At 44.1% G+C, this 57,671-nt stretch carries 31 protein-coding genes and 1 pseudogene (1 of these 32 running past the window's edge); all 32 read left to right on the forward strand.

Annotated elements, in window-relative coordinates; genetic code table 11:
* Positions 1 to 92 (forward strand): IS3 family transposase (locus tag M1P97_RS21160; protein WP_249390155.1); only part of this gene is annotated, 92 nt, incomplete at its 5' end.
* A 35-nt stretch (positions 93 to 127) separates the two neighbouring features.
* Positions 128 to 1,318 (forward strand): annotated as a pseudogene (locus M1P97_RS21165) (ABC transporter permease); the annotation flags it as partial.
* Positions 1,319 to 1,330: 12 nt separating this feature from the next.
* Entirely contained in the window at positions 1,331 to 2,596 is a 1,266-nt protein-coding gene (locus M1P97_RS21170; RefSeq protein WP_249390116.1) for an ABC transporter permease, read from the forward strand.
* A 38-nt stretch (positions 2,597 to 2,634) separates the two neighbouring features.
* Positions 2,635 to 3,756 carry an efflux RND transporter periplasmic adaptor subunit gene (locus M1P97_RS21175; protein WP_249390117.1) on the forward strand — a complete coding sequence of 374 codons (1,122 nt, stop codon included), beginning with the start codon at positions 2,635 to 2,637 and terminating at the stop codon, positions 3,754 to 3,756.
* A gap of 18 nt (positions 3,757 to 3,774) precedes the next feature.
* Positions 3,775 to 5,127, forward strand: coding sequence for a TolC family protein (locus M1P97_RS21180; protein WP_195370905.1), 1,353 nt, complete (start codon positions 3,775 to 3,777; stop codon positions 5,125 to 5,127).
* A 366-nt stretch (positions 5,128 to 5,493) separates the two neighbouring features.
* Positions 5,494 to 6,072 carry an RNA polymerase sigma-70 factor gene (locus M1P97_RS21185; RefSeq protein ID WP_195370907.1) on the forward strand — a complete coding sequence of 193 codons (579 nt, stop codon included), beginning with the start codon at positions 5,494 to 5,496 and terminating at the stop codon, positions 6,070 to 6,072.
* Between the two features lie 83 nt (positions 6,073 to 6,155).
* Positions 6,156 to 7,151, forward strand: coding sequence for a FecR family protein (locus M1P97_RS21190; protein ID WP_249390118.1), 996 nt, complete (start codon positions 6,156 to 6,158; stop codon positions 7,149 to 7,151).
* 152 nt (positions 7,152 to 7,303) lie between these two features.
* The gene (locus M1P97_RS21195) at positions 7,304 to 10,723 is read left to right on the forward strand and encodes a TonB-dependent receptor (RefSeq protein ID WP_195370911.1); all 3,420 of its coding nucleotides are present in this window, start codon (positions 7,304 to 7,306) and stop codon (positions 10,721 to 10,723) included.
* Between the two features lie 14 nt (positions 10,724 to 10,737).
* Positions 10,738 to 12,519 (forward strand): RagB/SusD family nutrient uptake outer membrane protein, encoded by a 1,782-nt coding sequence (locus M1P97_RS21200; RefSeq protein WP_195370914.1) that lies wholly within the window; start codon positions 10,738 to 10,740, stop codon positions 12,517 to 12,519.
* Between the two features lie 60 nt (positions 12,520 to 12,579).
* Positions 12,580 to 12,777: a DNA-binding domain-containing protein gene (locus M1P97_RS21205; protein WP_229058360.1), complete on the forward strand. Its 198-nt coding sequence runs from the start codon at positions 12,580 to 12,582 to the stop codon at positions 12,775 to 12,777.
* A gap of 6 nt (positions 12,778 to 12,783) precedes the next feature.
* A complete protein-coding gene (locus tag M1P97_RS21210) occupies positions 12,784 to 13,293 on the forward strand; it encodes a DUF4469 domain-containing protein (RefSeq protein ID WP_249390119.1) in 510 nt (169 codons plus the stop codon).
* Positions 13,294 to 13,482: 189 nt separating this feature from the next.
* Positions 13,483 to 15,765, forward strand: coding sequence for a carbohydrate-binding protein (locus M1P97_RS21215; protein ID WP_249390120.1), 2,283 nt, complete (start codon positions 13,483 to 13,485; stop codon positions 15,763 to 15,765).
* A gap of 13 nt (positions 15,766 to 15,778) precedes the next feature.
* Positions 15,779 to 18,028, forward strand: coding sequence for a hypothetical protein (locus tag M1P97_RS21220; RefSeq protein ID WP_249390121.1), 2,250 nt, complete (start codon positions 15,779 to 15,781; stop codon positions 18,026 to 18,028).
* A gap of 49 nt (positions 18,029 to 18,077) precedes the next feature.
* Positions 18,078 to 19,622, forward strand: coding sequence for a glycoside hydrolase family 43 protein (locus M1P97_RS21225; RefSeq protein WP_394803937.1), 1,545 nt, complete (start codon positions 18,078 to 18,080; stop codon positions 19,620 to 19,622).
* Positions 19,623 to 19,708: 86 nt separating this feature from the next.
* Positions 19,709 to 21,973, forward strand: a complete 2,265-nt coding sequence (locus M1P97_RS21230) for a hypothetical protein (RefSeq protein ID WP_249390123.1) — start codon at positions 19,709 to 19,711, stop codon at positions 21,971 to 21,973.
* 520 nt (positions 21,974 to 22,493) lie between these two features.
* The gene (locus M1P97_RS21235; RefSeq protein WP_249390124.1) at positions 22,494 to 25,460 is read left to right on the forward strand and encodes a LamG domain-containing protein; all 2,967 of its coding nucleotides are present in this window, start codon (positions 22,494 to 22,496) and stop codon (positions 25,458 to 25,460) included.
* Positions 25,461 to 25,495: 35 nt separating this feature from the next.
* Complete coding sequence (locus M1P97_RS21240) at positions 25,496 to 27,754, forward strand: GH92 family glycosyl hydrolase (RefSeq protein WP_249390125.1); 2,259 nt, start codon at positions 25,496 to 25,498, stop codon at positions 27,752 to 27,754.
* 124 nt (positions 27,755 to 27,878) lie between these two features.
* The gene (locus tag M1P97_RS21245; RefSeq protein ID WP_249390126.1) at positions 27,879 to 29,774 is read left to right on the forward strand and encodes a right-handed parallel beta-helix repeat-containing protein; all 1,896 of its coding nucleotides are present in this window, start codon (positions 27,879 to 27,881) and stop codon (positions 29,772 to 29,774) included.
* Between the two features lie 6 nt (positions 29,775 to 29,780).
* Entirely contained in the window at positions 29,781 to 31,202 is a 1,422-nt protein-coding gene (locus M1P97_RS21250; protein WP_249390127.1) for a family 43 glycosylhydrolase, read from the forward strand.
* A 19-nt stretch (positions 31,203 to 31,221) separates the two neighbouring features.
* On the forward strand, positions 31,222 to 33,909 hold the full coding sequence (locus M1P97_RS21255; RefSeq protein ID WP_249390128.1) for a glycoside hydrolase family 38 N-terminal domain-containing protein: 2,688 nt from the start codon (positions 31,222 to 31,224) through the stop codon (positions 33,907 to 33,909).
* A gap of 61 nt (positions 33,910 to 33,970) precedes the next feature.
* Positions 33,971 to 36,217: a hypothetical protein gene (locus M1P97_RS21260; protein ID WP_249390129.1), complete on the forward strand. Its 2,247-nt coding sequence runs from the start codon at positions 33,971 to 33,973 to the stop codon at positions 36,215 to 36,217.
* 11 nt (positions 36,218 to 36,228) lie between these two features.
* On the forward strand, positions 36,229 to 38,508 hold the full coding sequence (locus M1P97_RS21265; RefSeq protein ID WP_249390130.1) for a hypothetical protein: 2,280 nt from the start codon (positions 36,229 to 36,231) through the stop codon (positions 38,506 to 38,508).
* A gap of 160 nt (positions 38,509 to 38,668) precedes the next feature.
* Positions 38,669 to 40,405 (forward strand): discoidin domain-containing protein, encoded by a 1,737-nt coding sequence (locus M1P97_RS21270; RefSeq protein ID WP_249390131.1) that lies wholly within the window; start codon positions 38,669 to 38,671, stop codon positions 40,403 to 40,405.
* A gap of 29 nt (positions 40,406 to 40,434) precedes the next feature.
* On the forward strand, positions 40,435 to 42,879 hold the full coding sequence (gene galA, locus M1P97_RS21275; RefSeq protein WP_195370935.1) for a beta-galactosidase GalA: 2,445 nt from the start codon (positions 40,435 to 40,437) through the stop codon (positions 42,877 to 42,879).
* A gap of 13 nt (positions 42,880 to 42,892) precedes the next feature.
* Complete coding sequence (locus M1P97_RS21280; protein WP_249390132.1) at positions 42,893 to 45,109, forward strand: glycoside hydrolase family 3 C-terminal domain-containing protein; 2,217 nt, start codon at positions 42,893 to 42,895, stop codon at positions 45,107 to 45,109.
* A gap of 219 nt (positions 45,110 to 45,328) precedes the next feature.
* Positions 45,329 to 45,874, forward strand: coding sequence for an RNA polymerase sigma-70 factor (locus tag M1P97_RS21285; RefSeq protein ID WP_249390133.1), 546 nt, complete (start codon positions 45,329 to 45,331; stop codon positions 45,872 to 45,874).
* A 38-nt stretch (positions 45,875 to 45,912) separates the two neighbouring features.
* Positions 45,913 to 48,237, forward strand: a complete 2,325-nt coding sequence (locus M1P97_RS21290) for a glycosyl hydrolase family 95 catalytic domain-containing protein (protein ID WP_249390134.1) — start codon at positions 45,913 to 45,915, stop codon at positions 48,235 to 48,237.
* Between the two features lie 193 nt (positions 48,238 to 48,430).
* The gene (locus M1P97_RS21295; RefSeq protein ID WP_249390135.1) at positions 48,431 to 49,441 is read left to right on the forward strand and encodes a FecR family protein; all 1,011 of its coding nucleotides are present in this window, start codon (positions 48,431 to 48,433) and stop codon (positions 49,439 to 49,441) included.
* A gap of 176 nt (positions 49,442 to 49,617) precedes the next feature.
* Positions 49,618 to 52,947: a TonB-dependent receptor gene (locus tag M1P97_RS21300; protein WP_249390136.1), complete on the forward strand. Its 3,330-nt coding sequence runs from the start codon at positions 49,618 to 49,620 to the stop codon at positions 52,945 to 52,947.
* 12 nt (positions 52,948 to 52,959) lie between these two features.
* Positions 52,960 to 54,600 (forward strand): RagB/SusD family nutrient uptake outer membrane protein, encoded by a 1,641-nt coding sequence (locus M1P97_RS21305; protein ID WP_195370943.1) that lies wholly within the window; start codon positions 52,960 to 52,962, stop codon positions 54,598 to 54,600.
* A gap of 94 nt (positions 54,601 to 54,694) precedes the next feature.
* Entirely contained in the window at positions 54,695 to 57,004 is a 2,310-nt protein-coding gene (locus M1P97_RS21310; protein ID WP_195370946.1) for a glycosyl hydrolase family 95 catalytic domain-containing protein, read from the forward strand.
* A gap of 10 nt (positions 57,005 to 57,014) precedes the next feature.
* Positions 57,015 to 57,671: the 5' portion of a glycoside hydrolase family 97 protein gene (locus M1P97_RS21315; protein WP_249390137.1), read on the forward strand. It continues 1,284 nt past the right edge of the window; 657 of the gene's 1,941 nt are visible here — the first part of the coding sequence; the start codon lies at positions 57,015 to 57,017; the stop codon falls past the right edge of the window.

Below are 57,671 nucleotides of genomic sequence, written 5' to 3' on the forward strand. Positions count from 1 at the left end.
AATATATAGACTATTATAACAATAAAAGAATTAAAATCAGATTAAATGGAAAGAGTCCGGTGCAGTACCGAACTCTTTATCAAAATATATAGTAGATAACTTGTCCAACTTTTCGGGGTCACTTCACTTTTCCGTAGCATGGGGGATTTTTATGCTGATCGTCCTGCTGGGAGCAGGTAACGGGATGAAGAACGGTATTATGAAAAACTTCGACCGCTGGGCGGGAAACCGTGTGGAGACATGGCCTCGCTTTGCCAGCAAACCTTATAAGGGAATGCAGACAAACCGACGGATCAAGTATAAGGACGATGACCTGGTGGCACTGAGACAACAGAATCCGGAAGTGAACCTGGTATCGGGCATTCTTTATCAAAGCGATACGCTTTCATATAAAGAGGAATATAATACTTATTCGTTGCAGGGAGTCCATCCGGACAAGGCTATAATCGACAAGATCACGATGACGGTAGGCAACGGACGTTTTATTAATGAAGTGGATGTCTTGCAAAAGAGGAAGGTGATCGTTATCAGTCCGCGAATGAAGGAAGTCCTTTTCAGGGGAGAGGATCCGTTAGGAAAATATGTAAATGCCAGTGATATTGCTTATCAGGTAATCGGTATCTATACCGATGAGGATAATAACAACAATGCTCCGGCCTATATCCCCTTTTCTACCGCACAGCAATTGTATCGTTCGGGCTATGGCCTGGATAATATTATCTTCTCTCTGAATGGAGTCAGTACCAAAGAAGAATATGAAGCCTTTGAGAAACGTTTCCGTCAGCAGATGGGAAAACGACATTATTTTGACCCGGAGGATCTGCGGGCGATCGGTATGTGGAGTACGATTGAAGATTTTGCCATGTTTAACGGTATGCTGAACGGTATTACCTTGTTTATCTGGATTATCGGTATAGGTACACTGGCTGCCGGTATCGTGGGAGTAAGCAATATCATGTTGATCACTGTACGGGAAAGAACCCGTGAGTTCGGTATTCGTAAAGCGATCGGTGCCACTCCGTTCTCCATTCTGAAACTGATCATTGTGGAGTCTATCCTGATAACGGCAGTGTTCGGTTATATTGGGATGATAACCGGGGTAGGACTGACGGAAGCCATCAATGCCGTAATGGAGAGTAATAGTATGGGACAAGCCTCGTCGAATGATGATATGAGTATATTCCTGAATCCGACAGTAAGTCTGAGTGTCGCCTTGTCTGCTACCCTTTTGATTATTGCAGCGGGTGTGTTGGCTGGTTATTTCCCGGCGCGTAAGGCAGTGAAAATTACGGCTATCGAGGCCATGAGAAACGAATAAAAACAGAAAGATATGTTCGATATAGACCGTTGGGTGGAGATATGGGTGACAATCACCCGCAACAAGACCAGAAGTTTTCTGACCTGGTTCGGTGTGTTCTGGGGAATTCTGATGCTCGTTATCCTGCTGGGTTCCGGTACAGGGTTTAAGAATGGGGTATTGATGGGAGTGGACGGTTTTGCAACAAACTCTGCTTTCTTCTTTTCCGAGCGTACCGGCGAAGCGTTTAAAGGATATAAGAAAGGACGTTATTGGCAGATGCGTAACCGTGACCTGGAAACGATCCGTCAGCGTGTGAAAGGGGTTCGCTACCTCTCGCCGATGGCCATGTCGTGGGGCGGACAGAATAATGTGGTGAGAGGACAGAAGGCGGGTACATATAATGTACGTGGTGTGCACTCAGAATATTTTCAGATTGAAACGCAGCATGTGCTGGAAGGCCGTTTGCTGAATGAGATAGATGTATTGGAAAAGCGTAAGGTTTGTGTGATCGGAAGTATTGTCCGTGAAGTATTATTTTCTCCGGGCGAAGATCCGATTGGCCAGTATATCCGTGTAAACGGTATTTATTATCAGGTTGTCGGTGTGGTAAAGCCCAAACCGCGCGTACAGATTGGCGGACGTACGGAAGAAAGTATTATGACCCCTTTTACAACCTTGCAGCAGGTGGCTAACCAGGGAGATAAGTTCTGGTTCCTGTGTGCTACGGCAGAGGATGGGTATAATTGTCAGGAGATGGTGGATGATATTACGATGGTGCTGAAAATGCAGAACGAGATTTCACCGACCGACCCGCAGGCTGTTAGCAGTTTTACGATAGCCAAGCAGTTCGAGACATTCGATATGCTTTTTACCGGGATCAATATTCTTGTATGGCTGGTGGGGATGGGAACGCTGTTGGCCGGCATCATCGGAGTTAGTAATATTATGATGGTGACTGTCCGGGAACGAACCCGAGAGATCGGTGTACGACGTGCTATCGGAGCCAAACCGTTCGATATCATTTCCCAGATTATGAGCGAGAGTTTGTTGCTTACGGCTTTGGCCGGATTAATGGGACTGAGTTGTGGGGTATTCCTGCTCGATGTGGTGAACAGGATGCTGGCAAGCAGCGGGCAAGAGGCTAATAACGGCACTTTCTTCAGTAACCCGGAGATTCATATCGGAACTGCAGTTGTCGCTACATTCGTGTTACTTATCAGTGGCCTGATGGCAGGATTGATTCCCGCCTGGCGAGCCATGCAGATTAAAGCTATTGATGCAATCAGAGAAGAATGAATATAATTGAAAGTTGAAAATTGAAAATAAGATAAATCATGAAGAATCGTATCGTAAAGAAAGTCCTGCGAATCATCTTTTTAGTATTGGTGGGAGCCGCCGTGATCGGCACTTTCTACTTCTTGTGGAAAAAATCACAACCTGTTATTACTGTTTATGAAGTAGTAACGCCCAAGCGCGACTCCGTGGAAACGAAAACCGTAGCAACCGGAAAGGTGGAACCTCGCGACGAAGTTCTTATCAAACCTCAGATGTCGGGTATTATTTCCGAATTGCTGAAAGAAGCCGGTCAGATGGTGAAAGAAGGCGAGATCATTGCAAGAATCAAGGTGATCCCGGAAATGGTTCAGTTAAACAGTGCCGAATCGCGTGTGCGTGTGGCTAAGATCAATCTGGAACAGATCACAGCCACCTATAAACGGGATGAAGAACTGCATAAGCAGGGAGTTATCGCGAAAGAAGATTATGAAACATCTTTGTCCAACTATAAAAAAGCACAGGAAGAAGCTGAAAATGCACAGGATGCATTGGAAATTATCCGTGAAGGTATTTCCCGCAGGTCTGCAGCTTCCAGTACGACGCAGGTTCGCTCTACCATCACCGGTATGATTCTGGATGTACCTATCAAGGTGGGTAACTCCGTGATCCAGTCGAATACCTTCAACGATGGTACGACGATTGCATCTGTAGCCGATATGAACAATATGATTTTCCGGGGAAAAGTGGATGAAACGGAAGTAGGCCGTATCCATGAAGGAATGCCGATCAAATTGACTGTCGGTGCACTGGATAGTCGTACGTTTGATGCCGTATTGGAATACGTGGCTCCGAAGGGTGTGGAAGAGAACGGCGCCGTGATGTTCGAAATTAAAGCTGCCGTACAGATGCCCGAAGATGCCTTTATCCGTGCCGGTTACAGTGCCAATGCCGAGATTGTGTTGAAACGTGCGACAGATGTAATTACTGTTCCTGAAAGCTGCGTGGAGTTCAGCGGCGATTCTACTTTCGTGCAGATCGTGACGCAGGAGAAACCGGAACAACTGTTTGAGAAACGTCCTGTAACAGTCGGCCTGTCTGACGGTATCAAGATCGAAGTAAAGGATGGTTTGGCAGAAAATGATAAGATTCGTGGCGGTATTGTTGCTCCGGATAAGAAATAAAATTTAAACGAATAAGCTATGAAACAACTAATATCATCCGTAGCGCTGGCTTCTTTCCTTTTCTGTCTCCCTGCGGGAGCACAGGAGGCACCTAAGCAGTGGTCGCTGGAGGAATGTATCCGTTACGCTATTGAAAATAATATCGACCTGAAGCAGAAAGAACTGGAACGGCAAAACCAGGAAGTAACGTTGCATACCAGTAAGTATAGCTGGTTGCCCAGCCTGAATGCCAGCATCGGGGAGAACTTCGGTTTTGGTCGTTCTGAATCGAAGGACGGTCTGATTGTAGACCGTAACTCGGCAAATACGTCTGCTAATATTCAATTGAGTATGCCTGTGTTCGATGGTTTTAAGATCCCTAACGATATTGCAGCACGCAAGCTGGACCTGAAAGCATCTATTGAGACACTGAATAAAGCGAAGGAAGATCTCTCTATAAATGTGGCTTCCTATTATCTGCAAGTACTTTATAATAAGGAAATGTTGAAGATCGCCGAATTGCAGGTCGCACTTAGTTCGGAACAGGTAACAAAGACGGAAGCACTTTATAATGCAGGAAAAGTCCCCGTTTCGCAACTTTACGATATGAAAGCGCAGTTGGCAAAAGACGAGGTCACACTGACCGAATCGAAAAATAACGTAAAACTGGCATTGCTCGATCTGACTCAAACGCTTGAACTGGAACGTGATGGCGAAAACTTCGACGTGCTTGAACCTGAAACCGGTGATGCAGTTGAACAATATATGAGCAGCATTATTCCACCGGATCAGGTGTACGACTATGCAGTCGGTGTCAAACCGCAGGTCAAGGAACAGGAATACTTGCTTGAAAGCCAGAAGAAAATGCTGAAGGTGGCTCAGGCTGGTTTTTATCCCAAACTGAATTTCAGTGCAGGTTACAGCAACGGTTACTATCATAACTTCGGTGACGGCGATTATAATAATGCTCCTTTTAGTGATCAATTGAAGAATAACGGACAGAAATCGATCGGTTTCAGTTTGAGCATTCCGATCTTTAACCGTTTTCAGGTGCGTAACAGTGTTCGCTCTGCCCGAATCGCTATCCATAATCGTGAGTTGATGATGGAGAACACAAAAAAGACACTTTATAAAGAGATCCAGCAGGCCTATTACAATGCCACAGCGGCACAGGAGAAATATGTGTCATCCGACAAATCGGTCGATGCGAGTAAAATAGCATTTTCTTATGCGGAAGAACGTTATGGAGCAGGCAAGAGCACTGTTTTCGAATATAGCGAAGCGAAAACCAAATATGCACAAAGCCTTGCCGAACAAACGCAATCGAAGTATAACTTTATCTTCCGGGCCAAGATACTGGACTTCTATAACGGAACACCAATCACCTTATAATATTACAGTTGGATTTTAGATCCTATTTTAAACATAATTGATGGACACACCAAGAGGGAGGGAGGTTTCCGTGAGGAAGCTTCCCTTTTGTTTTTATTCAGTAAATTCTGTTCAAAAGAAGTGAATAAATATTATATTTGCTGCATAAAGCGGAGATTTAATTCCCCAAAAGAACGAGTCCATGAAGAACTATGTCCGCTTCTGTTTTGTATATAAATAAGAATCAGCACTTTCGTTTTTTTTATAAAAAAAATCACATTATCTTCTTTATCACATTATCCTTTGATTTCAATAAGAATAGTACGCTAACTATTCCATAGTTCTTCATGAACTAATATTTATTGGAAAAAGTTGCAGGGGTATTTTATGAACATAAACCATATAAATAAAGAGGTAATTGAGCAGATTAGAAACGGCTCGGAAAAAGCATTTTCCGAGTTGTATAGTGCTTATTATAGCTATTTGAATGCTGTTGCTTTATGTTATCTATTGGATAAAAACAGTAGCGCTGAAATTGTAAATGATGTTTTTGTCAATATATGGAATAAGAGACAAACCTTATCTTATCCTATACATTATTATTTAGTCCGTTCTGTCCAGAACGGGTGTCTCAATTACATACGAATGCAAAGAGCGCAACAAAGTGTTTTGGATGAACATAAAGACCAAATGTTGGCTTTTCAGGAAAATTATATCCAATCAACACCGGTTCCGCTACAATATGTGGAAATGCGCCAGACGGAAGAAGAGATACGTTTGGCAGTAAATCAATTACCTTTGAAATGTCGGCAAGTCTTTGAAGAGTATTTTTATGCAGGCAAGGAAGTTGATGTTATTGCCAATGATATGGGGTTGACTGTCAGTACAGTACGTGTTCAGTTAAAGAACGCAACAGATCGTTTAAAACCGGCATTAAAACATCTTCTATTTCTTTTCTTTTATTAAAATCAAAAAAAGTTTGATTTTATCTAAATGTTTTCCGGTTGAGGTGTGTATTAATTCTAAACAACCGGAAAATTTAGCAGTATATGCAAGATAAAGATATATTATTTGAGGAACTAATGAGTAACTATATTTCAGGTTCCATAACAGACGATGAGAAGGTTTCTTTGTTCGCTTTGGTAGAGGGATCTGATTTATACAGAGAACGGTACAACGAGATGGTAAAGTTGTATGCACTTCTTCATGTTCCCGCCTTCGAATCTCAGAAAGAAACCAGATATGCCCATTTGAAAGAAAGGTTACATATAACGTCCGGAGCTACTTTACGGCGCCGATGGTTTATCTATGCACGAAACGTTGCAGCAGTCCTTTTATTGATGGTTTCTGTTTCCATCGGTTCTATTTTTACATACAATGAATTGGATGAATCAGGCGAGCAGTTATATAATGAAATGACGGTTCCTTTGGGTTCGCAAACCAAAGTGATTCTACCGGACGGTTCAACGGTAGTCCTTAATTCCGGCTCTGTCTTGAAGTATCCGTTATCATACGGGAAGAAAGAGCGAAACGTTCATTTGGTAGGTGAGGGCTATTTTGAAGTGGCTAAAAATGTCGAAAAAGTTTTTCAAGTCTATGCAGGTGGTATGCAGGTGAAAGTGACCGGAACGACATTTAATCTTCGTTCGTATCCGGAAGACTCGGAGACAGAAGTGGCACTGATCAATGGTGGGGTAGATGTATTGGCTAATAATAAACAAGTTCGTTTGAAACCTGATGAAAAAGCGATATATAATCGTGAAACGGGTACCTTGTACAGCGAAACGACTGAGTCGCGTAAATCATCTTTATGGACGACGGGGCGGTTGAGTTTTGTGAATGCTTCTTTCCTTGATATATTGAAAGATATAGAGCGGAAATATAATATAAAGATCCATGTAGAGAGTAAAAAAGCAGCAGATGAGTATTTCACCGGAAGTATCAACCTGACCATGTCACTTCAGGAAGTATTCAACTTTATCGACGTGGATAAGAAATATCGTTTTGAACAGAGTGGAAACGTAATAATGTTAAAGGATAGATGAAACTGCGATTAAAATATGATGTTTAACTTTAAAAGAGTATTTATGGAAAACACCGGTTAAAAAAGAATCGGAGATGGTTGGCACTTCTCTCCGATTCATTAGATGATTTTTTGAATTAATTAGTTGTTAACTAACAAAGTCGTTACAAAAGTATGAAAAGAAAGTATTTCTCAATTAAACAATTGGGTTTATTTTTGGCGATGGGGGTAATCTCGACTTCTGTATATGCCAATACGGCATTACAAAGTGTAAAAGTTACTGTACATTACAAAAATGCACCTATCAGTAAAGTTCTTGATGACATAGAACAACAAACAGGTTATTCAATTCTGGTACGTAATAATGATATTGATATCAAACAGAAGGTTACGGTAAATGTGACGGATGAAACTTTAAATCGAGTCCTGACTGATGTTTTTGAAGGAATGGATGTTAAGTATGATGTTGAAAATGGAACAATATCTATTTATAAGCCAAAAGAAACTTCTGTTATAACAACAGTAGTAAACCAGAATAAAAAAACAATTTCCGGTGTAATTTTTGATCCGAACGGTGAACCGGTAATTGGAGCTAATATTGTGGAAAAAGGAACTACAGATAATGGTACGATATCCGATATCGATGGTAAGTTTACATTGAATGTAGATAATAATTCAACTCTGCTTGTCTCTTTTGTCGGTTTTAAAAGTATGGAAGTTCCGGTAAAAGGGAAAAATGCATTCAAGATAACGATGGCGAATGATACGGAGTTGTTGGATGAGGTTGTAGTGGTCGGTTATTTGACACAGAAAAAAACATCGTTGACAGGAGCTGTCTCTAGTATGAAGATGGAAGAAAACCTGACAACCATTCCGACAGCCTCGGCTGCAAACTTGCTGGCAGGAAAAATGGCGGGTGTCAATATCTCTTCTAAAAACGGACTTCCGGGTACAAATCCGAAATTGCAAATTCGTACCATTTCTTCCTGGAAGGAGGAAAAAGATAATCCGCAGCCGGTAACTTATGTTATTGATGGTGTCGTCAGGGATGCTACGTCTTTCAATGCGATGAGCGCGAATGAAATTGAAGATGTTTCTGTTTTGAAAGATGCTGCTTCGGCTGCCATTTACGGATCACGTTCTTCCGGTGGCGTTGTTATCGTAACGACCAAAAAAGGTAAGATCGGTAAACCGACTATCAACTATTCATATGGTTTTTCAGTTGATACACGTACAAAGAGTTACGATGTGACGGATGGTGTACAAACAGCTTTGATCTATAACCGTGTCAATCCTGAATCTCCCCAAAAATGGACGGAAGAGGAAATCGACCATATGAGGTCCATCAATAACGGTTATGGATATAACCAATTGGATGAAGTGTATCAGAATCCGACCACTCAGACGCACAATATTAACATCTCGGGTGGTAATGACCGGATTCATTACTTCGGTGCGGCTTCCTATATGAAACAAGAAGGGTTCCTGGCTCCGCTTACATACGATAAATATAATATACGTATGAATGTGACGGCCGATGTGACCGATGATTTTGAATTGTATACAGGTTTCTCATTGACAAATGACAAGATCGGGCGTATTGCCAGTGACGGTACTGATTGGGCATACGATACGTATGGAAAATTACGTATCTGGCAACCGGAACAACCTGTGTTTACGGATAGTGGTAAATTTGTGGATTATGGTTGGATTGCCAATGTGGGTGCTCGTGTATTGGGGGATGACGGATATCGTCATGATAAACGACTAAATCCGACATTTACTGTAAAAGGAACATATAAAATGCCATTTTTGAAAGGTTTGAGTGCAAGTATCCAATACAATAAAACCTGGACGCATAATACGGTAAACGGATATTATACCAACTATGATATGTATATTACCAAACATACTGGTGCTAACGGACGTATTATGTCTACACGAGATGAGGATATTGTTGGTGTTAAACGGTCTAGTCAATATGGCAGAGACTATTTACGCAAAGATTCTAAATGGGGAGACACACAACAGTTGAACTTCTATTTGAATTATGCCAATACATTCAACGAAGTACACAATGTGGCTGCGGTATTGTTGACAGAGTGGTCAGAAGGTTTTAACGATAGTGTATATGGGTTCCGTGAAACATTCCCGTTCTATCAGACGGATCAATTTTGGGCTTTTGCTAGTTCTCGTGAGTTTACATCCGGTGGTGGAGATGTTTCTTCAAAGAACGGGCGTATGTCTTATGTAGGGCAGTTCAGCTATTCGTATGCCAACAAATATTTGTTAGGATTCTCTTTCCGTGAGGACGGATCTATGAATTTTGCCCCGTCTCAGCGCTGGGGGTTCTTCCCTGCCGGATCTGCAGGTTGGGTATTGTCTGAAGAAAGCTTCTTTAATAAGAAATGGATTCAGTTTATGAAGATTCGTGGTTCTGTCGGTCTGACCGGTGATGACTCTGTCGGTGGATGGCAATGGCAAGAATCCTATAAAAGTTCGGGTGATGATATCAAGAATGCTTATTTCGGTAAGAACCCATCCAAAGTGGCAGGTATGAGTTACGGTAGTGTGGTCAATCCGAATTTGACATGGGAAAAGGCCTTGAACTACAATGTTGGTTTGGATATGAGCTTCTTAGATCATTGGAATTTGAGTGCCGATTACTGGTTCCGTAAGTCTTACGATATCTTGGATAACCGCCAGGCTACATTGCCTACTACTTTCAGTCGTGATATGCCTGCTGAAAACTATGGTAAGATGAATGCGCAGGGTGTAGATTTCCAATTGGGTTATAAAGGAAATACTCGTGACTTCGACTATCATGGTAATTTGACTGTATCTTATGGTTGGAACGAAATCAAATATAAAGACTACGCTGAAAATGCTCAATGGATTGACGTTCCTATTGGTACGTCCACAACTCGTTGGATCGGGTATGATTTTGACCGTATCATTCGTACACAAGAAGAGTTGGACGCTTTCAACGCAGAGCATCCGAATTATTCATTCCAAGGGATGAAGCCTGAATTAGGTATGATGGTTTATAAAGACCATACCGGTCCGGACGGAAAACCCGATGGCGTTGTTGATAGCTGGGACCGTGTCGTATTGCGTAACAAGAACTTCCCTGTTCAGTATGGTTTGAACTTGGGTGGTAGTTGGAAAGGCTTGAGTTTGGATATGATGTTCTCGGGTGAATTGGGTAAAGACCGTTCATTCCGTGATCTGGCTGGTAATGTGGAATGGAATCGTGTGTGGAATGAGTGGTACGACAATAGCTGGACGCCCGAAAATCCGAATGCCATGCTCCCGAAACAGGTAAGTGCCAATGCTCCGAGTTCGTATCGGAATGATGACAGTCAGTTCTGGTTGAAAAAGACCAATTTTATGCGCCTGAAATACATTACATTGAGTTATGACTTGCCGAAGAACCAGTTCTATAATAAACTGTTTGATAATGTCAGATTGTTTGTGACCGGATCGAATCTCTTTGTATGGAGTAACTTCAAATATTATGATCCGGAATTGGATAATGGTAATGCTTATCCGATTATGCGGTCATTCAACTTTGGTATTGATGTGAAATTTTAAATCTGAAGTAAACAATGAAACGAATCAAATTATTAGCAGGTCTGCTTTCTGTCTTTTTGATGTATGGATGTAGCCTGGATTACGAAAATAAAGGATCGATCACTCCGGATGGCGTGTGGAACAACCCGGAGATGATTGATGCATTTTTAGCGAATATTTATGGTAACATGATGCCGGGGTGGCCGATTGCGTCAAACAATACGGACGAAGGTATGAATGGGGTGACGGAAATGGACCAGTATGTGCGTGGTGAATATTCAGTGGATAACCACGGACAGGGACTAGGTTATGGTAATATCGATAAGATCAATTTCTTCCTGACTAATTTGGCGACGGTCGACCAAGCTGTGCTGACAAAAGAAGAAAACGACCAGTTACGTGGACAAGCCCTGTTCTGGCGTGCCTGGGATTATTGGGGAAAGGTTTTCACGTTGGGTGGTGTCCCTTTGATCCTCGAAATTCAGGATGTGTCGGATGTTAATTCTTTGTTACTCCCTCGTAATTCAACGAGCGAGTGTATGGCTCAGATCCTAAAGGATTTGGATGAAGCGATTGCATTGTTGCCCGATACTTGGGATGATGCCAATTACGGTCGTATCGATAAAGGGGCGGCAATGGCATTGAAAGGTCGTATCCTATTGGCATACGCCAGCCCGTTGTTCAATCCGAACCACGATCAGGCTCGTTGGGAACAGGCATATAAGGCAAACAAAGATGCGGTCGATTTCTTGCAAAGTGTAGGTAAAGGCTTGTATCAAGGCAAATATGCTGATATTTGGTATGATGAGCAAAATTGTGAGGTGATTATGGTGAACCAGTTCTATGGACCGGATCATTATCTGGATCAGAAGAATATCCGTCCGTTGCCTCTTACAAAGGATATGGCTGAACAGAACCAGGCTATCTTGCCGTTGTTGATGGCTTTCCCGAAAGCCGATGGAACACCGTTGGAGTTGGATGTAAATCGTTTGGCTGATCCGGATTATAACCACAAGTTCGTCGACGAATTTTATAATAACCGCGATCCGCGTTTCCATCAGGCTGTATTTTGCCCGGGTACTGAATATCCTTGTGACGATATTCTTACTGGTGGTAAAAAGTATTGGAATGCTTGGAGGGTGATGGATGATGGTGCTTATGCCTCTATTTTTATGGATGAAATTGGTAAGGGTACAGGAGTTAGTTCTAATTTCTATCAACGGAAAGGTTTGGATTATGATGTCAATGCCTCTAAAGTGTATGAAGCAGATGTCGACTGGATTGAAATCCGTTTCACTGAAGTGCTGATGAATTATGGCGAATGTGCCAATGAATTAGGAAAGAGTGCTGAAGCGTTGCAGGTATTATATGATGTCCGTAAACGTGCCGGTATAGAAAACACAGCCGGTAACTATGGTATTACGGCTACTTCTCAAAGCGATATCCGTGAAGCTTATATGAATGAACGTTACATCGAGTTGGTTTACGAAGGTAAGCGTTGGAGCGATTTGCGTCGTTGGAAACGTTTCGACATCCTGAACGACATGAAATATCGTTCATCCTTATGGCTGGTTATTGATGATTACAATACAGTGGCATCCGGCAATTTCGATTGGTCGAAAGATATGTTTGATCCGGAAGTGAACAAAATGTTCCGTTTCGACTATATCGAATGTGTGGATGGCGATAAGGCGTTGTGGCGTTTTAATCTGGATAATAACCACTGGTTCTATCCGATCAAGAAAAATGACCTCGATCGTAATTCTAAATTAGAACAAAACAATGAATGGGGCGGTACTTTTGACCCGTTGAAATAAGTGTTTGATTTGAATTGATTCACTAAAGCATGCAGATTCTATCTGTAAAGATTTGTCTGCATGCTTTTTTATTTTGCAGAAAAAATAAAACTAAGTGTTAACCTATATGACAACGCTATTACGGAAGTAAAAGGTGACTATGTGGCTAAACGTACCGAATACCGCAAAGAAACTATTGTGAACATCCTGGATCTTGCCGGCCAGGAGAAGGTCAATGCCATCGCCGAAGGCAAAAGTGTGGTGGCTGGGGTCGGCTAGTATCTGGTGAATGTCAGCGGGTCGTTCGACTGCGAGAAAGCTCCGTTCAATCCCGCTATCTATAAATTAGGTGTTTCTTATACGCCGGGTAAGTTGTTGCGCGACACGTTGAAGAATGTTATCGTTGAAACTCGACCGGCCGTTACCGGACCAATCATCAATGATATTGTCGATACTACGACGGGTGAGAAGAATTTGCAGTTGACCTCTTCCGGACCTGCGGTCATTACAGGGACAAACATCAAGGTGGCAGGCGACGACCCGACGGTGGGTATTTATCTTACCCCAACGGAGGGAGATGCCAAGAAAGTGGCTTTGTTGATACACAACAACCCGTCGCAGGTTACATTCATGCTTCCGGCGTTGGCTGACGGTGAATACAAATTGAGCCTTACGACACAGTATAGTGCTGGTAACAACTTGGTGAAGGAATCGCGTACATATACTTTCCCGGTCCTGCTTTACGTGGGTGATGTACCAGGAGGTGATGACGATGACCGTCCGGTCATCGAATAAGCAGCAGGGATTTACTTACACGGTCTAAGTTCCCTAGACTTAGACCGTCTCAGTCTAGGGACTTACTTTTCCACTGTTCGGCAGGGAATAATAATCCACTGAAAAGGCAGTTTTTTGCTATTTTGTGAAAAAGGGGCGGTTGATATATTTGTTAAGTTCAAGAAGTGACATTCAAATGAGTTTTAAAAGATGAATAAGATTGTGTGTTTGATTGCGGTATTTCTTTTGTGCGGACAATTGTCTGCCAGGGAATACCATGTATCTGTAAAAGGAAAGGATACGAATGTGGGTAGTTTGTCGGCCCCGTTGCGGACCATCCAAGCGGCTGCCGACAATGCGATGCCGGGGGATGTGATAACTGTACATGAAGGTGTTTACCGGGAACGGGTCGTCCCACCCCGAGGGGGCGAGTCGGACGGGAAACGGATTGTTTATCAGTCAGCTGAGGGTGAGCAGGTCGTTATCACCGGCTCGGAACGGGTAAAAGGCTGGAAAAAGGTGTTGCATAATACCTGGAAACTGACCTTGCCCAATTCATTCTTCGGAGAGAGCAATCCTTTCGATGAACAGATTTATGGTAGCTGGTATCGGGGTAAAGGCAGACCCAATCATACCGGGATGGTGTTACACGACGGTAAACGTATCCGCGAAGCGTTCTCGTTGGATGAAGTGCTAAAACCGCTTGATGGCAAACAACCGTATTGGTATGCCGAAGCCGATGGCAACGGTGGCCCGGTGTTGATGAACTTCGAATGGGTACAACCGATGGGAGGGGAACGTAAAACCTCTATCTCTGCTTCTGTAAAAGGAGGGGATGCGGCTATCTGTATCGCTATTGTCAACCGCTGGCCTTTCGGTTATCTGGAAGACGGTTCTGAGATGTATTTCGACCAGGTGGATTTCGGAAAGGGAACGGATACATTGCTCTTCCAAGCTGCCACCCTGGCGAAAGGCGGGTTGGTGGAATTACATGTGGATTCGCCGGCCGGTGAATGTTTGGGTACGGCGCAGGTGACGAATACGGGCGACTGGGAGAAGTTTGCTGAATTTCGTTTACCGATGAAACGCTCATTGGAGGGAAAGCATAATTTATGCCTCGTTGTCCGTGCTCCGGAAATGCCGGAAGACGGGAAGACGACCATTTGGGCACAGTTCCCGGCGGGCGTGAATCCCAATCGTTCGGATGTGCAGGTTGCGGTGCGGCCGCAAGTCTTTTATCCGGACAGGACAGGGATAGACTATATCACCGTCCGCGGATTTATCCTGGAGAATACCGCCACCAACTGGGCTCCTCCCTCTGCCGAACAACCCGGCCTGATCGGCCCGCGATGGGCTAAAGGGTGGGTGATCGAAAATAACATCATCCGCAACTCCCGTTGTACCGGTATCTCATTGGGCAGGCCGACTTATGGCCATTCCCACCATTACCGCTTCCTGCCTCCGCGCATTTATCCGGAAGCGGACGGAGGACAGACCGAACAGCAGTTGCTGGACTATTTCAAAAGTGCTTCCTGGGATAAAGAGGATGCCGGGTTCCATGTCATACGCAACAACCATATCTACGATTGCGGACAAGCGGGTATCGTGGGATGTAGCGGTGGCGCATTCAGTGTGATTGAGGGCAATGAGATTCACGATATTTGTGTGGACGAGACTTTCGAAGGCGATGAGATGGCGGGTATCAAGCTGCACTTTGCCGTAGATGCCATCATCAGAGACAACCATATCTATAACTCCATACGTGGTTTGTGGCTCGACTGGGGCTCGCAGGGTATGCAGGTGACGGGCAATTTGTTTCACGACAATAATGTACTGGAGGATATATTCGTAGAGGTTTGCCACGGTCCGATATTGGTGGCTAACAATATCCTATTGTCAGGGACTTCGTTGAATTTGTCACAGGGTATTGCTAGTGTGCACAATCTGGTGACGGGCAAGGTGTCTGCCGGTATGGACCGTTGTGCCGGTGGTCGTTATTCCTTCTTTTATGAACCGCATGGTACGGTTTCGATCGGCAATGTCCGTAACATGGGGGGGGACTTGCAATGGGTCAACAACCATTTTGCCCGGAAGGCTTCTTTGGGTAACTGGGACGAATGCCTGCTGCCCATCCGTTACAAAGGCAACCTGTTTACTGACGGGGCGCATCCCGACATGCATGAAAAAGATTTTGTGGATGCTTCCGGCTTTGATTCTGCTATTCGGTTGGAACAACGTGCCGACGGGTGGTATTTGAAGATGGATGTACCCTGGGAAGGAATCACAAATACGCAATGCCGGTTGGTGGCTACCGAAACATTGGATAAAGCAATCATCCCCCAACAGGCGTTTACGAACCCGGATGATAGCCCCGTTGTCATTGACAAGGACTATTTGGGAAACAAACGGAATGCCGCGCATCCTTGTCCGGGACCGATAGAGGTGAAAAAAGATGGTGTACAAGAATGGAAGGTATGGCCGAAGAACATTTGAATAAAATATAAATATGAAATACAAACTGTTAGTATTAGCTCTCGGTGCTATTGTTTCCGTCCAAACAGGAGCGGAAAACCGGAAGTCATGGTTGCCCGATGGACAGCCCGTTGCAAACAACATCCGTTTGTTGGAGTGTACATACGATAAAGCACTCTTGAAACAGTGCGAAGAAATTACACCGGCCTCTTCCGATTGGGAGGTGAGTGTGACAGGTGATTTGGATGGACATGCATCTCCGTATGGAACGGAATATGTCTATGAATACACATTCAAGGCGAAACGGGCCTTGCAGTCGGCAGGGGTAGCAGTTGCTTTCGACCGTTATAACTGGAGCAGCGACAATTACGTAATGATTCCTTCAGTTGTATATAATGGTAATAGGCAACGAATAGTAAACCGTCAGTATGCAACAGGGTTGGACGAGACGGATTACAGAAGACCGGATTTGGCATTGACATCCAACCCGATTCCTCAATTGTCGCCAGAGTTTGGTGCGACGTCCCGGTTGGAAGTGCTTGTAAATAATGCAGCTACTCCGGCTATTGCTTGGTTGGAACGTGCTCAGCAGAAGGGGTATGTTTTATTAACCGATCAGGGAATAGAACAGAATGGCACGATTTACGACCATGCTTTAATTGTAGAAGAAAGTCCCGATCGTTCTCTGGCTTCGCTGGTGGTCAGTGCACCCGGAGTACGTGAAAAAAGGCTGGAGTTTATCGGTTTCAGTGAGAGTCGTGACCGTGGCCTCTCTTTCCAAAAAGGGGAAGAGGTGAAAATACGGGTCCGCTTGTTTGCTTTCGATGCACCGGCTGTGCCTGCCGTGCTGGACCGTTTCCATCAGGTGCGTAAATTACAAACCGGAGAGAATCATCCGCGTAACCTGAAACCGGCCAGCGAGGTGATGCGTTTGATGACCTCCAATATTGACCGCCGCTATATGAAATGTGACGATTGGGAGTTTTATCGTCCGGAAAATGCCGATTGGATCTCTTTCGGATGGATCGGGGGGATGATGAATACTTATCCCATGTTGGCATTGGGCGACGAGGAGCATTTGCAGAAAGTGAAGAACACGTTTGACTTCGGGTTGAAAGGTCAGGGAAAAGCTGGGTATTTCCATGATTTGTTAAACTCGGACGGTAAGGTCTTGGGAGGATTAAGGGATAAGCCGGAGGTCTCTTTGGTTCGTAAGAATGCAGATATGTTGTACTGGATGGTGAAACAGTTCATGTTGTTGAAAGCGCAGGATAAAGCCGACGCAATCAATCCGGAGTGGGAGAATAGTATCATGCGATTGGCAGATGCTTTCGTGAATACCTGGAATAAATGTGGCGAACTGGGAAATTATATCAATGTGGAAACCGGTGACATCGAAGTCTATAATTCGACTAGCGGTGCCATGGCCGTGGCGGGTCTGGCATTGGCATCGCAATATTACGATAAACCGGAGTATCTGGTTGTTGCCGAACAGATTGGGAATGTTTATTATAAAGAGTTTTCACGGATTGGTTTTACTTCCGGAGGTTGTGGGGATATCCTTCAGAATGCCGACTCGGAAACTTCTGTCGCTTTTCTGACCTCATGCAATTTATTGTATGAACTGACCCGTAAAACTGTTTGGTTGAAAAGGGCGCAGGATGTTGCCGATTTATGTTCAACGTGGGTAATTTCTTACGACTATGTGTTGCCTAAGGAGACTGAATTGGCCAAAGTGGATGGTCGTCTGACCGGTGCCGTATGGGCCAGTACGCAGAATAAGCACAGTGCACCGGGCTTTTGTACCTCTTCGGCAGATGCGTTGTTCCGTCTGTTCCGTGCGACAAGTGATTTACGTTATGCGGACTTGATGCATGATGTATGGCATGGATATGTGGAAGGAATCACTCCGAACGGTTTTATTTGTGAACGTCTGGGCTTTTGTGATGTGGAACTCAGAGGTACTCGTCTAAATGGAGACGGAGGCAATGGTTGGACTGAGTTGAACGGTTGTATGATGGCCATGGAGTTGCCGGGTATCTACATCCGTCCGGAGAAGAATCTCTTTTATGCCTTCGACCATGTCGATGTCAAGCTCATCAAAGGCAACGACCGGGAGATGGTATTGTCGATCACTAATACCACTCCTTTTGACGCCGAAATATCCGTTTTAAGTGAGAGCGAAGCCGAAGCAACTCAACCTTTGTCCAGCGTCTCTTTTGTAAACTGGAAGAAGATAAAGGTAAAAGCGGGTAAGACGATAGAGTATCGTGTAAAAAAATAATAAGATATATATGAGTTTGAAGTTATGTTTAGCCATCACTTTGTCGTTGATGGCAAGTTATGTTGCAGAAGCGCAACAAGTCTGGACTCCGGATAACGTAGACGGAACGTTTACGAATCCGATCATGTGGGGCGATTGGCCCGATCCGGATGTCGTTCGGGTGGACGATAAGTTTTATTTTGTATCGACCAGTATGAATTATGTGCCCGGTTGTCCGATTGCGGTGTCGAAAGATTTGGTGAACTGGGAAATGGCAGGATATGCCTTGGAACGGTATGATGAAGACCCGCGCTTTGATATGCAAGGCGGTACGATGTATATGAATGGTTCTTGGGCGGCTACCATCCGCCATCATAACGATAAGTTTTACGTCGGTTTCTGTACGCCCAAAGGATGGGGAAATAAAGAAGGGCATTTCTCGATCTGTATAGCCGATAAGGTGGAAGGCCCTTGGGAACGGACGATATTCCCGGAGTACTTGTATGATCCGGGGCTGTTTTTCGATGATGACAGAAAGGTGTATGTGGTACATGGACAACACAAGTTGTTTATTACCGAATTGAATGCCGATGTGAAGTCGGTTAAAGGGAAGCCGGTACAGATCTGGGAGAAAGGATTTAAGGATAGCAGGACTTGGGGACCGAATTTTGGAATGGAAGGCTCTCATATGTACAAAATAAATGGTATGTATTATATCACTTGTCCGGCAGGAGGTACGGAAGGTTGGCAGGTCTGTCTTCGTTCGAAAAATATTTACGGTCCTTACGAACATAAGGTGATTGTGGAAGATGCGACATCTTATCCGCCGAACGGATTACACCAAGGGGGAATGGTGCAGCTGGAGAATGGTGACTGGTGGTTCATCATTATGCAAGACCGCGGTCCCATTGGGCGTGTGCCTCATTTGTTGCCGGTGAAGTGGATTGATGGATGGCCGATGCTAGGGACAGAAGGGAAAGATGTAATTACCTATCAGAAACCGGAAGTAGGAAAGAAACAACAACGACTGACGGCTCCGGCTACTTCGGATGAATTCACTGGGAAGAAGCTGGGCCTGCAATGGCAGTGGAACCATAATCCGGATAATGCGAATTGGTCGCTTACTGAGCGCAAAGGTTATATGCGCTTAAAAGCGTTGCCGGCAGATAACTTGAAAGTGGCTCGTAATACGTTGACACAACGGGTACAGGGACCATCGTCGGAAGGTTCGGTGGAGCTTGATTTGACAGGCTTGAAAGATGGCAATGTGGCCGGATTGGGTATTTTCCAGTTGCCATACGCTTACGTGGCTGTTGTACAAGAGGGAATGCAACGTAAAATTGTCATGAGTAATCAGGATAAAGTGGTAGAGTCGGTCGATTTGAATCAAGCAGATAAAATTCGATTTCGTGCACGGGTGATGGATAAAAATTTTACGGCTCGTTTTTATTACAGCCTGGACGGGAAAACTTATTATCCGATTGGTGACGAATTGAAAATGGGGTTAGGTTTCCCTTGGACAGGAAACCGCTTTGCGTTGTTTAACTTTACGACGAAAGAGGGCGGACAAGGAGGATATGCCGATTTTAACTGGTTCCATTTTACTAATAAATAGAAACTCTATATGGTATTAGTAAATAATATTTTAGACTATGGGAAAAATAGTTTTCAATGGATAATTTATGAATTAAAATAATAATAATGAAGAAGAATTTAGTATCATTGGCTGCAATGGCCTTATTGTTGTCTGCTTGCGGAACGGGAGAATCCCGTTCGTTCAAAACAGACCGTTTCGGTATCGATGTGGATAACCGGGGGTATATTACAGGAATGTGGAATTTGACACGCGAAAGTCGTAATTTCAGTCCGGCGGACCAACCGTCGCCCCTGTTGTCTCTTTATGACGAAGACCTGAAACGTTATTATTATCCGCAGAAGGCTCATTACAGCGGAGGCAAGTATCGGTTGGAATACGAGAACGGCTCTGTGGCAACGGTTGCTTTGGATGAGAAGACAAAATACTTCAAACTGAAGTTGGAAAGCCTGGAACCCCGTAATGGAATCGACGGTATACAGTGGGGTAATTACTATACGAATATAACCAATTTGCTAGGTGAAATGATTGGAGTGGCGCGTGATACGTCGGCGGCAGTAGGTTATGCCATCGGCGCATTGGCATTGGACGATAATACGATTGGAGGAGAATCGCGTTATACTTCCGAAACAGGTCCTTCGGGGTATATCGCCCACACGCCTGATCCTGTAAATCATCCACTGCCGCTTACCTTGCATGAGGGGCTACAGTTTACGATGGGGGGCGATGGTATCAATGATGTGGCTTTTTATAACCGGAAGGAACCGTACTTCCGTATTTTATATGGGACAACGGCTTTTGTCGATAGCAACGGACGAATCAATATCCGGTATCATTCGCGTGACCGCCGGAAAGGTAAGATGATCTATTCTCCGGAGGGTAATCCTATCTTCCAAAACAATGAACCTAACCACATGATGCGTCAGGATGTGCCCGGAGTGGACTTCATCGGCTCGTCCATCGCTTTGTGGGGTAGCCCCGACAGTACGGCTTTGATGGAAGTTATTCAGGATATCGTGTTGAATGAAGGATTGCCTTATCCTACTTTCCAGGGTAAGTGGGTAAAAGATCCTACTAACTTCATGCCGGATATATGTACCTACGGCGGACTGATGGATAGTGTCGCTTCGTATGCCAAACAGATGGGATTGAAAGTGATTCATACGTACGACCAGCCTTTCTTGCATGCCGATAGGGGAAATGGCGGTTTCATCGACGGACCGAACCATGAAAAGAAACGGTATCATTTTACGGACAAGGATTTGTCAACCCGTGAGTATGCCGATCTTTTGGCGAAGGATGGTTTGATTCTGGGACGTACCTCTATATCCAACTCCATGGCACCTGGTACCAAGGATTGCAGCCCGGTCCCATCGGACAGTATCTGTATCTTGCATCGTCGTTTCTTGACGGCCGACTTGAATGAAACTGACACGCTGGTTTATATCGATGATCCGACTCATCTGGAAGAGATCGCTTGTTGGGAGGGGCATAGTAAGGAATTGAACATGGTGAAGATCGGTAAGGAGTTGATTCACTATTTAGGCGTAACCAAAGAGAAACCGTATCGCTTGATGAAAGTGACACGCGGTTATTGGGGAACTGAGGCTGTAGCCCATGCCAAAGGCAATGCTGTAGATAAACTTCAACCGGCTGTGGGAGGAGCATACGCAGGATTGATCCCGAACCTGGAATTGCAGGACGAGTTGGCGCGTCATTATGCTGATATATGCAAGAATAGCGGACTTGGTATGTTCGATTACGATGGACAAGAGTTTTATTTCCATACAGGATTCGGCTCTTATTCCGTGAAACGTTTCTTCCGGAATATGTTTGCACAAGCAAAAGATTATGGTTTGCCGGATATCCGTTTTACGGGAGCAACCCTGTCGGAAGGTTCCTGGCATTACCAGAGTATTTGGAATGTGGGAGGTGGTTTGAATATTTATGATGTAAAGAAACGTGTATGGGGTAGTACGACCAGCCAGGGGAAAGACCTGCGCGATGTTACTTATGCCAACTTCTTCCCGTCGTCATTTGGAGGTAATTTCCCTATCACGGAGAAATCTACTGTAGAAGATTTTGAACATATCGAGGCTACGGCTGTCGGTTATGGTTGTACATACGCGTTCAAGATAGGTCAGAAAGACGTGGAAAGTTGTCCGCAAAAGTATGCCATCTTTAACGTCATCCGTACTTGGGAGGAAGCTCGTCGTGCCGACGCTTTCCCTACTTACATCAAAAAGATGTTGCAAAACCCGGCACTCAGCTGGCGTTTGGAAGAAAAGGCAGACAATAGTGGCTGGATACTTTATCAAATGGAGAATGGCGAGAGAGTTCGTTCTTTTGATTTGAGATCATCTCTGAGGTAATTGCGACGAAGTCCCAGATAATTGAATTTAGCTCCCAGCTGATCGCGAATGACTCCGAGGAAAATTCATTTTCCAGAGTACAATGATTAAAAAGGGCTTTTAGAAGAGGAAAAATCATCTTTTTTTCTTCTAAAAGCCTTTTTTCTACAATACTTTTACAACTGACATTTTGTTATTGAAAGATTTGTATCTTGGCTGGTTTTTTTATTGGTAGCCAGGACTTTCTGTTTCGGATGTCGAAATGACTATTAGTTGCTTATAAAAACAGTCGAAATGATAATCCTTAACTTTTCAACAGTGACCTATTTCGGTTCATGTTCGATGGTAGATACGTAGAGGACAAAGCAATAGGGGAAAGAATGACAAAAGATATTTTGACAAAGGTAGTATGGAGATTGGATGTTTATCTCATTTGTGTTTTTTAACTCTTTGGTCTAAATGTTTTAGGTACAAGAAGTGTCTTTAATATAAACGAGTAGTAATAGTTGATTTAAGTCTAATCTGAAAAATATAAAAGTCTATGAATTTGAAAAGGATGACGATGGGGGCAGCGTTGATGGCTTTGACTCTGTTGGCAGAAGCAAAAGTGAAACCTATCGTATATTATAACTTTGGAAAGTCAGGAAATGTTACTTACGCCGTGGCACCCGAGAAATTAACGCCGTTGGCCGGAAAAGGCGAACTGGTTGCTGTTGGTCGCCCTGTCTTCTATGCCGATGCGCCCGGTGACAAAAAGATGAAAGGAGAAGGTGGTATTTTGTTTAACGGTAATGGCGACGGATATAAACTGGCAGAAGCTGTAGGTTCTCCGACTGACAATCAGGTATTGGAAATATGGGTGAAGCCCCGACTGAATACGCAGGAAGAAGAGCAGGAACAGGTCTTGTTATCCAATGGTACAACCAAGGAAGGATACGTATTTACGCATCAGAAAGGTCATTGGTATCTAATCTCCGGCGGCACGGGACGTGCTGAAATCGGCGAAGTGTCCAATAACGCCTGGACGCATCTCGCTATGGTTGTGGAAGATGGAAAAGGCTCTGTCTGGATGAACGGGAAAAAGACCGGGACATTCAAGCCGACCAAAGCCGTGGCTCCTCATTTCTCCATTGCCGTTTCGGAAGAGGGAAAAGAGGCCTTTTACGGTGAAATATATGAAGTAAGATACAGTACATTCGCCACCGGAAAGTTTAATCCCGAATCTGATTTCCTGCTGGATTATAAAAAGATAAAAGAGACAAGCAAACAACGCTTGGCCGAACGCCGTACCTTGGTGCAACAACTGGAACAGGCGAGTGCGGGCAAGAAGATTGTTACAGAGCTCCCCGATGTTCGTCAGGAAAAAGACTGGCTGATCAGTCAGGTAGAAGAACCGGCCTGTTTGTATATACAGAAATCGAAAGATGGGTTGACATCCAACCTACAGTTGAATAACGGGTTAGTTTCACGTACCTTTTATGTCGGTGAGAATATTGCCTGTGTAGGATATAAGAATCATTCGAATGAGGCTGAATTCTTACGGGCGGTGAAGCCGGAAGCACGTGTTTGCATTGACAGTGTATGGTATGAAGTCGGCGGATTGAAAGGGCAGCCAGAATTGTCTTATCTATTGGATAGTTGGTATACGGAAATGGAGACTTCCGACCTGGCGTTTACACTGGAGAAAGTGGAAACCGGCCTTCCGCTGATGCGTTATCCATGGACACCGAAATATAATGCCGTTCCGGCAGACTGGCCTGCCAAGGGATTGCGCATGGAGATGACTTTCGTGCCGACTGAAAGTATGGTGGATGTGAAAGACATACAGGTGAAAGTAAACTATGAAATCTATCAGGGATTGCCTGTGATTGCCAAATGGATTGAGGTAATTAATGAAGGAGAAAAGGAAGTGCTGCTAAATGAGATGGAGTGTGAAGTGCTGGCTGTTAACCAGGACCAGGTGAAGCGTCTGCATGTGGAGAGTGATTTTTCCTTTGCGTTGGTGAATGCGGATATAGAGGGTAGTGCGTTGATGCATTACGCCGGTACCCCCAAGCCTTATCATGTGGGCAGCTCTACTACCAAATGGACGGTTGACAAAGACTACAATACCTGGGCCAGTCATAATCAGGCGGAGGATAAGTTCCTTGGCTTTCCGCATCATAACTTATTACTGAGTAAATTGCCGATGGGACCTTATACGAAAGTAAGCAAAGAGGTTCCCTTCAAATCATATATCACCTTCGAATTGTTGCAGGATAGTGACGACCGCGAACGCCAGTCGCTCGGACATCGCCGGATGTATAAGAAACTGGCTCCGCAGACTACTGAGTCGTTGATTTCTGCTGGCATTACTTCGCACGATGAAACAAAGTTGAAAGCACTGATTGACCAGGCTGCCGAACTGGGACTTGAACAACTGGATATTCAAGCCTGGCCGGGTGTCAGTCATGACAACCTGGATTCGGCTTATGTTCAGTTGTGGCGCCGGGTGGCGACATACGCTAAAGAGCGTGGTATTGTGATGGGAGGCTACGAGCTGCAGATTGCCTCTCGCGGGCGAGGTGCCGAGGTGGATTGTGTTCATCCGGAAACAGGAAAACCGGGTAGCCTTTTCGGTCAGAGCGTCTGCATTGCCAGTGAGTGGAAAGATACATACTATTCGAAAATGTGGGAGTTTTTCGATAAGACCGGATTTATGACGTATAATATGGATGGACCGTACCACGGTGATCCGTGTGCTTCAACTGTTCATCCTCACCATACGCGGTTGGAAGATTCGCAGTGGCAGCAATGGAAAACGCAGGTAGAGGTTATTCATGAACTGCAACGCCGAGGCATGTATATCCCTATTCCCGACTGGTATTTCCTCAACGGGCAAAACTCAACCGGAATGGGATACCGTGAAGCCAGTGCCAACCTGACTCCGCAACAGCAGCTCTTGTTAGGCCGTCAGTATATCTATGACGGAACCTGGCATAAGATTCCGACTATGGGATGGATGACCTTACAGCTGGTCGGCTTCTATACGAACGATCCGCGCGTAGGCCTGGAGCCTCTTTGCGACAATTTGGATCGCTATGAAGCGCAGTTGATGCAGTTCTTGGGAAGCGGTTGCCATCTGACTATTCGCGGAAATCGCTTGTATGATACGCCGGAGACAAAGCAGATGGTGTCTCGTTGCATCAACTGGTTTAAGAAATATCGCGACATATTGACTTCTGATATTATCCACGTCAGCCGTCCGACCGGCCGCGACCTGGATTGCATGATGCACGTGAATCCTTTCATCCGTCATAAAGGTATGGTGGTTGTGTTTAATCCGACTGACAGGGATATCACTAAAGAGATGCGTTTGCCTCTGTATTATACGGGCTTGAAAGGCAAGGCTACGGTCACCTCTTCAGACGGAAGCAAACAGAACTTCTCTTTGAACCGGGAAGGTGAATTACTGCTGCCGGTTTCGATAAAGGCGCAGGGTGTGTCCTGGTTCCTGATAGAAGAATAAAGTATAGGTTGATTGAATGAAATAGGGAGATAGATATGAAAAAGTTGTTATGGTTACTGATTGGCGGATGCGTTTGCGGTCTGTTGGCTACAGGATGTAAGGATGCCGCAGATTCGAATAACCGCTATGTAAATAAATGGATTGGTACGGCTTGGGAGGGCAGGGTGTCTCCTGTCGCCTCCGTACCGTTCGGCATGATGCAGATTGGTGCGGATACGCGTCCTTATGGTGCAGGCTATCATTATGACGATCCGACTGTTTTAGGATTTAGTCATCTGCATAAAAGCGGAGGCGGATGTGCCGACTTCCTGGACATCTTGTTTATGCCGTTACCCTTGAATCAGCCGACAGGCGAGGATGAATTGTACTCTAAACAATACCAGGCGGCTTTGTCGCATCAGGAAGAAAAGGCGGAACCGGGCTATTATTCGGTTAAATTGTATGATAGGCAATTGACGGTAGAGTTGACCGCTTCCCGCCGGTGTGGGATACAACGCTACAAGTATGCATCCCTAGGAGAAATGCCGGTAATTGTCGATTTGAAGTATGGTTCAGAAAGTGCTTGTACCATACAAGCCGAGCACGATGTGGATACGGTGTATGCCTCTGCGTTTGAGAAGGTCGACCCGTACACGATTCGCGGCTATCGTTTTTCAAATGGCTGGACACCGAAACAACAGGTCTATTTCTATTCTACCTTCTCTTCACCCATCAAAACGTGTGCCTTGTATGTAGACGACCGGCGCGTCGAGGAGACCGCTGCTGCCGAGGGACGCAATGTCAAGGCGCTACTTACCTTTGAAGATGGACAGGGGGAACTGGTAGTCAGAACGGCACTCTCATCGGTGAGCATGGAAGGGGCTGCCGCCAATTTGTTGTCGGAAACGAAAGGAAAGACATTTGAGGATATCAGGGAATCGGCTTTCGATGTTTGGAGCCGTACGTTGGGACAAATCGAGGTAGAGACCGACGACCCGAAGAAGAAAGAGATTTTTTATACCTCTTTACACAATGTCATGCTGTATCCGTTCCTGTTGTCGGACGTGGACAATCGTTTCAGAGGGCCGGACTGGCAGGTGCATCAAACCGATGGTTTTGATTATTACGGAGGTGTGGTCGGTTTTTGGGATACGTTTCGGGCGGCTTGTCCTTTATTGGCGATGTTGAATCCGGTAGTGGCGAATGATTATATAAAGACGTTGCTGGAGCATTACAAATATGCCGGACAGTTGCCGATATGGACGTTGTGGGGCATTGAGAACTATCAGATGACAGGTATTCATTCGTTGCCGGTGATAGCGAACGCCTATCTGAATGGCATCCGTGGTTTCGATGCCAGGTTGGCGCTGGAGGCTATGGTGGCATCGGCTATGAAAGATACGTGCGGCTCTTCCATGGGCTATTTTGTCGGATTGGAGAACTATAAGAAATATGGATATGTTCCTTGCGATATGGAGATGGAGTCGGTAGCGCGTACGCTGGAGTATGCGTTCGATGATTATGCACTGGCTCGTTTTGCTGAAGCGATTGGTGCACAAAAGGAGGCCGCTTACTTTGCAAATCGTTCGCTCAACTATCGGAATGTGATCGACCCGACCACCTTGTTGGCGCGAGGGCGGCTGAAGGATGGCAGTTGGCGTACGCCTTTCGACCCGTTGGCCTCTTCTCATCGCAGGGATGATTATTGTGAGGGCAATGGTTGGCAGTGGACTTTCTTTGTCCCTCACGATGTGGAAGGACTGGCCGGTTTGTTGGGAGGCAATGAGCCATTGGAGGCACGACTGGATACGCTTTTCGGCATGTCTTCCGAATTGCGCGGAGAGAATGTCTCCGGTGATATTACCGGACTGATCGGGCAGTATGCACATGGCAATGAACCGGGGCATCATACCGTTTATATGTATAACCGGGTAGGCCGTCCAGACAAGACGCAAAAGTATGTCAATCAGGTATTGACAACTCTCTATAATAATACTCCGGATGGTATTTGTGGTAATGAAGATACGGGACAGATGAGTGCCTGGTATGTCTTTAGTTCGTTAGGCTTCTATCCGATGAACCCGGCTTCCGGGCAATATGAACTGGGTGCCCCTTTGTTTCAGAAGGCAACAATTAAGCTCTCTTCGGGGAAAAGCTTTGTTATCAAGGCTAACAACTTGTCGGAAAAGAATATTTACGTAGACAAGGTTTTTCTGAACGGACAGCTTCTGAATCGAACGTATATTACGTTTGACGAGGTGCTGCAGGGCGGCGAGCTTCTCTTTGAAATGAAGGGAGAGGTACCGGTTATTTGATTTATGTAGCAATAATAAGCAATAATAATCCACGAAATAGGCAGCTATTTGCTATTTTAAATGGGGATAGCTGCCTTTATATTTGCGTCATTAAATAAATGTGATACTAATTAATATTTGAACCATGAAAAAGATACTATGCTTTATCTCGATGTTCTGTTTGTGCGGAAATATGTTGTCAGCCAGAGAATATCATGTGTCGGTTAAAGGAAGTGATGCCAATAATGGTGATGCTTCATCCCCTTTCAAAACAATTAACCGGGCTGCTCAGAAGGCTTTGCCGGGAGATACGGTTACGGTTCATAACGGAACTTATCGTGAATGGGTGAATCCACTGAGCGGCGGGGAACGGGAAGGTAAACCTATCCTGTATCGGGTAGCCGATGGTGAAAAGGCTGAAATCAAAGGCTCGGAATTAGTAACGGGCTGGAAAAAAGAGAAGAAAGGCAAAGGCGTATGGAAGGTTGTTTTGCCGAATACATTCTTTGGAAATTATAATCCGTTCAACGACCGTCTGTATGGCGACTGGCTCTGGTCAGAGCGGGTTCACCATACGGGAGATGTTTATCTGAATGATGTTTCACTGTATGAAGAATTTTGTTTGGATAAGGTGTTCGCACCGGATACACTTCGTACGATCCGTGATCCGCAAGGATGTACGAATGTTTGGTTTGCAGAGGTGGATGCTGACAATACAACTATTTATGCAAACTTTGGAAACGTCGATCCGAATAAGGAAACAGTAGAGGTTTCAGTTCGCCCTACCTGCTTCTATCCGACTCGTGAAGGACTGAATTACATCACAATTCGTGGCTTCCATATCAGCCAGGCAGCTACGCAATGGGCTGCCCCGACGGCTGAACAGGTCGGTATGGTCGCTCCTCATTGGAGTAAAGGTTGGATTATTGAAGACAATGTCATCAAAAACTCCCGTAGCAACGGTATTACCTTAGGAAAAGAACGTGCCAGTGGGCATAACCTGGAGTGCAACGATCCACGTTTGGATGGCACATTGCATTATATCGAAGTCATATTTAATACGCTACGCCGTGGTTGGAGCAAGGATAATGTCGGCTCACATATCGTTCGGAATAATATTATTTCCGATTGCGAACAGACCGGTATTTGTGGTAGTATGGGAGCTGCGTTCAGTGAAATCTATGGAAATCATATTTATAATATCTTAGTGAAGCAGCAATTTGGCGGCGCAGAAATGGCAGGTATCAAATTGCATGGTGCGATAGATACTTATATTCATCATAATCGGATCCATAAATCCGGTAATTATGGGATTTGGTTGGACTGGATGGCTCAGGGAGCCCGGGTATCATCCAATTTGCTATATGATAATCTGGCTCAGGATTTGTTCTTTGAAGTTTCTCACGGTCCTTACATAGTAGATAATAACATCTCTTTATCGCCACGCACAATACAGGAAAATACTGATGGAGGCGCGTACCTGCATAATATTTTCTCAGGAGATATCAATCGTTTGGACGATCAACGCTACACTCCGTATCATTTGAATCATTCAACTGAGGTGAAAGGTATCCGGACTATTACTGAAGGCGACCATCGCTTCTATAATAATATCTTTATCGGAGGGGAGAACAGTAAGTTGAGATATGGTATGGTGGTGTTCGATGTATCTCAACGGCCGATCTATGCAGACAACAATCTGTTTCTTAACGGAGCCCTGCCTATGACGAATAAAACGCAGGATTGGGTAGAAAAGGCAGTCGATCCGAAACTAAAAGTGGAAGAAACGGCAGATGGAGAAGTGTATCTCGTTAGTGACATTAATCTGCAAGAACTATCTTCTTTCAAAGGGAAAGGTATTGATGCCGACCGCCTTGGTATTACCCAGTTGACCGGATTTCCGTTTGAGAACTTTGACGGTACTCCTTTCTGCTTGGAGAAAGACTATTTCGGTAAGGAACGTTCTACGTCCCCGGTTGTGGGGCCGGTAGAAAGTTTACCTTCTTCCAATCGTATAAAAGTGTGGCCTAACTTAAAATAACAGTCAATGTCATATAAGAATCATTTATTTCTGGTGGGCAGCCTGCTTATGGGAGGGCTGCTTACCTGTTGTCAGTTTGATGCGAAACAGGTATCGGATGATAATATCATCCCCGTTTCAACAAACCGAATGCTTAACCCTATCGCCCCTCCGGGGGTATATATTGCTGATCCGGAGGTAAGACAGATGCCCGATGGACGTGTCTATGTCTACGGATCGCGTGATGAACCTGGTAACGCCTGGTGTTCGCGTTCCTATAACGTGCTTTCTTCGTCCGACCTTGTGAACTGGAGTGTGGAACAATTTTCATTTGCTACTGAAGGACCGGGTAAACAAGTGGATTATACCGACAGGATCTTATACGCTCCGGATTGTATTCATCATGGCGGGAAATATTATCTGTATTATTGTTTGGCCGGAGGGGGTGATGATGAAGGTGTGGCTGTTTCCTCTTCTCCTTACGGTCCGTTTAAGGATGGAAAAGTGATAGAGGGCATAAAAGGTATCGACCCGTCCGTGTTCATAGACGATGACGGACAAGCCTACCTGTTTTGGGGGCAGGGGTATGCCAAAGGGGCGAAGTTGAGTAAAGATATGCTCTCGATCGAAGGAGCCGTACACGATAGCTTGCTGACGTATGAAACACATTTCTTCAACGAAGGCAGTTCTGTCCGAAAAAGAAATGGTATTTATTATTTTGTGTATGGAAGTCATTCGCAGCATGGAGAATCCAACTGTGCGACGTTGGATTATGCGACATCAACTTCTCCGTTAGGTCCTTATACTTATAGAGGTGTTATCGTTGATAATTGGGGCAGTGGCCGGAATTTGGTAAATAACCATGGCTGTATTACTGAAATCAACGGTCGGTGGTATATTGCTTATCATCGCCCTACTCATGCAAGTGCGACCATGCGAAAGGCTTGTCTGGAGCCAATCTCTTTCAATCCGGACGGGACGATCCCAAAAGTGGAAATGACTACGCAGGGAATTGGCGGACCTATCTCTCCTTTATACCGGATGGATGCTGCCAGGGCTTGTCTGATGTCTGGTAATGTAATGGTATCCGTACGTCGTCCGGAGAATGATATTCCTGTCGAGTATTTGGCTGCTGTTCGCGATGGCGATCATGCTTATTGGAAATATTATGATTTTACCGGTTCGGATGTCAATCATTTCATATGTAAGACCTGGGGTAAAAACAAAGCAGCTAAGATCGAAATTCATCTGGATAGTCCGGAGGGCGAACTGATCGGAACCTGCGAGTTAGCTCCGATGCAGGGTGAGACGGCGTATGCTATTCATGAAACGAAAATCAAACCGGTGACAGGGAAACATGCACTGGTCTTGGTCTTTAAAGCGGTTGATCCGAATACAAAGGATGTTGATTTAATGAATCTGGAATGGTTCGTTTTTGAGAAGAAGTAATATAAATTTATACTTATATATGAAACGAATTCTACTATTTATTGTACTGGCATTATTTATATCCCGGTCAAACGCACAGATTGCTGCGATAGATGTTGATAAAGGTTCTGAAAAGACGCCGGTAGAGGATATCATAATCGTATTTAAAATGCATTTTGATATCGGATACACGGACTGGGCGGAATCAATCCTTCAGAAATATACTACTTCTATGATGGATGAGACACTGCATTCTGTAAATGTAACAAATAAATTACCACGGGAAGAGCAGTTTGTATGGACTCTTCCCGGTTGGCCTATGAAATATATTCTGGAAAATGTATCGGCAGACTGTAAGCCGGGTATTGAGGTTGCCTTAAAAGAGGGTCGTTTCAGGGTACATGCGCTTCCTTTTACCTTTGAGACAGAATCGAGCGATCTGGAAACGCTTGTACGCGGAATGTCATATTCTTCCAATATCAACCGGACGTATGGACATCCGCTGACAAGAGGGGCAAAACTGACTGACGTTCCCAGTCATTCCTGGATTTTGCCAACACTGCTGACACAGGCAGGAGTAAAGATTTTACATATCGGATGTAATCCGGGGTCAGTTTCTCCGGAACTTCCGACATTGTTCTGGTGGGAAGGTCCTGACGGCTCCCGGTTACTGACGTTTAACTGGGCTGAATATTATGGATCAGGTGTTTTGCCGCCTGAAGGGTGGAAACATAAAACATGGTTAGCCATGATCCATACACATGAAAATACCGGAGCTCCGAAACCGGAAGAGGTTGCGGCTGTATTGGAAGAAGCCCGTAAGAAAGTGCCCGGAGCCAGGGTCAGGATAGGACAACTGGAAGATTTTTACGATACATTGATGAAAGAAAATCCATCTATTCCTGTGGTACGCGGAGATATGCCCGACACCTGGATTCATGGTTATATGTCGATGCCCAAAGAGGTGAAGATCAACAAATCGATGCAACGTCTGATCTATAATGAAGAGACCTTGAACACGTTGCTGAAAGGCTGGAACGTAAAAGCTGAACCTGTGAAACCGTATGTCGACAAGGCTGTTGAACAGTCGGTATTATTTGACGAACATACTTTCGGACTGGCAATCAGCCACGGTCACCAGGCTTTCTGGAAATATGGCGATCCGTTTGTAATAGATCGTGCGAAAGGTGCTTATGATTTTATTGAAGAATCATGGAATGAAAAGGCTAACCGTGTACATCGGTCGAAACAATATCTTATCCCCTCTTTGCGTAAAGACATGCGTAATCTGGCCAATGCCGTAGAAGGGGATGGGCAGAAGGTGGTGGTATATAACCCGTTACCCTGGAAACGTTCGGGTGTCGTTTCCTTGTTTATGGATGTGTATCAGAAGAAATTTACTGTTTATGGATTGAAAGACGAACAGACCGGTGAGGTCATTCCTGTTTACAATGAGGGTAACTATCTCTCATTTACCGCTCGTGATGTACCTACTTTGGGATATAAAACATATTCGGTGATAACTGAACCTGTTTCGGAAAAGGCTCATACCATTCGTGTCGATCAGGCAGAAAATGTTATTGAGAATCCCTATTTCAAAGTCGTTATTTCACCGGAAAACGGTGCCCTGTTGTCTGTTTGGGATAAGAAACGGCAACAGGAGATGGTCGATACCGGCAATGAATACAGCTTTGGTGAGTTTATTCATGAGAAATTTGGTAATGAAGAGATCGAACGATATAACAAGGCATACGTTAAACCGGGTCATCACGGTTGGGCAGATCCTGAGATGGGACGTCCGGCCGATCCGGCTTTAAAGTATGAAAAGGTAAAAGGTCGAGCTTTACGGATTATTTATAATCAAACAGTACACTCAGTGGAAGCCACAGCCTTCTGCCGTACCAGCCGTGGTGAAGATTATACCTTGACCTATACGCTTTATGAAGATTCTCCTTACCTGGAAATCTGTTGGGGGATGCAGAACAAGCGAGCCGATATGCAACCGGAAGGCGGATGGCTGGCATTTCCATTCAATGTCTCTCAGCCAACTTTCCATTTAGGACGTACGGGGGCTGTTGTTAATCCGGCTACGGATTTTATAAAGCGGTCTAATCATGATTATTATTTTCTGAATACGGGGATGGCTGTTGTCGACCCGAAAGGAAAGGGATTCGGATTGAATACTCCGAATGCTCCGGCAGTCAGCCTGGATCGCCCGGGGTTGTATCGTTTTACCGGTGACTTTATTCCTCAAAGAGCGAATGTGTTTGTCAATCTGTTCAATACCCAGTGGGGAACAAACTTTACAGAGTGGGTGGAAGGTGCCCTGTCGGCGAAGGTCTATTTATGGTCGGTCGATGAATATAAAAATGAGCCTTCACTGATTACTCCGACAGAAGAAACACGTGTGCCTCTTATGGCTGTTTACCGGGAAGGGAAAGGTGGCGAACTGCCTGTGTCGGCAGAAGGAATACAGTTGTCGAAGAAAGGAGTTCTGGTTACAGCCTTCGGGGCCAATACGGACGGAGACGGAGAAGTCCTACGTGTCTGGGAACAGGCAGGGGATGCGGGTGAATGTGTGATCACATTACCTGATTGCGGTTATCGTACGGCTCAGTATTGTAATTTGCGTGGAGAACGTCAGGGAAAATCCTTTCCTGTAAAACAAAATAAAATAGCTATTAACTTGAAGGCTTACCAGCCGTTATCATTAATTCTGGAGAAATAAGCAAATGAAATTCAATAAGTGTGTTTTTATATGTATTAGTCTTTTTGTATGCTCTGCTTTTATGCAGAACTTGTCGGCAGAACCTTCCGGGAGGAAGGTTCATGCTGATAAGAAAATTCCGCAGCTTTCAGAGAAAGAAAGCTGGTTACCGGTAGTGAAGGATATAACTAAAAATATCCGTTTGCTGGAGTGTTCTTACAATGAAGCCGAGTTAAAGCATTGTGAAGAGATCATTTCGTCTTCTGCCTGGGAGGTACGGACCGAACAGACAATGGCTAATGGAGGCAAACTGTATACTTTTTCTTTTACAGCCAGACGGGATATGAAAGATGCCGGCGTGGCAGTGGCATTCGACCGGTATGGCTGGACAAGTGATAATTATGTGATGATCCCTTCTTCCGTTTATAATGGTAACAGGCAACGTATTGTCAACCGTTCGTATGCTACAGGGCTCGATAAGACAGATTATAACCGGAAGGATCTGGCTCTGACTTCCAATCCGATTCCGCAGCTTTCTCCTGAGTTCGGAGCTTCCTCCCGTTTGGAGGTCAATGTCAGTAATGCGGCGACTCCGGCCATGACGATGCTGGAACGGGGGAAGAAGTCCGGAACGATTTTACTGACCGACCAGGGTATCGAATGGAATAAGCAATTATTGGATCATGCCCTGATCGTTGAAGAAACACCGGATCGCAGTATTGCCTCTTTTGTCATCAGTGCTCCGGGAGTGCGGGAACGTAAACCGGAATTTATCGGTTTCAGTAAAAGTCCCGACCGGGGAATACAGGTGAAGAAAGGAGACAAAATCGTTATACGGGTTACCGAGATCACTTTTCCCTGTGAAGATGTTCCGGAATTGCTGACCCGCTTTATGAAAGATCGTAAACTGCATACTGCCGGGGAAGCTCCCCGTAATCTGATGCCGATGAGCGAAGTACTGGCACGTATGGTACGGAATATCGATGATCGCTATTATGTGGGTGACCAGTGGGAATATTACTGCCCCGAGAATGCCGACTGGATCTCTTACGGCTGGATTGGCGGTCTGATGAATACCTATCCGATGCTGGCTTTAGGCGATGAGGAGCATTTACGGAAAGTGAAAAATACGTTCGACTTCGGACTGCCGCGTGCAAAAGGAAAAAGCGGTTACTATTATGATGTTCTCGGATCGGACGGGAAAGTCTTATACCGTGATGCGGCGGTCAACAATCCGGGAATCGGCCTGACCCGTAAAAACGGCGATGTGCTTTACTGGATGGTCAAACAATTTATGTTATTGAAGGAACAGGGGAAAGCCAATGCCATCGATACCGGTTGGGAAACGAATGTGCGTCTGTTGGCAGATGCCTTTGTCAATACCTGGAAAAAAGAGGGAACATGGGGTAATTATCTGGATGTGGAAACAGGCGACGTAGCTGTATATAATACGACGAGCGGAGCAATGGCAGTGGCCGGACTGGCTCTGGCTTCCGAATATTATACTAATCCTTCTTATCTGGAAATAGCCTGCGAAGCTGCTGCTGACTATTACGATAATTTTGCTTTAGTCGGCTTTACCTCCGGAGGTTGCGGTGATATCCTTCAAAATGCAGACTCCGAAACGGCGGTTGCTCTGCTTACTTCTTTAATGACACTTTATGAAGTGACAGGGAAAGAACAATATCTAAAACAATCAGCCGATCTGGCAAATCTATGTGCTACCTGGACAGTCTCTTTCCCTTACCGTCTGCCGGAAGATACCCCATTGGCAAAACTGGGGGCCAATCTGACTGGTGCCGTTTGGGCAAGTACGCAGAATAAGCATGGAGCTCCGGGTTTTTGTACGCAATCAGGAGATGCCTTGTTCAAATTATATCGTTCTACCGGCGATGTTTCTTATGCGGAATTACTCCGTGACGTGATTCATGCCCATGCAGAAGGCATACAACCCAATGGAAAGATTACAGAACGTCTGACTTATTGTGATGCCGACAGCCGTGGTTCTCGCGGAGACGGCGGCAAGACTGGTTGGAACGAAACAAACGGTGCTATGATGGCATTGGAAATCCCGGGTATTTATGTGCGGACAGATCTCGGTTCCCTTTATGTATTTGACCATGTAGAAGCGAAGGTAATCAAACAGAACAAGAAACAGTTAGTCCTGCAAATTACGAACCCGACTGCTTACGATGCTACTGTCACCCTTTTTGCTGAGAATGCAGAAGATGCTGCCCGTCCGCTGGGCGACAATGCCTTCCTCGGGTGGAAAGATAAAGTGACCGTAAAGGCAGGTAAGTCCGTAAACTATAAACTAAAAACAAATTGATAACAACCCTTATGACAGAATATAAGAAAGTCCTTTCATTGTGTGCCGCCTCTTTGCTTCTTTTCAGTTGTACGACCGAAAAGACCTGGGATTTCAATACTGACTATTTCAGTATTGGCGTGAATGACAAGGGATATATAACCAGTATGAAAAATACGACAGTATCACCGGCCCGCGAGTTCAGCCCAACTGACAAACCCTCTCCGTTGATGTCGTTATACGATTCTGAGAAAAGGGTGTTTTACACACCGCAAAGTGCCGTTTTCAATGACGCAACTCAGTGTTTTACGTTGGAATATCCGAACGGCTCTGTGGCCGAAGTCGCATTGCAGCCTAATAGTAAATATTTCAAACTGACATTAAACAGCTTAGAGCCGAGAAACGGTATCGATGCGATCCAATGGGGAAGCTATTATACAAACATCACCAACCTGTTAGGTGAAATTATCGGAGTTGCCCGTGATACCAGCGATGTGGTGAATTACAGTATCGGTGTGCTCGCTCTCGACGATAATACATTAGGCGGTACACCCGATATCGAAGGCGATGCCGCCCCTTTCCAGTACATCATTCACACGCCCGATAAAGAACGTTACCCCTTACCGGACAGCCTGCATGAAGGACAGGTGTTTACCCTGGGAGGGAATGGCATCAGCGATGTGGCTTTCTACGCCAATAAGGAATCTTATTACCGGATCATGTACGGAAATGCAGCTTTGGTGGATAGCCTGGGACGCATTTACCTGAATTATCAGTCGAGGGACCGTAGTAAACCGCGCCAGGTCTTTTATTCCCTGATCCCGAACATGCCGGCAAATATACCGAACCATATCGATGTGGAACCTATACCGGGTGTCGATTTTATCGGCTCTTCCGTCGCTTTATGGGGTAGTCCGGACAGCACGGCGCTGTTGGATGTCATTCAACATATTGTCCTCTCGGAAGGATTGCCTTATCCGACCGTAAAAGGAAAATGGATCAAGGATCCGGCAGCTTTTAGTCCGGATGTAATGACCAGCGGTAACCGTTACGACAGCATTATTTCGTATACCGCCCGGTTAGGTTTCCCTGCCATCCATGCCTACGACCAGGGATTTTTACGTCCCGACCGTGCCAACGAAGGGTATCTGGACGGAAAAACTCAGACTAAGAAGCCTTTCCGTTTTAACTCAGGAAATAAATCACATCGTGAATTTGCCGATCTGGCGGCATCACAAGGATTGATGCTGGGACGTGTCTGCATCACCAACTCGCTGGCACCGGGAACAAAGGATGCCAGCCCTGTCCCCAGCGACAGCCTGTGTTATCAGCAGAAACGCACTTTGATGAAAAGTATTACAGCCCAGGATACGCTGATTGTGGTCGATGATCCGAAATACCTGGAAGAAATAGCCAGTTGGGAAGGTCATTGCAAAGAATTGAATATTATAAAAATAGGAAAGGAATTGATCCATTACCTGGGAGTTTCCGAAACGGCTCCTTATACATTGCAAAATGTAACCCGTGGATATTGGGGTACGCAGGCCACGAGTCATGAGGCTAATGAACCTGTCTACAAATTGCAGGTGACCATTAATTACGGTTATGACGGATTGATTCCGAACCTGGCCCTTCAGGATAAGATTGCCGAATATTATGCAGAGGTGGCTGCCCATAGCGGTCTGACCCTTTATGATTTCGACGGACAGGAATTCCTGTTCAACAACGGCCATGGTTATTATTCAGCCAAACGTTTCTTCCGTAAACTATTTGAAAGGGCAAAAGAACTGGATGTCCCTTATATCCGTTTCTCCGGTGCCACCTTGTCGGAAGGTTCCTGGCATTACCAGAGCGTCTGGAATGTGGGCGGCGGACGTAACCTGTATGATATCGATACCCGCGAGTGGGGAAGTGCGACCAGTCAGGGAAAAGACCTGCGTGACGTGACCTATTCGAATTATTATCCGGTTTCATTCGGCGGTAATTTTGCGATCAAAGATACTTCTACCGTAGAACAATATGAACATGTGCAGGCTATCTCAGTCGGCTACGGTGCAACCTATTTCCTGGCAATCAACCAGGAAGATGTAGAAAGTTGCCCGCAGAAAGACGAGATATTCAAAGCGATCCGTACCTGGGAAGATGCCCGCAGGGCGAATGCTTTCCCCCGGCAGCTGAAGAAACTTCTCAGGGATCCGTCCTACGACTGGAGGCTGGAGGCCGGTGTAGACGGAAATACCTGGACGCTGTACCGCCTTGTCAATGGCGATAAGGTAGAATCGTTTGTTTTACGAAGAGCGGAAGGGTATTGAAAGTATGCGAGCTTATTGTATGTGGGATGATTACATATAGATATTGTTTGTAAGACAGTATATGTTGCTGTTTTTCTTGTATATCTACTTGCTAATCTGTATATTTGTTCCCGTAAATACCTGGAAAACTCAATCTTTATATGTGATAAATACAAGAAGTATGAAAAAGTTATTGCTAACCTTGCTGGCTGTACCTCTTTGGGTAAGTTGCCAGGACTCTCACCAGATCGAAGCTAAAATAGCCCAGTCTCCGAAAACGTTTTGTAATCCGGTTAACCTCAATTACCGGTTTATGAAAATAGATGGAGGCGAGGGGATTCGGGAAGCTGCCGATCCGGTTGTAGTAACCTTCAAAGAGAAACATTATCTGTTTGCATCCAAGTCGTCAGGTTACTGGTATTCGGATGATTTTACTAATTGGAAACATGTTTTTATAACCGATTCCGTGCTGCCCATCGAGGATTATGCACCGGGGCTTTTTATACACAATGACTACCTGTATTATGTGGGCTCCACGCATGGAAAAGGAATGTTGTACCGTTCATCCGCTCCGGAAAAAGGAGAGTGGGAACCGGTGAAGGAAATCTGGTCTTTCTGGGACCCTGCTTTTTGTGTGGAAGGGGATAATTTGTATATGTACTATGGGTGTTCGCCTGTCGACCCTATCTATATGCAGGTACTGGACCTGAATACATTGGAAGCAAAAACAGAAGTGATCACTTGTTTTAATAGCGATAAGGAAAATCATGGTTGGGAACGGACAGGGGAACTGAACGAACTTCCCCGTCGTCCTTATATCGAAGGAGCCTGGATGACAGCCCATCAAGGCAAGTATTATTTACAATATGCTGCTCCGGGAACCGAATGGAAGTCGTATGCGGATGGTGCTTATGTCAGTGCATCTCCTACCGGTCCGTTTACCTATATGGAAAACAGTCCGGTCTCTTATAAACCGACCGGATTTATCGGTGGTGCCGGACATGGCTGTATGTTTACGGTCGGTAACGAAAACTATTGGAAAGCGGCAACCAACTCGATCTCTGTCCGTCATATGTTTGAACGGAGGGTTTCTTTCTTCCCTGCCGGTTTCGATAAGGATGGTTACCTGTATACGAATACTTATTTAGGCGATTATCCGATGTATCTGCCAGGAGGTAAAGAGCAGACAGCCGGAAGTTATCAGCCTGGCTGGATGTTGCTTTCCTATAAGAAACCGGTCACAGTCTCTTCTTCACTGGACGGTTATCCGGCAGAGAATACGGTGGATGAAGATTCCCGCACGGCATGGGTTGCCGCATCGAATAAAGCAGACGAATGGCTGCAGGTCGATTTACAGAATCTCTCTTCCATTCAGGCAATACAGGTGAATTTCGACGAATACGGAGCGAACCAGCGAGGCTTTGTTCCGGATGTTTACCAGAGTTATTTGATCTCTGCTTCTGCTAATGGCAAAGACTGGTATCCGGTGGTAGATTACAGCACTAAAAAGACAGATACTCCTCATGACTATATCGAATTCGAGGCTCCGTTTAAGGCACGGTATATCAAATTGCAAAATAAAGAATATACAGTCTCGTCGAATCTTTCCGTCCGTGATCTGAGAATCTTCGGTAACGGCCTGGGTAGTAAGCCGCGTGCAGTGAATGACTTTACAGTGAAACGGGATCTTACCGATCCGTGCAGGGTACGTCTGAGTTGGAATGAAGTGCCGCATACCCAAGGGTATATTGTTCGTTATGGTGTGGCGGAAGACAAACTGTATAACAATTTCCAGGTAATGGGAGACACTACCCTGGAAATAGGAAGCTTGAATCAGGGTGTTACTTATTATTTTGCCATAGATACTTATAATGAGAATGGCGTTACTCAAACGTCGCAGGTGGAAGTTTGCCAATAATAGCAGAATAGAAAACAAAAGATCGAAGAATGAAAAGATTGATTTTTACGGTGATGTTATTGCTTCCCGGCCTTTGGATGGGAGCTCAGTCACAGCGGGAAAAAGAGTTGTTGAATCAAGATTGGCTTTTTGCTAAAGGACATGCGGCTAATCCGGAAAAGGATTTTAATTACGGACAGGCACTGTCGTTTTCAAAGGTGGCTTTTCTGCAGGAATCGACCTTATTGAATGCAGACCAGGAGTCGCGTCTGTCTATTCCTCATACACAGAAGTTTGATGACAGTACGTGGGAGAAGATCTCTTTGCCACATGACTGGGGAATGGCATTGGATTACAGCAAGGAACAGTTTAAGGTGAAAGGATATCGTAAACTGGGTGGACGTTCGCCCGAAAATAGTGTGGGCTGGTACCGGAAACGGTTCACTCCCGAACTGGTGAAAGGAGACCGTTATACGCTGGAGTTTGAAGGTATATTCCGTGATGCCCAGGTGTGGATGAACGGCATTTATCTGGGACGTGGTGAAAGCGGTTATGTCCCTTTGGTATTCGATGTGACTGAATGCCTGAATTATGAACCGGATGCAGAAAATGTGATATCCGTACGTGTAGATGCAACCCATTCTGAATTATGGTCGTACGAAGGTGCCGGTATCTACCGGAATGTATGGTTGACCCGTACGGCTCCCGTGCATATCCCGCAATGGGGAACATTTGTCACCAGCGAAGTGGATCTGCAGAAGAAAGAAGCCCGTGTGAAGGCTCAGATAGAAGTTACTAATCAGAGTGGAAATACATCGAATGTCATTGTAAGGAATACTATAGTAGACAATCAGGGTAAAGAGATAGCCAGTGCAGATGCACAGGTTTCCGTGAAATCATTGGAGACGGAAGAAGTCGGGACATTTATGAATGTACCGGATGCCCGTTTATGGTCATTGAAGACTCCGACTCTTTATACATTGCATACAGATATTGTTGCAGATGGAAAAGTCGTAGACAGTTACGATACCTCTTTCGGAATCCGGAGCATCCGTTTCGATGCCAACGAAGGTTTCTTCCTCAATGGCGAACGTGTCCAGATCCAGGGCGTATGTTGCCATCAGGACCATGCCGGCGTAGGTATTGCAGTTCCGGATCAGCTGAATGCGTGGCGAATCGCCCGTCTGAAAGAATATGGAGTGAATGCATATCGTGCATCCCATAACCCTCCGACAACGGCTGTGTTGAATGCCTGTGATACACTGGGTATGCTGGTCATGGATGAAATGCGTGTATTGAGTTCCAGTGATGAAGGACTGAATCAGATGAAAACCGTGATCCGTCGCGACCGCAACCATCCTTCCATTATCATCTGGTGTCTTGGAAACGAAGAACCTGCGATACAAGGTACGGAAAAGGGGCGTATGATCGTTGAGCGCATGAAAGCCGTCCAGCGCAAACTGGACCCTTCCCGTCCGTGTACGGCGGCGATGAACGGTAGCTGGGGGGAAGGTTTTACCTATGCTGTCGATGTACAAGGATCAAACTATTATAAGATAGGTAATATCGACGCAGTGCATGAGAAATTTCCGAACCTGCCTTGTATCTTCACAGAAGAGGCAAGCACGGTTATGACACGCGGTATCTATGAAACGAATGCCGCCAAAGGTTTCCATCAGGCTTACGACCGCGATCATCCGGGATGGGGTGCCCGTGCGCAGGAATGGATGCGTTATGTAGATGCACGTAAATTTGTGGCCGGTGCCTTTGTCTGGACCGGTTTCGATTACGGGGGCGAGTCGGTAGCACATTACTGGCCGGGCGTGGTGTCTCATTTCGGTATTCTGGATTATTGCGGTTTCCCGAAAGATGCTTTCTGGTATTATAAAGCCTGGTGGACCGAAGAACCGGTGTTGCACGTGCTTCCTCATTGGAATGGAATCGGAACCGATTCGGTCGATGTACATCTGTATACCAATTTGGATGAGGTGGAACTGTTCCTCAACGGTAAAAGCCTGGGTAAAAAGACTGTTGAGAAGTTCGATATTCCTGCCTGGCGTGTTAAATATGCTTCGGGTAAGTTGTTGGCTAAAGGAAAGAAGGACGGAAAGAAATATACAGAGTTGGTAGAAACTACCGGAAAGCCGGCTTCCCTGCAACTGGTCAGTGAAAATGGCTCAGCTATCCAGGGGGACGGCAATGACGTGGCAATCATCACCGTAAAAGTCTTGGATGCCAAAGGTCGTGTAGTGCCGACTGCCGAAAATGGAATTCATTTCGATGTCCGTAACGGCAAGATCCTGGGAGTGGGTAACGGTCATCCTTCCAGCCACGAGCCGGATGTTTTCCCCGCAGGCAGCGATGTACATAGGAATGCTTTCGGAGGATACGCCCAGGTACTTGTTTCCAGTGACCGTTCAGGACAACCAATTGAACTGACTGCCGTATCGGAAGGACTGAAAGAGAGCAAAATCATTGTCGAAGTAACAAAATAAAATAGATAATCTCATGAAAAATAAACTGAAAAGTATCGTTTTACTGGCCGTTGTCTCTTTGAACGGTTTGGTAGCACAGACGTATGAGTATCCGTTCCGGAATCCGGATCTTCCATTGGATGTACGTGTACAGGATATTATTTCCCGTCTCACTCTGGAAGAAAAAGTTCAGTTGATGAAACACGCTGCTCCGGCGATTCCCCGCTTAGGTATACCGGCTTATAACTGGTGGAATGAAGCGCTTCATGGCGTAGCCCGTACAAAGGAAAAGGTGACTGTTTTCCCGCAGGCGATCGGTATGGCTGCCACCTTCGACACGGAGGCTTTGCAACTGATGGGGGATATGACCTCTTCGGAAGGCCGTGCCCTCTTTAACGAAGATTTGAAAGCAGGAAAGACCGGAAGTATTTACCGTGGACTTACCTATTGGACTCCGAATATCAATATCTTCCGTGATCCCCGCTGGGGACGTGGTCAGGAGTGTTACGGCGAAGATCCTTATCTGACAGGTAAGATGGGAACGGCTATTGTCCGTGGTTTGGAAGGTAGTGATTCTCACTATCTGAAAGCAGTAGCTTGTGCCAAGCACTATGCCGTACATAGCGGGCCGGAAGGTAATCGGCACTATTTTGATGCACGAACCTCTTTGTATGATTTATGGGATACTTATCTGCCGGCTTTCCGCGAACTGGTGATGAAAGCGAAAGTACATGGGGTGATGTGTGCTTACAATCGGCTGGAAGGACAACCTTGCTGTGGCCACAATGAGTTGTTACAGGATATTCTTCGTAACCAGTGGAAATTTGATGGTTATGTGACTTCCGACTGTTGGGCTGTAAAGGATTTTGCTCATCATCATAAAACGCATAGCAATGATATAGATGCTGTAGCAGATGCTGTACTGAAAGGAACTGATCTGGAGTGTGGTGATTTGTATCAGAAACTTCAGCAAGGTGTTCAGCAAGGCATTATTTCGGAGAAAGATATTAATGTCTCTTTGGCTCGTCTTTTCAAAATACAGTTTAAGTTGGGTATGTATGATCCGGCTGACCGCGTACCGTATGCTACGATCGGGCGTGAAGTGATCGAATGCGATGCGCATAAGGCACATGCTTACAAGATGGCGCAGGAGTCGATGGTCTTATTGAAGAATAATAAGAATATACTTCCACTGAACGCGTCTAAGATTAAACGAATTGCTTTAATCGGTCCGAATATGGATAATGGCAGTACACTGCTGGCCAATTATTTCGGTGTTCCAAGTGAAATCATAACCCCGTACAAGAGTTTGAAGAAACGTTTTGGTAATACGATTCAGATCGATACGCTGACAGGTGTCGGTATTGTTCAGAAACTGGAAGGTGCCCCCTCTTTTGCCCAGGTGGCTGCTCAGGCTAAGAAAGCAGACATTATCATCTTTGTTGGCGGTATTAGTGCCGATTATGAAGGTGAGGCCGGTGATGCCGGAGCAGCCGGTTACGGTGGTTTTGCCAGCGGTGACCGTACAACGATGAAGTTGCCTTCTGTTCAGACAGAACTGATGAAAGAGTTGAAGAAGACGGGCCGTCCGTTGATCCTGGTCAATATGTCCGGTTCCGTTATGAGCTTCGACTGGGAGAGCCGCAATGCAGATGCTATCCTCCAGGCCTGGTATGGCGGACAAGCTGCCGGTGATGCTATCACCGATGTTCTTTTCGGTGACTATAACCCGGCTGGCCGTATGCCGTTGACTACCTATATGAATGATGAAGATCTTCCGGATTTCGAAGATTATTCGATGGCGAACCGTACGTATCGTTATTTTAAAGGCGATGTTCGTTATCCGTTCGGTTATGGCTTGAGCTATACTACATTCGCTTATCAGCCGTTATCGAATGCTTCTGTCGTGAAAACCGGCGAAAGCATCCAGGTGACGACAACAGTGACCAATATCGGTAAACGGGATGGTGATGAAGTGGTTCAGTTGTATATCTCCCATCCTCAGAACGGAAATACCCGTGTCCCGCTACGTGCCTTGAAAGGCTTCAAACGTATTCATCTGAATAAAGGCGAAAGTCAGACAGTTACTTTTACGCTTTCCCCGGAAGAGTTGGCATTAGTAGATGACAAAGGAAATCTGGTTCAGAAAGAAGGTCCGGTAGAATTATATATCGGCGGAGGCCAGCCTTATAAATCGGAAGGAAGTTTCGGTGAGTTGAAGATTGAGGGCGAACAGTATGTCGTATATTAAAAATATAAATATAGTAGTTAGTTTTGCTGTTAGCCTGTTGCTGATCGGATGCGATCGTCAACAGGCTAATGCCTTACAGGAGTAGGGTGAGATTGAGATTTTGGGCTTGCGGGTGTATTGGCTAATTTTCATATCTGTTTTCTGCCAGTTCCTGCAAGCTCTTTCTTTGTTATATCTTGGAAGTATGTTATATTTGTCCTTTGAAGAAACTGTACTACCATGATTATTAATGAAAAAACATTCGAAGAAGTATATAATGACTATTTTGAAATTATCTGCCGCTTCTTGAATTACTATACCCACGATTATCAGGAAATAGAGGGGGTAGTACAGGATGTTTTTGTCAGTTTGTGGGAGAACTATGAAGGAAAAGAAATAGCATACATCAAGACCTTTTTATATAACAGTGCCCGTAATCGGATGCTGAACTATCTGCGTGACGAAGATAATCATGCTGCCATATTGGAAAAGTGGGCCCGCATCGAATTAGAGAAAAATGAGTCGGTCGATTGTATAGATCGTGAGTTATTCTATCAATTGCTACAGGCTGCCGTTGAATCTCTGCCGGATAAATGTAGGGAAATCTTTATCCTGGGCCGGGAAGAACGGTTAAGCTACAAAGAAATAGCACAAGTAAAAGAAATATCTGTTAAAACAGTTGAGAATCAGATGGGGATTGCTTTAAAGAAGATACGGGAATACATAACATCCCGTGCCAATGAGTCGATGCTATCTATTCTGCTTTCCCTGAATCTGTTTGAGTAATCACAGATAATAATGTTGACTAATAAAGAAAATGAAAGATGAAAACAATACGAAGTATATGGTCTTTAATTTTGATTCTGCTCATACAACTGCCAGTCGAAGCGGTGGCTGTTGCTGATGAGAAAAAGGATTCGCTCTTTTTTGAATCGAAAAAGGAATTGATGACTGCTTTTTGGGAGGAACCATTCAGCTGGAACGCAATTCGTAGTAACCATGCTCCTTTAGGTCCTTATATGGGGAACGGAGATGTGGGAGTGGTTGCTTTTACATCCGATAACAGCCAGACGTTGAAAATATCCAAGGTTGATTTCGTCACTGACGGTTTTTCTAATTGGGCGGGGAGCGGCCCTTCAGCATTGCCGGTCGGTGGTGTTACGCTGACCGTTCATTCACCGGTTCATGCCGGGAATTATTCGATCAACCGCCCGGATAAGACTGTCTTTCGTTATGAAATGGATCAGTTGAATGCTGAATTACGTATGAAAACGGCTACCGACCAACCGATCACTATGACTTCCTGGATGGGAATGAATGAAAACTTTATAATAACAGAGCTTTCTACCACTTCGGAGAAACCAGTCAGTGTATCTGTCGATACATACGCAGATAGTCGCTTTGCGTACTATAAAACAACTTCTTCGGTCGTTGGCCCTATCGCCCAAGTTACTCGGCAAACAAAGACCACGGAGACAAGATGGATTTGCTGTGCCGGAATTTCGACTAAGATAGTAGGAACTGAAGCGCGTCTGTTACAAATTTCTGATGCCATGGTCAGGACTGACTTTAAAGTCTCTGCCGAGAATCCTGTTTGGGTGATAACCTTTGTATCCGGTGGAGGAAAAGGTAATGCCCCGAGATTAAAAGAGGCTGCAAGCCGGTTGGCAGCGGTGGATGAAGCAGATGTAAACCGTATCAAAGTGGATAAGATTGCCTGGTGGAAAGATATGTGGACACGTTCGTATGTGGAGACGAATGACAGTCTGCTCAATCGGCAATACTTATCTTCTATCTATCTGCTGGCTTCCGCATATAATCGTCGTTCACCCGTGTCTGGTGGTATGTATGGTGTCTGGAACATGGACGACGAGATGATGTATCATGGCGATATCCATTTAAATTACAACAGCCAGGGAGGTTTTTATAGTGCCTTTTCTGCCAACCGGCCAGAGATAGCTTTGCCTTTCTATAAATCACTTGAATTATTGATACCCGAAGGAAAGCGCCGTGCTAGAGAGGAGGCAGGCAAGGTGCATAAGTCGTTGGAAGGGAAGTCGTATCGAGGCATATTATTCCCGGTAGGAGCATTGGGTATCGGTGAGTTTTATAATTATTACTGGCAGCAAACCATGGATGCCCCTTTCAATGTCCCTTTGTTCAGCTGGTATTACGAATATACGGGAGATAAGGACTTTCTGCGCGACCATGCCTATCCGTATATCCGCCTCTGTGCAGATTTCTACGAAGATTATCTGGTGAAAGAACCTTATGGCGATTCTTATCGCTACTCCATAACAACCGGAGCGCATGAAAACTCCTGGGATGTGAACCCTTCTTCCGATCTGGCTTTCGTGGAACAGACGTTCAGCCTGTTGCTCAAATATAGTGACTTGTTGGGCGTAGACAAGCCAAGGAGGAAGAAATGGCAAGACATCCTTAACCATCTGCCCACTTATAAAGTAATACAACCGACTAAAGAACCCAATGAGGGATTACCTGTCTTTGCCAAGAATGAAGATGGATGGGACTTGCCTAACCATGTCATACAGATGCACCCTGTTTATCCTTGCGAGGTCTTGAACCTGCGTTCCGACTCATCGGCTCTTCAGATTGCACGCAATACTTTATATTACTATGAAGTATCACAAAAAGGGTTTACCGAATCGATGAATGCATTGGGACTGAGTGCATACGTGATGTGGGCAAGGCTTGGAATGGATCCGAATCTCTTGATTAACAGTATGAAAAAGTTGATTGAAGGCACCGGACGAAACTTTTTGATTGTAGATGGTCATCATTGCGCGGAGAAGACTACCGTGGTGGAGACAATCAACTCCATGATGCTCCAGTCAGTTGACAATATACTCTACTTGTTCCCCTGCTGGACGAACCAGCCGGCCTCCTTCACCCGCTTGCGGGCGAAAGGTGCCTTTGTTGTCTCTGCCGACTATGACGGTTCGACCGTCACTGACCTGGAAGTACATAGTGAACGAGGTGGTAAATGCCAATTGTATGCCCCTGCTTTAGGAGAAAAGATAGAGGTCGTATGCAGCGGCAAACCGGTATCGGTAAAGAGAAAAGGAAATGTATTCTCGTTTGCTACCCAGGCTGGAGAAACCTATAAAGTTATTCATCCCTCTAAATAAGTTTTTCAACACACACACACACACACACGTTTTAGGCTTTAGCTGTATGTATTGAAATACAATTGATGCAATCGACTGAAGGCTGAAAGGTGTGTGTTGAAAATTTTCTGCAGAAAGGTGCAGTAAAAAATATTTCAAATTCCTTTGGGGGTATTAAGGGGCATTATGTGTCAACTAATAAAAGAAACGGAAAATGAACGAACGACAAATACCATATAAACTACTAGCCAAGTATTTATCCCGGCAATGCACACAGGCAGAACTGGAAGAGATAAATCGTTGGTTGAACGAAGATGCCGAACATCCTCTTCTGCTGGAAAAGCTGAAGAGGCAATGGGAAGCAGTTCGGGTGGATGCCTCTGCCTTTGTGATACCGGATAAAGCAGCGGTATGGAATAAGGTACAGGCACGTATCCGCGATAAGGCAAAGCAGATTCCGATGTATTCCCGTTCATTGTTGATACGTGTTTCATCGGTTGCGGCTGTTATTGCTTTAGTTTTGGGTTTTTCACTCTCTTTTTTATTGAATGATCAGAAAGAATCCTGGCAGGCTTCTCAGTTCGAAAATGTAGTTATGGCACCTCCCGGACAGAAAACTCAGCTTGTTCTTCCTGATGGTACACTGGTCTGGCTGAATTCCGGATCGCGTTTGTCTTATAACTATCAGTATAGTACACAAGATCGTATTGTCAATCTGGAAGGAGAGGCTTTCTTTGATGTTCAAAAAGATACGCAATATCCTTTTATAGTCAAGACCGGTGCCGTTGATGTAAAAGTACATGGTACGGCATTTAATGTCAGCGCTTATGCCGACGAAGAAGATATAATGGTGGCTTTGCTTCGAGGTAAAGTAAGTTTACTTTCGGCTGACAGCCAACAATTACTGACGTATCTGTCTCCGGATCAGATCGCAATGGTGTCGAAAAACAACTTATCCTGTCAGGTGACTCCCTGTGATGCAGAGGTTGAATCCAGCTGGCATCATAATTTGTTGAAGTTTGATGGTACACCGGCAAAAGAGGTATGGAAGAAATTAGAACGTTGGTATGGAGTGGATATTACATTGTCGAATGTGTCTCCCTTTCAAGTTTATTGGTTTACCATTAAGACGGAGTCATTGACGGAACTATTGAAGATGATTAATAAGATCACTCCGATTGAGTATAAATTAGACGGAAAGGAGGTGACGATCAAATATAAGTAGACTTTTTTCAAATGCAACGCGTCTAGCCTTATGCGTAAAAGGCACAGAGACCCCTAATCTCCATGCCTTTTGAAGTATATATACTTGTAGGTTTACTAAGCTCATATGAGCTTAGTAAAAAGTGATATATAATGGCAAAGATATAGATATTTATTTATAATCTTAAAGCTATACTCATGTTTAAGTTAAATTGGAAATTATTTCCGGTATTAGCTGCATTTGGTGTATATAATATTGCGTATGCACAAGCAGAAAAGCTGGATTTGGCTGTAAGGAACAGAACGTTAAAACAGTTCATTACACAAATAGAGAAAGAAACGGATTATACTTTTATGTTGGACCAAACGGTTGACCAGAATCAAAAGATCACAGTTGATAGCCAGCAGGAGAGTTTGGAAGATATTTTGGCGAAGGCTTTTGCCGGAAAACAAATTAGTTACGAAATTGTTGGTAAACAGATTATTTTGAAATTACCACATACTACCCAAACGAATCAAATAAAGAAGATTACTGGAGTAATCAAGGACCAAAATGGGGAACCTGTTATCGGAGCAAATGTGTCTGTAAAAGGTACAGCTATAGGCACGATTACAGATCTTGATGGAAACTTTATGCTGGAAGTACCGGAGGATGCAATAATTTCTGTTTCTTATATAGGTTATGTATCTCAGGAAGTTAAAGTTGGTAATAAAACTTTGTTGAATATATCTTTAAAAGAAGATTTACAAACGTTGGATGAGATTGTAGTTGTTGGATACGGAACACAGAAAAAGGTAAATTTGACAGGAGCTGTTACAGCTGTTTCCGGGGAAGAAATGACAAAACGTCCAGTGACGAATACTTCAACTATGCTGCAAGGACAAATTCCCGGATTGCGTGTTGTTCAAGGTACAGGACAACCTGGTGATGAAAATGTTTCATTCCGTATACGTGGCGTGGGTACTTTTTCTGGAGCTGGGTCGAACCCGTTGGTTTTGGTAAATGGTGTCCCTGGTGATATGAGTGCTTTGGATCCAAGTATGATTGAAAGTGTATCTGTATTGAAAGATGCTGCTTCTTGTGCTATTTATGGTGCTAGGGCTGCAAATGGGGTAATTCTTATTACAACTAAGCAGGGAGCAACGAATGGTGATAAAGTTTCTATATCGTATAGTGGAAATTTTGCGGTACATACACCTACGAAAATGTTTGATTTGGTAACCAATTCTGCTGATTATATGACTTTGTTCAATATTGCAAAAACGAATTCTGGGGAAGGAGGTCTTTATCCGGAAGAAGAAATTGAGAAATATCGAAATTCCAATGGTTCTGTTGAGTATCCTAGCTTTGATTGGTTAGATTATACTTTTAATCCGGCATTTGTTCATCAGCATAATTTGAGTTTGGCAGGCACAGCTAATAAAACGACTTATAATGTCGCTTTAAATTTTGTGGATCAGGATGGTACCATGAAAGAATCTAATTACAAAAAGTATAATGTGACGGCTGATTTGGCTACTCAAGCAACAGATTGGATGCGGGTCGGTTTCTTTACAAATTTGATGAAAGGTGATCGTGTTTATTATGGGCATGGTCAAGATGATGCTATTTTATCAGCTATGTCGCAGGCTCCGACGTATATGCCTTGGCTTCCAGATGACGGAACCGGTATTAGGAGGTATACAAAAAAAGCTTATGATAATGAGGTGATGAATAAAAATATGGCAATGATTTTTGAAGAAGGGCTTCATCGTCATACGGATATCAATACGGATGTAAATACACAATTATGGTTGGATATTAATTTGGCAAAGGGGTTGACTTGGTATACTAAAGGCGCTGTAAGACAGATTAATACCAGAAGTGAATATTGGAGAGGTAATCCACAGCCGGTTTATAATTATCATACAGGAGTGATGGCAGAAATGCAAGGAGGATATGGATATTCTGTTGATGAAAATAGGACGTTTTATACGAATCTGTATACTTATTTGAAGTATGATTTTACAACACCTAACAAAAATCATAATTTTTCATTGATGGCAGGTTATAGTATGGAGTCTAATAAGTATGAAACATTGCAGGCTTATCGAAGAGATTATGATTTTGATTTACCGACTATCGATGCAGGTGCCGGTGCTCCGAATTGGAGTAATTCTGGAAAAGTGGAAGAATGGGCATTGATGTCTGGATTTTTCCGTGTCAACTATAATTATAAGGAGCGTTATTTGTTTGAAGCAAATGCTCGTTATGATGGTTCTTCCCGCTTGTCACCGGAAGGACGTTGGGGATTGTTCCCTTCTTTTTCTGGCGCTTGGCGTTTGACAGAAGAATCATTTATAAAAGATTTGAATTTATCATGGTTAAATAATGCGAAGTTAAGGGCCTCTTGGGGTAAGTTGGGAAATCAGGAAATAGGATTGTATCCTTATCAAGCTATGATTTCTAAGGTTAATTCATATACGTTTGATAAAAGTGCAATTTCTTCAGCTTATACTCAAACGGCTTACGTTAATCGGGATATAGAATGGGAAACAACGACAATTGCTGATGTCGGTGTAGATTTGTCTTTCTTTAATCGGTTGAATGTAACTTTCGATTGGTATAGAAAAGAAACAGATGGAATTTTGCGTTCTGCTCAAATTTCTGGTTTGCTGGGAATGAGCGCACCAACTATAAATGACGGAACCATGTTAGATAAGGGCATAGAACTATCTGTAGCATGGAGCGATCAAATTGCCAGAGGTCTATTTGACGGTTTGAATTATAATGTGGGATTCTATGTGGATAGGACTCGGAACACATTAAGTCATTTTGGTGTGACGGAAAAAGACGGTAAAGTGATTAGGGAAGAAGGTTTACCGTATAATTCTTATTATATGTTGGATTGCATCGGTATTTTTGCAACTCAAGAGGAAATAGATAAGGCCCCGAAACAATATAGTGATGATACACAACCTGGCGATTTGCGTTACCGAGATGCTAACAATGATGGAGTTGTTAATGATGATGACAGGATGTTGATTTCGGGTAGATATCCAGCTTTTGAATATGGTTTTAATGCAGGTGCCAGTTGGAAAGGTTTTGATATCTCTTTGTTGACACAAGGTGTTTCTGGATTAAAAAGTTATATAGATCCAAGATGGGGAGAAGCTCCTTTTTTTCAAGGATCAGCTCCGACGAAAGATTATGTAGAGGGAATGTGGACGGAAGAAAATCCATATAATGCAAAATATCCTAGATTGTACTATCAAACATTGGGTGGGGGTAAAAATACTCGTACGAATAGTTATTTCTTGAGAAGTACCTCCTATTTTCGTCTTAAAAACTTGACGATCGGATATACGTTGCCTAAACAACTGACAGAAAAAATACGTATGGAAAAAGTACGGTTATATTTTTCTGGAGACAATTTACTCACGTTTACAAAATACGAAGGACTTGACCCGGAAAGAAAAGGAGATGGCGTATCTACACAATATCCTCAAAATCGTATTTGTTCAGTTGGTATAAATGTTGAATTTTAAAAAGATTGATTTATGAAAACGAAAATATTATGTGTTGGATTATTGTCTATTCTGACTACATTGATTGCATGTGATGATTTTTTACAAAAAGATCCTCCTTCCAGTCCTTCAGAGTCCATATTTTGGCAGAAAAAGACTGATTTTGAATCTGCTTTGAATTCATGTTATTCGGTAGCATATGAATGGCCGGGTGTTTTTTCCCAAGCATTGCCTAGTTATGATAACTTGACTGATAATTCTTTATGCCAATATGATGAGGATACGTATGGTCAGACAAAAAGAATGATGATGGGAGATTTGTATCCAACAACGACTGGTTTTGTTTCCGGTAATTTTTCATTGGCATACAAAGCTATATCTCGTTGTAATTTATTTTTGACAAAATTGTCTGAATATCAAGGTAACGATATTTCTGATGAAGTACGGAAATATATGGAAGCACAAGGAAAAGCATTGAGAGCTTATTATTATCATTGGTTGTATTTGTGTTATAAAGAGGTACCTCTGTTTACAGACTTTTTATCTTTGGATAATCAATATCAGCCGAAAGTGACAAGGAAAGATATTTATGATCAAATTATAAAGGATTTTTCAGAAGCTATTGCGGGTTTTGATGATCGTACTTATATGGAGGCTCCGGGACGTATGACGAAAAGTGCTTGTTTGGCTTTTATGGCAAAAGTGACTATGTTTAACGGCTTTTCCGATGAGAATGGAATCCCGTGTGGTGTATCGAATTCGGATCAAATGCGTAAAGTGGTAGAGTATTGTGAACAAATAAAAGGATATTCATTGGATGAAGATTTGCGTATGGCATTTGTTGAGTCTAAACAAATGGATTCGCAAGAAATGATATTCTCTGTACGGTATGGCTCTCCTGATATCTGTAATAATGTGAATGAAGTATATTGTTGCTGGAGTTCTTTGATGGTTCAAAGAAATTTAGTTAATGCTTTTGAATGTATAGATGGGTTACCTTGGGGAGAATCGCCACTGACAATTCCTGTTGATGAGGATTTGATAAATTCCAGGACTGCAGATCATGATTTGATAGTGGCTGAACGTGAAAAATTGTTTGAAAACAGAGATAAAAGATTACGTAATAGTATTACTGTAGCATCTGTTTATCGTTTTCCTGAAAGGGCTAATTATCCGGATAATGCAGTAATTTATAATAATGAACCAAGTTTAACTGGTTTTGGTCCGATACGTTTTATTCAACCATTTGAAGAAGGTGTTAATCCTGGAAATATGAAGGTGGGACCGGATATCAATTTAATGCGTTATGCTCATGTTTTGTTAATGCTTGCAGAAGCGGAGAATGAATTGAACGGACCTACACAAAAAGCGTATAATGCTATTAACCAGGTACGTCAAAGAGCAGGACAACCGCTATTGCCAGAAGGTTTGACGAAAGAGCTATTTCGTGATCGCGTGAGAAAGGAATGGCGTTATGAAACTCCTTTTGAAGGATGGCGTTATTTCCAATTGAAACAATGGAATGAATTGAAGAATGTTCCGGAAATTGTTGCAAAAGAACCTTTTTATTCTGTAGCTGCAAAATATGAAGATCGTTTTATGTTCTGGCCTTTACCACAAGCTGAAATAGACAAAGCTAATGGTGTTTTGATTCAGGATCCGGCTTATAATTAATAAAAGAAGGCTGTTGCTGAAAAAGGTAAGGGTTTGTTTACTGAATGGTTTAGCAACAGCCTTTTTTGTATCTGTATATTAATACCATGAAGTTATGAATTCTCTAATAAGTAAATTATTTTTATTGATATTAATCTGTAGTTGTTGTGATGTGAAAGAGGTAGAACATGTGGAATTTCTACCTCTATATAAAGGTGAATGGAGTACGCCACCATCTAACACTCCTACTAATAAGGTGCCAGATGGAGCCATTTGTGGTAATGGTGATATCGGAATGGTTTGGGGAGGGACTCCGGATAAACAAGTCTTTTATTTTTCTAAAAATGATTTTTGGAAAGCACAGAACGGGTATCCCAATGGCGGGGTTTGCTATGTAGGACAATTACAGATTTCCTCTCCCGCTATGGAAGGGGCATCTTATCACGTTGAACAGTCTATTGCCGATGCTACATTGAAAGGCTCTTTTGCGAAAGCAGATGGTTTTTCATACCGATTAAATGCTTGGTGTGCTGCAACGCAAAACATGGCATTCATAGAGTTGGAGGCTGGCGACAAGCCGCTTCATTTAAACCTCGATTTCGTGATGGATGAAAGTATGGGGGCACAGTTGAGTAATGGTTGCACGGATGATATCAATTGGTATGTACGCAAATTTGACAGTCAAACTTTGGAATGGCCAACAGCCGTGTCGGTGGGAATGTTTACTCTGGATAACAAGAATCTGTCCGGACTTTTATTGGAAAAAGGCCAAAAGGTTTTTGTTGTTTTATCGTTTTGTACAAATCATGAACAGCAAGCTTATGTAGAACGTTCCGTGGAGCTTCTTAAAGCGATAAACAAGGAAAAGATAGCATTTTTGTTTGATGAGCATAAGCAGTGGTGGTCTTCTTTTTGGAATGAATCGCAGGTGGAACTAGGTGATCCTATGCTGGAGAAATATTATTATGGTTCACAATACCTACTGGCTTGTTGTAGTCGGAATACAGATTTCCCTCCCGGATTATGGGGAACAAGCCTGACAATGGATGCGACAGCCGGAGGATGGGCAGGTGATTATCATACAAATTATAACTATATGGCTCCCTGGTGGGGCGTTTATTCCTCTAATCATATCGATTTGTCAGAACCTTATGATACTCCAATTTTGGAATATATGGACAAAGCACGGTCGCATGCGAAAGAATTTTTAGGTAAAGAAGGAGTTTATTATCCAGTCGGTATCGGTCCTAAAGGTTTTTGTTCTAGTATGTTTCCTCTTACATCCGAAGATATGATGAAGCAGTACGGTACTCCTGATACAGGTATTGAAGGTGGCTATATGTTTTTGGGACAAAAAAGTAATGCCTTATTTTGTACGACCAATATGTTTATGCGTTTTTATCATACTTATGATAAGGAATATGTAAAGAAAGTATATCCTTTTATCCGGGCAGTTGCTGATTTCTGGGAGGATTATTTGGTGTATGAAAATGGTCGCTATGTCAGTTATAACGATAATTTTTGGGAAGTGGGACCTTGGGAAGGTAAGAATTGGAAAAAAAATTTTGGAGATATCAATCCGACTGTGTCATTGGGGTTATGTCGTATGTTATTTACTGGCATTATTGAAATGAGTAGATTTTTACAGACTGATGCAGACAAAGTGGAAAAATGGGAACACATCTTGAATCATTTAAGCGAGATACCGACTGTGGATATTGATGGAATAACTCGTATTAAAGCCTGTGAAGGAGGAACTGGGTCAGGAAGTCGTACTGCTCCCGGATTTGGAAGGGTCATGATGCACGGATTGGTGTTCCCTTCAGGGGTATGTGGTACGGTAACTGATTCAACTATGTGCGATATTTTGTTGGACGAGGTGTATCGATGGAAAACCGATACATTACAATGTAGAGGTTTGAAAGATGCCCATTGGGATAATCTGGGTAATGGTTTTGAAACATATTATACGGCTGCGGCTCGATTGGGATACGATGGTGAAAGCTTATTATCAGAGTTAAAAAAACGTATAAATAAAACTGCATTACCCAATTTGTGGATTGAACAAGCCGGAGGAGGAATAGAGACTTTGAGCGCTGTACCTTCTTGTATCAATGAAATGTTATTACAAGGATACGAAGGTGTAATCCGTGTCTTTCCTATATGGCCGAAAGAAAAAAATGCCAAGTTTACTAATTTACGGACTTATGGGGCCTTTTTAGTTTCTTCTTCTTGTAAGGATGGGGAGATAGAATACGTGACAATCGTTAGTGAAAAGGGACGAACATGTAAAATAGAGAATCCTTGGGGAAATACAACTTGTAAGGTTATATATGTCAATGGAGAAGAGACTGTTTATAAATCACAACAGTTCGAAATAAAAACATCTCCAGGGCAAATAATAAAACTAGTACGATTAAATTAATAGTAAGTTTATGAAGCTGTTGAATTTCAATTATTTGATATTGTGGTCCTTGTGTGCTTGTTCTTCAGCCTTGCATGCGCAGGATGCAACGATTCGGTTGGAGACTACTCCGACAGATGACTTATCTTTTTGTGTTTTTTATAAAGGGAAAGAAGTGATAAGGAAATCTCCTTTGGGAATGACCATTGATAATAGAGCCATCGGAAAAGAGGTTCGAATAAAATCAGTTACTCCCGGAGAGCAGACGAATGGCGAGAGATTATGCACTTATACGATTGAAAAACCGGAAGGAGATATCTATTATATCGATACACGCGAATATGCGGACGGAATAGCCTTACGGTACAGAATACCGGCATCGACAAACATCTGTATTTATGGTGAAGCAACTTCGTTTACGTTTCCTTCCCGTACAAAAACATGGTATGCGAGCGGCCCTTTCCAATATGGCTGGTTGCAGGAGTACCAGGATCGGTTTACCGATGATATAGAGGGGGAGATACTAGCTCCTCCAGCTACTTTTTTGACACCTGACGGAGTATATGCGGCTATAACGGAAGCTAACCTCTTTAATTATCATGGTGCGGTTTTATTAGGGACTGAGCCTAATCAGGTTCGGTTCGGCTATGTGGAAAATAAGGGACATCTGGAGACTGGAGTTATTACA

It is taken from the genome of Parabacteroides leei, assembly GCF_023369805.1.
GTDB lineage: Bacteria > Bacteroidota > Bacteroidia > Bacteroidales > Tannerellaceae > Parabacteroides > Parabacteroides leei.

Excerpts from the sequence above, each read along its gene's own strand:
- M1P97_RS21225 (WP_394803937.1), top strand. The coding sequence starts at position 18,078 with ATGGCAAGTTATGTTGCAGAAGCGCAACAAGTCTGGACTCCGGATAAC.
- M1P97_RS21260 (WP_249390129.1), top strand. The coding sequence starts at position 33,971 with ATGCAGAACTTGTCGGCAGAACCTTCCGGGAGGAAGGTTCATGCTGAT.
- M1P97_RS21190 (WP_249390118.1), top strand. The coding sequence starts at position 6,156 with ATGCAAGATAAAGATATATTATTTGAGGAACTAATGAGTAACTATATT.
- M1P97_RS21230 (WP_249390123.1), top strand. The coding sequence starts at position 19,709 with ATGAAGAAGAATTTAGTATCATTGGCTGCAATGGCCTTATTGTTGTCT.
- galA (WP_195370935.1), top strand. The coding sequence starts at position 40,435 with ATGAAAAGATTGATTTTTACGGTGATGTTATTGCTTCCCGGCCTTTGG.
- M1P97_RS21180 (WP_195370905.1), top strand. The coding sequence starts at position 3,775 with ATGAAACAACTAATATCATCCGTAGCGCTGGCTTCTTTCCTTTTCTGT.
- M1P97_RS21215 (WP_249390120.1), top strand. The coding sequence starts at position 13,483 with ATGAATAAGATTGTGTGTTTGATTGCGGTATTTCTTTTGTGCGGACAA.
- M1P97_RS21265 (WP_249390130.1), top strand. The coding sequence starts at position 36,229 with ATGACAGAATATAAGAAAGTCCTTTCATTGTGTGCCGCCTCTTTGCTT.
- M1P97_RS21250 (WP_249390127.1), top strand. The coding sequence starts at position 29,781 with ATGTCATATAAGAATCATTTATTTCTGGTGGGCAGCCTGCTTATGGGA.
- M1P97_RS21280 (WP_249390132.1), top strand. The coding sequence starts at position 42,893 with ATGAAAAATAAACTGAAAAGTATCGTTTTACTGGCCGTTGTCTCTTTG.
- M1P97_RS21175 (WP_249390117.1), top strand. The coding sequence starts at position 2,635 with ATGAAGAATCGTATCGTAAAGAAAGTCCTGCGAATCATCTTTTTAGTA.
- M1P97_RS21170 (WP_249390116.1), top strand. The coding sequence starts at position 1,331 with ATGTTCGATATAGACCGTTGGGTGGAGATATGGGTGACAATCACCCGC.
- M1P97_RS21285 (WP_249390133.1), top strand. The coding sequence starts at position 45,329 with ATGATTATTAATGAAAAAACATTCGAAGAAGTATATAATGACTATTTT.
- M1P97_RS21300 (WP_249390136.1), top strand. The coding sequence starts at position 49,618 with ATGTTTAAGTTAAATTGGAAATTATTTCCGGTATTAGCTGCATTTGGT.
- M1P97_RS21240 (WP_249390125.1), top strand. The coding sequence starts at position 25,496 with ATGAAAAAGTTGTTATGGTTACTGATTGGCGGATGCGTTTGCGGTCTG.
- M1P97_RS21235 (WP_249390124.1), top strand. The coding sequence starts at position 22,494 with ATGAATTTGAAAAGGATGACGATGGGGGCAGCGTTGATGGCTTTGACT.
- M1P97_RS21205 (WP_229058360.1), top strand. The coding sequence starts at position 12,580 with ATGCTTTTTTATTTTGCAGAAAAAATAAAACTAAGTGTTAACCTATAT.
- M1P97_RS21295 (WP_249390135.1), top strand. The coding sequence starts at position 48,431 with ATGAACGAACGACAAATACCATATAAACTACTAGCCAAGTATTTATCC.
- M1P97_RS21200 (WP_195370914.1), top strand. The coding sequence starts at position 10,738 with ATGAAACGAATCAAATTATTAGCAGGTCTGCTTTCTGTCTTTTTGATG.
- M1P97_RS21185 (WP_195370907.1), top strand. The coding sequence starts at position 5,494 with ATGAACATAAACCATATAAATAAAGAGGTAATTGAGCAGATTAGAAAC.
- M1P97_RS21290 (WP_249390134.1), top strand. The coding sequence starts at position 45,913 with ATGAAAACAATACGAAGTATATGGTCTTTAATTTTGATTCTGCTCATA.
- M1P97_RS21255 (WP_249390128.1), top strand. The coding sequence starts at position 31,222 with ATGAAACGAATTCTACTATTTATTGTACTGGCATTATTTATATCCCGG.
- M1P97_RS21305 (WP_195370943.1), top strand. The coding sequence starts at position 52,960 with ATGAAAACGAAAATATTATGTGTTGGATTATTGTCTATTCTGACTACA.
- M1P97_RS21195 (WP_195370911.1), top strand. The coding sequence starts at position 7,304 with ATGAAAAGAAAGTATTTCTCAATTAAACAATTGGGTTTATTTTTGGCG.
- M1P97_RS21270 (WP_249390131.1), top strand. The coding sequence starts at position 38,669 with ATGAAAAAGTTATTGCTAACCTTGCTGGCTGTACCTCTTTGGGTAAGT.
- M1P97_RS21220 (WP_249390121.1), top strand. The coding sequence starts at position 15,779 with ATGAAATACAAACTGTTAGTATTAGCTCTCGGTGCTATTGTTTCCGTC.
- M1P97_RS21310 (WP_195370946.1), top strand. The coding sequence starts at position 54,695 with ATGAATTCTCTAATAAGTAAATTATTTTTATTGATATTAATCTGTAGT.
- M1P97_RS21245 (WP_249390126.1), top strand. The coding sequence starts at position 27,879 with ATGAAAAAGATACTATGCTTTATCTCGATGTTCTGTTTGTGCGGAAAT.